The sequence below is a fragment of the Bordetella saccharivorans genome, assembly GCF_045862855.1.
GTDB lineage: Bacteria > Pseudomonadota > Gammaproteobacteria > Burkholderiales > Burkholderiaceae_B > Bordetella_A > Bordetella_A petrii_F.
The window spans coordinates 3,003,061-3,056,369 of record NZ_BAAFZO010000001.1; the positions used below are offsets into that span (position 1 = coordinate 3,003,061).

At 65.2% G+C, this 53,309-nt stretch carries 57 protein-coding genes and 4 tRNA genes (2 of these 61 only partly in view); 35 read left to right on the forward strand and 26 right to left on the reverse strand.

The features are described from left to right. The 4 genes in view from ACKTT0_RS14370 to ACKTT0_RS14385 are tightly spaced (at most 60 nt apart) and all read left to right on the forward strand, a layout consistent with a single transcriptional unit that may run on beyond the window. Window positions 1-590, forward strand: partial view of a nitroreductase family protein gene (locus ACKTT0_RS14370; protein WP_407850535.1) — the 3' portion only. The gene continues 28 nt to the left of window position 1, outside the view; the window shows 590 of its 618 coding nt (coding positions 29-618); its start codon lies off the left edge, out of view; its stop codon occupies window positions 588-590. 37 nt (window positions 591-627) lie between these two features. Next, a complete protein-coding gene (locus tag ACKTT0_RS14375) occupies window positions 628-1,173 on the forward strand; it encodes a carboxymuconolactone decarboxylase family protein (protein WP_407850536.1) in 546 nt (181 codons plus the stop codon). 54 nt (window positions 1,174-1,227) lie between these two features. Continuing rightward, a complete protein-coding gene (locus ACKTT0_RS14380; protein WP_407850537.1) occupies window positions 1,228-1,920 on the forward strand; it encodes a glutathione S-transferase N-terminal domain-containing protein in 693 nt (230 codons plus the stop codon). Between the two features lie 60 nt (window positions 1,921-1,980). Next, on the forward strand, window positions 1,981-2,937 hold the full coding sequence (locus ACKTT0_RS14385; RefSeq protein ID WP_407850538.1) for an AraC family transcriptional regulator: 957 nt from the start codon (window positions 1,981-1,983) through the stop codon (window positions 2,935-2,937). 86 nt (window positions 2,938-3,023) lie between these two features. On the opposite strand, the gene ACKTT0_RS14390 is transcribed toward ACKTT0_RS14385, so the two are convergent. Next, a tRNA-Ser gene (locus ACKTT0_RS14390) sits at window positions 3,024-3,114 on the reverse strand. A 607-nt stretch (window positions 3,115-3,721) separates the two neighbouring features. Here ACKTT0_RS14390 and ACKTT0_RS14395 point away from each other — a divergent pair. Genes ACKTT0_RS14395 through ACKTT0_RS14405 form a run of 3 tightly spaced genes read left to right on the forward strand, consistent with a single transcriptional unit; the run spans window position 3,722 to window position 6,563 of the window. Further along, window positions 3,722-4,504 carry a 3-hydroxybutyrate dehydrogenase gene (locus ACKTT0_RS14395; RefSeq protein WP_407850539.1) on the forward strand — a complete coding sequence of 261 codons (783 nt, stop codon included), beginning with the start codon at window positions 3,722-3,724 and terminating at the stop codon, window positions 4,502-4,504. A gap of 39 nt (window positions 4,505-4,543) precedes the next feature. After that, window positions 4,544-5,314: a peroxide stress protein YaaA gene (yaaA, locus tag ACKTT0_RS14400; RefSeq protein WP_407850540.1), complete on the forward strand. Its 771-nt coding sequence runs from the start codon at window positions 4,544-4,546 to the stop codon at window positions 5,312-5,314. A 13-nt stretch (window positions 5,315-5,327) separates the two neighbouring features. Next, entirely contained in the window at window positions 5,328-6,563 is a 1,236-nt protein-coding gene (locus ACKTT0_RS14405; RefSeq protein ID WP_407850541.1) for an MFS transporter, read from the forward strand. Between the two features lie 38 nt (window positions 6,564-6,601). Here ACKTT0_RS14405 and ACKTT0_RS14410 read toward each other — a convergent pair whose 3' ends face one another. After that, on the reverse strand, window positions 6,602-8,821 hold the full coding sequence (locus tag ACKTT0_RS14410) for an FUSC family protein (protein WP_407850542.1): 2,220 nt from the start codon (window positions 8,819-8,821) through the stop codon (window positions 6,602-6,604). A gap of 449 nt (window positions 8,822-9,270) precedes the next feature. Between ACKTT0_RS14410 and ACKTT0_RS14415 the strand changes: the two genes are divergently transcribed. From ACKTT0_RS14415 to pssA, 4 genes are all read left to right on the forward strand, one after another. Next, entirely contained in the window at window positions 9,271-10,986 is a 1,716-nt protein-coding gene (locus ACKTT0_RS14415) for an acetolactate synthase 3 catalytic subunit (RefSeq protein ID WP_407850543.1), read from the forward strand. Between the two features lie 11 nt (window positions 10,987-10,997). Then, window positions 10,998-11,489 carry an acetolactate synthase small subunit gene (gene ilvN / locus ACKTT0_RS14420; RefSeq protein ID WP_407850544.1) on the forward strand — a complete coding sequence of 164 codons (492 nt, stop codon included), beginning with the start codon at window positions 10,998-11,000 and terminating at the stop codon, window positions 11,487-11,489. Between the two features lie 64 nt (window positions 11,490-11,553). Beyond that, entirely contained in the window at window positions 11,554-12,570 is a 1,017-nt protein-coding gene (gene ilvC, locus ACKTT0_RS14425) for a ketol-acid reductoisomerase (RefSeq protein ID WP_028356518.1), read from the forward strand. A gap of 346 nt (window positions 12,571-12,916) precedes the next feature. Then, window positions 12,917-13,690, forward strand: coding sequence for a CDP-diacylglycerol--serine O-phosphatidyltransferase (pssA, locus tag ACKTT0_RS14430; RefSeq protein ID WP_407850545.1), 774 nt, complete (start codon window positions 12,917-12,919; stop codon window positions 13,688-13,690). 27 nt (window positions 13,691-13,717) lie between these two features. Here the strand turns inward: pssA and ACKTT0_RS14435 are convergent, their stop codons facing one another. Further along, window positions 13,718-14,236, reverse strand: coding sequence for a hypothetical protein (locus ACKTT0_RS14435; RefSeq protein ID WP_407850546.1), 519 nt, complete (start codon window positions 14,234-14,236; stop codon window positions 13,718-13,720). A 230-nt stretch (window positions 14,237-14,466) separates the two neighbouring features. Here ACKTT0_RS14435 and rpsO point away from each other — a divergent pair, with 230 nt between their 5' ends. From rpsO to ACKTT0_RS14455, 4 genes are all read left to right on the forward strand, one after another. Further along, on the forward strand, window positions 14,467-14,736 hold the full coding sequence (gene rpsO / locus ACKTT0_RS14440; protein WP_407850547.1) for a 30S ribosomal protein S15: 270 nt from the start codon (window positions 14,467-14,469) through the stop codon (window positions 14,734-14,736). Between the two features lie 90 nt (window positions 14,737-14,826). Next, window positions 14,827-16,989 (forward strand): polyribonucleotide nucleotidyltransferase, encoded by a 2,163-nt coding sequence (pnp, locus tag ACKTT0_RS14445; RefSeq protein ID WP_407850548.1) that lies wholly within the window; start codon window positions 14,827-14,829, stop codon window positions 16,987-16,989. 138 nt (window positions 16,990-17,127) lie between these two features. Then, entirely contained in the window at window positions 17,128-17,853 is a 726-nt protein-coding gene (locus ACKTT0_RS14450; RefSeq protein ID WP_407850549.1) for a hypothetical protein, read from the forward strand. Between the two features lie 35 nt (window positions 17,854-17,888). Beyond that, on the forward strand, window positions 17,889-19,106 hold the full coding sequence (locus ACKTT0_RS14455) for a threonine ammonia-lyase (RefSeq protein WP_407850550.1): 1,218 nt from the start codon (window positions 17,889-17,891) through the stop codon (window positions 19,104-19,106). On the opposite strand, the gene ACKTT0_RS14460 is transcribed toward ACKTT0_RS14455, so the two are convergent. Continuing rightward, complete coding sequence (locus tag ACKTT0_RS14460; RefSeq protein ID WP_407852432.1) at window positions 19,100-19,663, reverse strand: PIN domain-containing protein; 564 nt, start codon at window positions 19,661-19,663, stop codon at window positions 19,100-19,102. The two genes, ACKTT0_RS14455 and ACKTT0_RS14460, sit on opposite strands and share 7 nt — an antisense overlap. A 411-nt stretch (window positions 19,664-20,074) precedes the next feature. Here ACKTT0_RS14460 and ACKTT0_RS14465 point away from each other — a divergent pair, with 411 nt between their 5' ends. The 8 genes from ACKTT0_RS14465 (at window position 20,075) to ACKTT0_RS14500 (ending at window position 29,687) form a co-directional block, all read left to right on the forward strand. After that, window positions 20,075-21,958: a type VI secretion system Vgr family protein gene (locus tag ACKTT0_RS14465; protein ID WP_407850551.1), complete on the forward strand. Its 1,884-nt coding sequence runs from the start codon at window positions 20,075-20,077 to the stop codon at window positions 21,956-21,958. Window positions 21,959-21,983: 25 nt separating this feature from the next. Further along, the gene (locus ACKTT0_RS14470) at window positions 21,984-22,964 is read left to right on the forward strand and encodes a hypothetical protein (RefSeq protein WP_407850552.1); all 981 of its coding nucleotides are present in this window, start codon (window positions 21,984-21,986) and stop codon (window positions 22,962-22,964) included. A gap of 15 nt (window positions 22,965-22,979) precedes the next feature. Beyond that, entirely contained in the window at window positions 22,980-23,984 is a 1,005-nt protein-coding gene (locus ACKTT0_RS14475; RefSeq protein ID WP_407850553.1) for a hypothetical protein, read from the forward strand. A gap of 78 nt (window positions 23,985-24,062) precedes the next feature. After that, window positions 24,063-25,082: a hypothetical protein gene (locus ACKTT0_RS14480; protein ID WP_407850554.1), complete on the forward strand. Its 1,020-nt coding sequence runs from the start codon at window positions 24,063-24,065 to the stop codon at window positions 25,080-25,082. 4 nt (window positions 25,083-25,086) lie between these two features. Further along, window positions 25,087-27,747, forward strand: a complete 2,661-nt coding sequence (locus ACKTT0_RS14485; RefSeq protein WP_407850555.1) for a DUF2169 family type VI secretion system accessory protein — start codon at window positions 25,087-25,089, stop codon at window positions 27,745-27,747. After that, window positions 27,740-28,783: a pentapeptide repeat-containing protein gene (locus tag ACKTT0_RS14490; protein WP_407850556.1), complete on the forward strand. Its 1,044-nt coding sequence runs from the start codon at window positions 27,740-27,742 to the stop codon at window positions 28,781-28,783. Before ACKTT0_RS14485 ends, ACKTT0_RS14490 begins: the two co-directional genes overlap by 8 nt. 14 nt (window positions 28,784-28,797) lie before the next feature. Continuing rightward, complete coding sequence (locus ACKTT0_RS14495) at window positions 28,798-29,166, forward strand: PAAR domain-containing protein (protein WP_407850557.1); 369 nt, start codon at window positions 28,798-28,800, stop codon at window positions 29,164-29,166. Beyond that, window positions 29,166-29,687 carry a hypothetical protein gene (locus tag ACKTT0_RS14500; RefSeq protein ID WP_407850558.1) on the forward strand — a complete coding sequence of 174 codons (522 nt, stop codon included), beginning with the start codon at window positions 29,166-29,168 and terminating at the stop codon, window positions 29,685-29,687. The genes ACKTT0_RS14495 and ACKTT0_RS14500 overlap by 1 nt, the downstream gene beginning before the upstream one ends. 3 nt (window positions 29,688-29,690) lie before the next feature. On the opposite strand, the gene ACKTT0_RS14505 is transcribed toward ACKTT0_RS14500, so the two are convergent. From ACKTT0_RS14505 to ACKTT0_RS14520, 4 genes are all read right to left on the reverse strand, one after another. Next, the gene (locus ACKTT0_RS14505; RefSeq protein WP_407850559.1) at window positions 29,691-30,053 is read right to left on the reverse strand and encodes a DUF2784 domain-containing protein; all 363 of its coding nucleotides are present in this window, start codon (window positions 30,051-30,053) and stop codon (window positions 29,691-29,693) included. 27 nt (window positions 30,054-30,080) lie between these two features. Continuing rightward, window positions 30,081-30,725, reverse strand: coding sequence for a DedA family protein (locus ACKTT0_RS14510; protein ID WP_407850560.1), 645 nt, complete (start codon window positions 30,723-30,725; stop codon window positions 30,081-30,083). A gap of 194 nt (window positions 30,726-30,919) precedes the next feature. Continuing rightward, window positions 30,920-31,004: transfer RNA gene (locus ACKTT0_RS14515), tRNA-Leu, on the reverse strand. Between the two features lie 12 nt (window positions 31,005-31,016). Further along, window positions 31,017-31,106 (reverse strand) — tRNA-Ser (locus ACKTT0_RS14520). Window positions 31,107-31,228: 122 nt separating this feature from the next. Here ACKTT0_RS14520 and ACKTT0_RS14525 point away from each other — a divergent pair. The 4 genes from ACKTT0_RS14525 (at window position 31,229) to ACKTT0_RS14540 (ending at window position 33,803) form a co-directional block, all read left to right on the forward strand. Continuing rightward, window positions 31,229-32,206 (forward strand): NAD(P)H-quinone oxidoreductase, encoded by a 978-nt coding sequence (locus ACKTT0_RS14525; RefSeq protein WP_407850561.1) that lies wholly within the window; start codon window positions 31,229-31,231, stop codon window positions 32,204-32,206. Between the two features lie 96 nt (window positions 32,207-32,302). Then, on the forward strand, window positions 32,303-33,049 hold the full coding sequence (gene tpiA, locus ACKTT0_RS14530) for a triose-phosphate isomerase (protein WP_407850562.1): 747 nt from the start codon (window positions 32,303-32,305) through the stop codon (window positions 33,047-33,049). Between the two features lie 20 nt (window positions 33,050-33,069). Continuing rightward, window positions 33,070-33,624, forward strand: a complete 555-nt coding sequence (gene secG, locus ACKTT0_RS14535) for a preprotein translocase subunit SecG (RefSeq protein ID WP_407850563.1) — start codon at window positions 33,070-33,072, stop codon at window positions 33,622-33,624. A gap of 94 nt (window positions 33,625-33,718) precedes the next feature. Beyond that, window positions 33,719-33,803 (forward strand) — tRNA-Leu (locus tag ACKTT0_RS14540). Window positions 33,804-34,270: 467 nt separating this feature from the next. On the opposite strand, the gene ACKTT0_RS14545 is transcribed toward ACKTT0_RS14540, so the two are convergent. The 3 genes from ACKTT0_RS14545 to ACKTT0_RS14555 all read right to left on the reverse strand — a co-directional run bounded on the left by ACKTT0_RS14545 (window position 34,271) and on the right by ACKTT0_RS14555 (window position 36,218). Continuing rightward, window positions 34,271-35,020, reverse strand: a complete 750-nt coding sequence (locus ACKTT0_RS14545) for a DUF3800 domain-containing protein (RefSeq protein ID WP_407850564.1) — start codon at window positions 35,018-35,020, stop codon at window positions 34,271-34,273. Between the two features lie 53 nt (window positions 35,021-35,073). Continuing rightward, complete coding sequence (locus ACKTT0_RS14550; protein WP_407850565.1) at window positions 35,074-35,652, reverse strand: hypothetical protein; 579 nt, start codon at window positions 35,650-35,652, stop codon at window positions 35,074-35,076. 278 nt (window positions 35,653-35,930) lie between these two features. Next, window positions 35,931-36,218, reverse strand: a complete 288-nt coding sequence (locus tag ACKTT0_RS14555; RefSeq protein WP_407850566.1) for a hypothetical protein — start codon at window positions 36,216-36,218, stop codon at window positions 35,931-35,933. A 410-nt stretch (window positions 36,219-36,628) separates the two neighbouring features. On the opposite strand from ACKTT0_RS14555, the gene ACKTT0_RS14560 reads away from it, so the two are divergent. From ACKTT0_RS14560 to ACKTT0_RS14575, 4 genes are all read left to right on the forward strand, one after another. Next, complete coding sequence (locus ACKTT0_RS14560) at window positions 36,629-36,859, forward strand: hypothetical protein (RefSeq protein ID WP_407850567.1); 231 nt, start codon at window positions 36,629-36,631, stop codon at window positions 36,857-36,859. Between the two features lie 205 nt (window positions 36,860-37,064). After that, window positions 37,065-37,517 (forward strand): 3-hydroxyacyl-ACP dehydratase FabZ, encoded by a 453-nt coding sequence (gene fabZ / locus ACKTT0_RS14565; protein WP_407850568.1) that lies wholly within the window; start codon window positions 37,065-37,067, stop codon window positions 37,515-37,517. A gap of 51 nt (window positions 37,518-37,568) precedes the next feature. Next, window positions 37,569-37,817 carry a hypothetical protein gene (locus tag ACKTT0_RS14570; protein ID WP_407850569.1) on the forward strand — a complete coding sequence of 83 codons (249 nt, stop codon included), beginning with the start codon at window positions 37,569-37,571 and terminating at the stop codon, window positions 37,815-37,817. Window positions 37,818-38,017: 200 nt separating this feature from the next. Next, a complete protein-coding gene (locus ACKTT0_RS14575; protein ID WP_028356487.1) occupies window positions 38,018-38,221 on the forward strand; it encodes a cold-shock protein in 204 nt (67 codons plus the stop codon). Between the two features lie 62 nt (window positions 38,222-38,283). Here the strand turns inward: ACKTT0_RS14575 and ACKTT0_RS14580 are convergent, their stop codons facing one another. The 3 genes from ACKTT0_RS14580 to ACKTT0_RS14590 form a co-directional block, all read right to left on the reverse strand. Then, window positions 38,284-38,907 carry a hypothetical protein gene (locus ACKTT0_RS14580; RefSeq protein ID WP_407850570.1) on the reverse strand — a complete coding sequence of 208 codons (624 nt, stop codon included), beginning with the start codon at window positions 38,905-38,907 and terminating at the stop codon, window positions 38,284-38,286. Window positions 38,908-38,991: 84 nt separating this feature from the next. After that, the gene (locus ACKTT0_RS14585) at window positions 38,992-39,432 is read right to left on the reverse strand and encodes a hypothetical protein (protein WP_407850571.1); all 441 of its coding nucleotides are present in this window, start codon (window positions 39,430-39,432) and stop codon (window positions 38,992-38,994) included. Window positions 39,433-39,502: 70 nt separating this feature from the next. After that, window positions 39,503-40,516 (reverse strand): hypothetical protein, encoded by a 1,014-nt coding sequence (locus tag ACKTT0_RS14590; RefSeq protein WP_407850572.1) that lies wholly within the window; start codon window positions 40,514-40,516, stop codon window positions 39,503-39,505. Between the two features lie 346 nt (window positions 40,517-40,862). On the opposite strand from ACKTT0_RS14590, the gene ACKTT0_RS14595 reads away from it, so the two are divergent. Further along, the gene (locus tag ACKTT0_RS14595; RefSeq protein ID WP_407850573.1) at window positions 40,863-41,420 is read left to right on the forward strand and encodes a cytochrome b; all 558 of its coding nucleotides are present in this window, start codon (window positions 40,863-40,865) and stop codon (window positions 41,418-41,420) included. A gap of 88 nt (window positions 41,421-41,508) precedes the next feature. Here the strand turns inward: ACKTT0_RS14595 and ACKTT0_RS14600 are convergent, their stop codons facing one another. After that, the gene (locus tag ACKTT0_RS14600) at window positions 41,509-42,027 is read right to left on the reverse strand and encodes an anti-virulence regulator CigR family protein (RefSeq protein WP_407850574.1); all 519 of its coding nucleotides are present in this window, start codon (window positions 42,025-42,027) and stop codon (window positions 41,509-41,511) included. Between the two features lie 183 nt (window positions 42,028-42,210). Between ACKTT0_RS14600 and ACKTT0_RS14605 the strand changes: the two genes are divergently transcribed. Continuing rightward, window positions 42,211-43,101, forward strand: coding sequence for a manganese catalase family protein (locus ACKTT0_RS14605; protein WP_407850575.1), 891 nt, complete (start codon window positions 42,211-42,213; stop codon window positions 43,099-43,101). 77 nt (window positions 43,102-43,178) lie between these two features. Here ACKTT0_RS14605 and ACKTT0_RS14610 read toward each other — a convergent pair whose 3' ends face one another. After that, entirely contained in the window at window positions 43,179-43,706 is a 528-nt protein-coding gene (locus ACKTT0_RS14610; RefSeq protein ID WP_407850576.1) for a ferritin-like domain-containing protein, read from the reverse strand. A gap of 138 nt (window positions 43,707-43,844) precedes the next feature. On the opposite strand from ACKTT0_RS14610, the gene ACKTT0_RS14615 reads away from it, so the two are divergent. After that, on the forward strand, window positions 43,845-44,345 hold the full coding sequence (locus ACKTT0_RS14615; RefSeq protein ID WP_407850577.1) for a YciE/YciF ferroxidase family protein: 501 nt from the start codon (window positions 43,845-43,847) through the stop codon (window positions 44,343-44,345). A 40-nt stretch (window positions 44,346-44,385) separates the two neighbouring features. On the opposite strand, the gene ACKTT0_RS14620 is transcribed toward ACKTT0_RS14615, so the two are convergent. The 5 genes from ACKTT0_RS14620 to ACKTT0_RS14640 form a co-directional block, all read right to left on the reverse strand. Further along, the gene (locus ACKTT0_RS14620) at window positions 44,386-44,586 is read right to left on the reverse strand and encodes a hypothetical protein (protein WP_407850578.1); all 201 of its coding nucleotides are present in this window, start codon (window positions 44,584-44,586) and stop codon (window positions 44,386-44,388) included. Between the two features lie 71 nt (window positions 44,587-44,657). After that, complete coding sequence (locus ACKTT0_RS14625) at window positions 44,658-45,899, reverse strand: DUF763 domain-containing protein (protein WP_407850579.1); 1,242 nt, start codon at window positions 45,897-45,899, stop codon at window positions 44,658-44,660. Between the two features lie 158 nt (window positions 45,900-46,057). Continuing rightward, the gene (locus tag ACKTT0_RS14630; RefSeq protein ID WP_407850580.1) at window positions 46,058-47,458 is read right to left on the reverse strand and encodes an APC family permease; all 1,401 of its coding nucleotides are present in this window, start codon (window positions 47,456-47,458) and stop codon (window positions 46,058-46,060) included. 192 nt (window positions 47,459-47,650) lie between these two features. Then, entirely contained in the window at window positions 47,651-47,812 is a 162-nt protein-coding gene (locus ACKTT0_RS14635; protein ID WP_407850581.1) for a hypothetical protein, read from the reverse strand. 152 nt (window positions 47,813-47,964) lie between these two features. Further along, entirely contained in the window at window positions 47,965-48,615 is a 651-nt protein-coding gene (locus ACKTT0_RS14640; RefSeq protein WP_407850582.1) for a flavodoxin family protein, read from the reverse strand. Window positions 48,616-48,761: 146 nt separating this feature from the next. On the opposite strand from ACKTT0_RS14640, the gene ACKTT0_RS14645 reads away from it, so the two are divergent. Beyond that, entirely contained in the window at window positions 48,762-49,661 is a 900-nt protein-coding gene (locus tag ACKTT0_RS14645; RefSeq protein WP_407850583.1) for a LysR substrate-binding domain-containing protein, read from the forward strand. Between the two features lie 2 nt (window positions 49,662-49,663). Here ACKTT0_RS14645 and ACKTT0_RS14650 read toward each other — a convergent pair whose 3' ends face one another. The 5 genes in view from ACKTT0_RS14650 to ACKTT0_RS14670 are tightly spaced (at most 14 nt apart) and all read right to left on the reverse strand, a layout consistent with a single transcriptional unit that may run on beyond the window. Next, window positions 49,664-50,350: a GntR family transcriptional regulator gene (locus ACKTT0_RS14650; protein WP_407850584.1), complete on the reverse strand. Its 687-nt coding sequence runs from the start codon at window positions 50,348-50,350 to the stop codon at window positions 49,664-49,666. Continuing rightward, window positions 50,338-51,186 carry an urea carboxylase-associated family protein gene (locus ACKTT0_RS14655; protein WP_407850585.1) on the reverse strand — a complete coding sequence of 283 codons (849 nt, stop codon included), beginning with the start codon at window positions 51,184-51,186 and terminating at the stop codon, window positions 50,338-50,340. The genes ACKTT0_RS14650 and ACKTT0_RS14655 overlap by 13 nt, the downstream gene beginning before the upstream one ends. A 14-nt stretch (window positions 51,187-51,200) precedes the next feature. Next, a complete protein-coding gene (locus ACKTT0_RS14660) occupies window positions 51,201-51,599 on the reverse strand; it encodes an ectoine synthase (protein WP_407850586.1) in 399 nt (132 codons plus the stop codon). Then, window positions 51,596-52,984 carry an amidase gene (locus tag ACKTT0_RS14665; protein ID WP_407850587.1) on the reverse strand — a complete coding sequence of 463 codons (1,389 nt, stop codon included), beginning with the start codon at window positions 52,982-52,984 and terminating at the stop codon, window positions 51,596-51,598. Before ACKTT0_RS14665 ends, ACKTT0_RS14660 begins: the two co-directional genes overlap by 4 nt. 7 nt (window positions 52,985-52,991) lie before the next feature. Then, on the reverse strand, window positions 52,992-53,309 hold the 3' end of the coding sequence (locus ACKTT0_RS14670) for an amino acid ABC transporter permease/ATP-binding protein (protein WP_407850588.1). 1,215 nt of this gene lie beyond the right edge of the window; 318 of the gene's 1,533 nt are visible here — the last part of the coding sequence; its start codon lies off the right edge, out of view — the gene reads right to left on this strand; the stop codon is at window positions 52,992-52,994.

The window sequence follows — 53,309 nt, forward strand, 5'->3', positions numbered from 1 at the left end:
TGAGCCGTAGCGCGGCCAAGTACTACGACCCGGCCGCCGTTTTGAGCGATGACCAGATCCGCGAGCTGGTACGCATCGGCACCACCGCGCCCACCTCTTTCCACATGCAGAACTGGCGTTTTATCGCCGTCCGCACGCCCGAAGCCAAGGCGCGGCTGCTGCCGATCGCCTGGAACCAGCCCGCTATCACCGATGCGGCCGTGACATTCATCGTCTGCGGCGTACTGGCCGATTCCAGCGTCATCCCCGAGCGCCTGGCGCCGCTGGTGCAAGCGGGCGTCATGCCGGCGGCGATGGTGCCGGAATGGGAAAACCCCGCGCGCGGCCTGTATGCCGACAACCCGCAGCTTCAGCGCGACGAGGCCGTGCGCACTGGCACCTTCGGTGCGGCGGCAATGATCTATGCGGCCCGTTCGCTGGGCCTGGGATCGACGCCGATGATCGGTTTCGACGCCGATGCCGTAGCCAGCGAGTTCAGTCTGGCCGAGGACGAGGTGCCGGTCATGCTGCTGTCCATCGGGGCGGAACGTTCCGGCAACTGGGCCCAGAAGCCGCGCCGTCCCGTGGACGAAGTGCTGGACCTTATTTAACCCCTCAACCCCACTCGACAACCTAAGGGGAAATTCCATGACCAGAACCATCGCCCTCAAGCCGGAACAGCTGCCCGCCGAGTCGAAAGCGACTCTCGACGCATTCACCAGGAACCTCGGGTTCACCCCCAACATGATGGCGGCTTTTGCGCAGAGCCCGATTGCGTTCAACGCCTGGGCCACCTTGCTCGGCTCCTTGAGCAAGGCGCTCGACGTGAAGACGCGCGACAGCATCGGCCTGGCCGTGTCCGAAGTGAACGGTTGCGACTACTGCCTTGCGGTCCATAGCTATACGGCCCAGCACATGGCCCGGTTGCCGGCCGACGAGGTGGTGCTCGCGCGCAAGGGCCATGCCAATGATCCGAAGCGGGATGCCGCTATCCAGTTCGCCCGCAGGGTTATCGAGACCCGTGGCAAGGTCGGCGACACCGATCTGGCTGCTGTCCGCGATGCCGGCTACACGGATGCCAACATCATGGAGATTGTCGCGCTGGTGGCCATGTATTCCCTGACGAACTTCTTCAATAACGTGTTCGATACCGAGAAGGACTTTCCCGCCGTGGCGCCGGCTGGCGCGGTCTGAAAACAGTCCGGCTGCGCCGGGGCGCGGCGCGGCCGCTTATCCAGGAGTACGCAAGTGTTGCCCGATCATCCGATTTTCGCGCGCTGGCCGGCCCGGCATCCCGACCGGCTCCAGCTATTTTCCCTGCCCACGCCCAACGGCGTGAAGGTCGGCATCATGCTGGAGGAAACAGGCCTGGCCTATGAGGCGCACCGCATCGACATTGCGGCGAACGAGAGCCATGAGCCCGCGTTTCTCGCGCTCAATCCCAACGGCAAGATTCCGGCGATCTACGATCCCCACGGGCCGGGCGGCCGGCCGCTGGCCTTGTTCGAGTCTGGCGCGATCCTGATCTATCTCGCCGACAAGACGGGGCGGCTCCTATCCACCGATCCCGCCGCGCGCTACGAGACGATACAGTGGCTGATGTGGCAGATGGGCGGCGTCGGGCCGATGTTCGGCCAGGTCGGGTTCTTCAATAAGTTCGCCGGCAAGGAATATGCGGACAAGCGGCCCCTGGAACGATATGCGAGGGAATCGGCGCGGCTGCTCGGCGTGCTCGACGCCCGGCTGGCGGACCGGGACTGGGTGATGGACGACGGCTATAGCATCGCCGACATCTCGTTGCTGGGCTGGGTGCGCAACCTGATCGGGTTCTATGAAGCTGGGGAGATTGTCGGCTTCGACCGCTATAGGCACGTCCAGCGGTGGCTCGCGCAAGGTCTCGCGCGCCCGGGAGTGCAGCGCGGGCTGAAGGCGGCGGCCTAGGGCCCGGCCGGTCGCCGCGCAGCTACCATACGATCTGGAAGCACTCGAGCACGTGTTCATATGTCCGAAGTCGACTGGCTGAGCCATCTTCTGAAAATCATCACCGTCACGGGGCGGCTGGAAGTCCGCTGCGTCTACGGTGCGCCATGGCGCGTGGCCTGGCCCCGGTCCGAGGCGCACGAGATCCCGTACCACATCGTGCTCAAGGGCCGGGCCATCATCGAGCACCCAGACACCAGGACAGCCCGGGAACTCACGGACGGCGACATTGTGCTGCTGCCCAGCGGCTCGGCGCACGTACTGCACGATGGCAGCGGGCAACCGCCGGGGCGGGTCCACGACCGCCAGGGCGCCTGGGGATGGATGCTCAAGGAAAATGACGGGCAGGGCGAGCGCCTGGACATGTTGTGCGGGCGATTTTTCATCGAGCCGCCGCATGACCGGCTGATTCGCGACTATCTGCCCCCGAACCTGGTGGTGAAGGCGATGAACAGCGACGGCGGACCAGCCGCCGGGTCCGCCGCGAATCACCTCGCCAGCCTGGTAGGACTGATGCGGGCGGAATCGGCCAGCGGCCGGCTGGGGGGATATGCCATGCTCAATGCGCTCACCTCGGCGTTATTCGCCCTGGTGCTCCGCGCGGCCAGCGAATCCGAGCAGGCCCCGGCGGGCTTATTGGCGCTGGCGGGCCATTCGCGTCTTGCCCCGGCTATTTCGGCCATGCTTGCCGATCCGGCGCGGCCCTGGAGCCTGCCCGAGCTGGCCGGCTTGTGCAGTATGTCGCGCGCCACCTTCATGCGGCACTTCCAGGACAAGCTGGGGCGCTCGGCCATCGAGCTGCTCACCGATATCCGGATGAGCCTAGCCGCCAACGCGCTGAAGCAGCCGGGGCGGACCACCGAGGCCGTGGCCGAGTCGGTCGGGTATCAATCCGTGGCGGCATTCCGCCGGGTGTTCGCCGACAGGATGGGCATGACGCCGGGGCAATGGCGCAGGCTGCCGGGCGACGCGCAATAACGCGCCGGGCCCCAGCAAGAAAAAGCCCCGTAATTCGGTGAATTTACGGGGCTTTCGTATTGGTCAGGGCTTGCCTGGGCAAAAACTGGCGGAGAGGGTGGGATTCGAACCCACGGTACGGGGAAACCGTACGCCTGATTTCGAGTCAGGTACATTCGACCACTCTGCCACCTCTCCGGTGTCCGCTTTCCTTGCCGGATGATGCCACCCGGCGGGTACGCTGCCTGCGGCGCGGGGCGCCGTGGTCGCCTGGCAGACGTCCGGACCTCCGTTTCCGAAAAAACGAAGACCGCAACTATAGCAGAAAAAATCGCGACCTGTCTCGGCGCTGGGGCAGGGCGGGCGGCTGTCCCTGCCAGCCCGCGGCATCTCTGGCCGGCACGCTGGCGCCTCATGTCGGTGTCAGACACCCCCATGCCCGTCGTCTCGCCATGCAAGACCGTGCGCAGGGGTGCCTGACACCAACAAGCCCCTCCCCCGACAATTCAGCGGCGCAGCGCATGCCACCGCTGTAAGTCCAGGCCGGGGTTGGGGCGGGCCGGCCAGTTGGAGCGAGGGCAGCCCCCGTAGGGGGCCGAGGGCGCCTGATGGCGCGCCCGAGCCGAGCGACGTGGCCCGCCCGCCCCAACCCCGGCCTGGACGCCCTACGAACCTCCACGGCTCGCCTCAACAGAACACCAACCTCCCGGCACGACCGACGCCAACTCCGTAACGCCCGCGGCGGCTACACTTGAGCCCGGCCTTCCATCCCGGGCGCGGCCCGATCCCACACAGGAGAATTCGCATGCTCAAAGGAAAAGTCGCAGTCGTCACCGGCTCCACCAGCGGTATCGGCCTGGGCATCGCCACCGCGTTCGCCCAGCAGGGCGCCGACATCGTCTTGAACGGCTTCGGCGATGCCGCCGAGATCGAGAAAGTGCGGGCCGGCCTGGCCAGCGAGCATGGCGTGCAGGTGCTGTACGACGGCGCCGACCTGTCGCGTGGCGAGGCGGTGCGCCAGTTGATCGGCAACACCGTGCAGTCGCTGGGCCGCATCGACATCCTGGTCAACAACGCCGGCATCCAGCATACCGCGCTGATCGAGGACTTCCCGGTCGAGAAATGGGACGCCATCCTGGCGCTCAACCTCTCGGCGGTGTTCCACGGCTCGGCCGCCGCGCTGCCGCACATGAAGAAGCAGGGCTGGGGCCGCATCATCAACATCGCCTCGGCGCACGGCCTGGTGGGCTCGGCCAGCAAATCGGCCTACGTGGCGGCCAAGCACGGCGTGGTGGGTCTGACCAAGGTCACCGCGCTCGAAACCGCCGGCACCGGCGTCACCGCCAACGCCATCTGCCCGGGCTGGGTGCGCACCGCCCTGGTCGAGAAGCAGATCAGCGCCCTGGCCGGGCAACAGCAGGTCGACCAGGAGGCCGCCGCCCGCGAGCTGCTGAGCGAGAAGCAGCCGTCGCTGCAATTCGTGACCCCCGAACAACTGGGTGGCACGGCCGTGTTCCTGGCATCGGACGCCGCGGCCCAGATCACCGGCACCACGATCTCCGTCGACGGCGGCTGGACGGCGCGCTGATCCCGCATTCACGCACAGAAAACCAAGGAACCCCGCAACATGCTGTTCTTGCTTTCCCCCGCCAAGAAACTGGACTACGACACGCCGGTCCACATCGAGCACCATACCCAGCCGCTCTTCGTGGACCAGGCCGCCGCCCTGATCAAGGTGCTCAAAACCCTGTCGGCGTCCGACGTCGCCGAGCTGATGAGCCTGAGCCCGGCCCTGGCCGAACTCAACGTGGGGCGCTATGCCGCCTGGTCGCGCAAGTTCACCCAGCACAATGCCCGCCAGGCCGTGCTGGCGTTCAACGGCGACGTCTACGAGGGCCTGCAGGCCGGCACCCTGTCGGCCGCGCGGCTGGATTGGGCGCAGGAACACGTCGCCATCCTCAGCGGCCTGTACGGCGTGCTGCGGCCGCTCGACCTGATGCAGCCGTACCGGCTCGAAATGGGCACGCGCCTGGCCACTGCCAAGGGCAAGAACCTGTACGAATACTGGGGCAGCGCCATTGCCGATCACCTCAATGAACGGCTGGCCGGCAAGAGGTCGCCCATCGTGGTCAACCTGGCCTCGGAAGAGTATTTCAAGGCGGTCGACCAGAAGGTGCTGAAGGCACGTGTGGTGCAGTGCGTGTTCCAGGACTGGAAGAACGGCGCCTGGAAGGTGATCAGTTTCCATGCCAAGCGCGCGCGCGGCCTGATGGCGCGCTACGCCATCGAGCACAAGGTCGCCAGGCCCGAGGGCCTGCAGGGCTTCGACAGCGAGGGCTACGCCTACGACGCTTCGGCGTCGACGGCGGACAAGCTGGTGTTCCGTCGCAAGGCCTGACCGCCCGCCAACCATGCCCGCCGGCCTGCGCGTCTTCCTGTTCTTTTCGCTGGGATACCTGGTCTCGTACCTGTTCCGCGGCGTCAACATCGGCTTCGGCCCGTACCTGACCCAGGAACTGAACCTGTCGGCCGCCGACCTGGGCACGCTGACCAGCCTGTACTTCCTGGGATTCGCGCTGATGCAGATCCCGGCCGGGCTGTTCCTCGACACCTGGGGGCCGCGGCGCGTCAACGCGCTGATGCTGGTGGTGGCCGCGGCCGGCACGCTGGTGTATGGCCTGTCGGATTCGCTGGCGGGCCTGATGGCGGGGCGCCTGCTGATCGGCGCGGGCGTCTGCGTGTGCCTGGGGGCGGCCTTCCAGGCCCTGGCCCAGACCTTTCCGCTGGCGCGCCTGCCCATGATCAACGGGCTGGTCATGGCGGTTGGAGGGCTCGGCGGGGTGCTGGTCGGTTCGCCCTTGTCATGGCTGCTGGGACGCACCTCGTGGCAGGCTGTCAGCATCGGCCTGGCGTTCTTCACGCTGGCCGTCTCGGCGCTGATCTGGTTCGGCGCGCCGCGCGAGGCGGCCCGCCACCGTCATCCGCCCGGCCTGGCCGAGCAATGGCGCGGCACCTGCGCCTTGTTGCGCGACGGCCGCTATTGGCGGCTGGTCTCGCTGCCGGTCATGACCGGCGGGGCGTTCTACGGCGTGCAGTCGCTGTGGGTGCGGCCCTACCTGATCGAGGTCAACGGCTTCGACGCCGCGCACGCCGCCGCGCTGGTGTCGCTGCTGGGTTTCGCCATGATGGCCGGCAACGTGGGACTGGGCGCCATGGCTCGCCGCATGGAACGGCTGGGGCTGGGGCTGTATGGCTTCGGCGGCCTTTGCATGCTGCTGTTCCTGGCCACGCAGGCGCTGATCATGGCGCGCGCGCCGATCGCGCCGGAGGTGCTGTGGGCCTGCTATGGCGCGTTCGGCTCGGCCAACATCCTGGTCTATGCGCTGCTGGCCGGCGAGTTCCCGCCAGAACTGCTGGGCCGCGTCGCCTCCACCACCAACCTGCTGATGTTCCTGACCATCTTCCTGTGCCAGGTCGGCATCGGCTGGGTCGTCGACCTCTGGCCCCGGCAGGGCGGGGCGTATCCGCCCGCGGCGCATCTCTCGGCCTGGGGCGTGGTGCTGGCGCTGCAAGTGGCGGCGGCGGCCTGGTATTTCTGGCCGAAGCGCCGGCGCAATACGATGGTGTCGGACACCGGGGGCGCCTGAGAAGGGTGCCAGACACCCAAAGGGTGTCTGACGCCCGCTCAGGCCGCCGCCACCGCCGGACGGCCGCGCGGCGGGTCGGCGATGGCCGCCATTTCCTGGCGGATCTGCGTCGCGGCGCGCAGCATCTGCTTCAACGGATAGGCCAGCGCGGCCAGTTCGCCGCCGGTGTCGAACTGGCTGGGCAGCTCGGCCGGCGCCGGCCGGTTCTCGTCCAGCAGGTCGGCCATGCCGGCGAATGCCTGCTGCATCGACTCGGGCGGCTGCTTCAGGCCGGCCAGCAAGGGGATGGCCGCGGTAATCTGCGAGGCCATGATGTGATTCTGGATCAACAGGTTGTTGAACTCCGGCACATTGGCCTGGTGCGAGCGCGGTTCGCTCATCATCCGGTAGAAGGCCTCGGCGAAATTGCTGAAGGCGATGTGCACGTTCTTGCGCGCCAGCCGCCAGCCGATGTCGGCGTCCGCTACCGACAGTGTGTCGGCCGACGCCTGGGCCTCGAGCGACTGGGCCCGCACCGCCTCGGCATAGCGCAGGCCGGTGCGCAGGTACTCGCGGTTGGCGTTGACGGCGGCCCGCGCCAGCGACTTCATGTAGCGGGCTTCCCACCATGGCAGGACATAGCTGCACACCAGCGCGATGGCGCAGCCCAGCGCGGTGTCGAGGGCGCGCTCGCCGATCACTTCCATCGACACGGTGCCCGGCGCCACGAAGTGGAACACCATCACCACGAACAGCGTATTGAAGATCGCGCTGGCCATGTAATTGAGCTGCACCAGGCTGTTGCCCATGATGCACGCCACCAGCAATACGGCGAACAGCGCCGCCGGGCGCTGCGTGAAGTGGAACAGCAGCAGCGCCAGCAGGCAGCCGATCAGCGTGCCCATCAGGCGCCAGCCGTTGCGCTGGCGGGTCAGGGCGAAGCCGGGCTTCATGATGATGATGATGGTCAGCAGCACCCAGTAGCTGTGCGCGGTCGCGAATTGCGCGCCCATGAACTGGCCGGTTACGCCCAGGGCGATGGCGGCGGCCAGCGCCACGCGCATCGCATAGCGGAAGTAGGGCGAATCCAGCCGCAGGTTGCTGGTCAGCATGCCCAGGCGCAATTCCTGGCGCGACATGAAGCGGGTCAGCGACTTGTCGATGCGCAGTTCGCTGGTGGGCTGCGCATCCGGCCGGGCCGCGGTGTGGTCGGCCAGCTTGCCGACGATGCGCGCGGCGTTGCGCAGCCGCCGCAGCACCTGCACGATCAGCGCGAGCATTTCCGGCTCGCGCTCGCCCATGCCATCGCGCTTGAACTGCTCGATCTCGTATTCGATGGCGCGCAGTTCCGCCTTGGTGCTGCTGCGGTACTGCACGTGCCGACCGCGCGAGACATCCAGCGCGATGCGGTTGAGTTCCAGCGACATCTTGGTCAGCGCGTCGCGCATGAACATGAGGCAATCATGGCCCGCCAGCGCCCGGCGCAGCGAAGCGTAGTCGGTGTGGGTCGCCACCAGCGTGTCCAGCAGCTGCAGCATGTCCACGAACATGTTCCACAGCATGACGCGCTCCCGGTCGCGGTAGCCGTGGCCGCGCGGCAGGGTTCGCAGCACGATGTCGCGCGCGGCCTGGTGACGCTCGGTCATGATCGATTGCGACTGGATCAGCGCCCGGTAGGTGTCGTCCAGATCGGTGGTCTCGTCGTAGAAGCGGCTGCGCGCCGCCATGTAGTCGGCGGTGGCGAACAGCGCCACGGACATCGCCTGGCGTTCCTCGCGCAGCCAGAAGATGCGGCTGAACCCCAGGCTGAAGGCCAGGTAGAACAGGGCGCCGCCCAGCGTGGCCGCCGAGTGCGCCAGCACCTGGCTGGGCGCCAGCGGCGAGTGCATGGTCAGGGTCATGATCAGCAGGCCGGCAAAGCCGATCAGGCCGCCGCGCTTGCCGAACACCGAGAACATCGAGAACAGGAAGCACTGGCCGATCACCGCCAGCCACAGCAGCACGGGGTAGGTGGACGCGGCGCCGGTGATGGTGACCGTGGTGGTGGCCAGCAGCGCCCCGCCCAGCATCTCGTTGGTGCGGTGCCGCTGCGGCCCGCCCGGCTGGTCGATGATGGCCAGGCATTGGGCCCCGAACGTGGCCACCAGGCCGAAGCTGTACTCGCCGAACAGTCCGCCCAGCACCAGCACCGGCAGCAGCATGCCCACGCCTTGTCGCACGCCGCCGAAGAAGTAGTGGCTGTAGAGAAAACGCGGAATGCTGTCAATGCGCAAATCCATGGACGGGGCAGCTTTTGAAGGGCGACCGGACAAGTATAGAAAGATGCGCGGGTTTTGGGGGCCGGATCGGCCCCGGCAGCCGATTTGCTCCCGATGCCGCAACGCGGTAAATTTGCTGCCTTGCGCCGGCCTGCCTATCCGATGCCGGCGCCCAGGCAAGCGCGCCGCCCGGGCTACATTCCGGGTGCTGCGCCCCAGCAATTACTGCCGTTGGCCGCGCCACAAGCGTGTGTTGCCAAGGCTTCCATTTCGACCTCCAGCGTCCCCCAGGGGCGTTTGCGCTGCGTTCCCGACGAACGCGTGCCGGGTCGGCAGGGTGTCCGGGTGGCGTGGCTCCGTGAGCCACAAAGCGCCGGGTCATGTTGCCGGTACCGGTCCGGGTTCAGTTGCCGCCGTATCCGGGCGTGCAACGGTCAGGAAAACAGGGCCGGTACTGAAAGGAATACAACATGGAAACCATAGGCGCCGATATCGTCGTGCGCTGCCTGGCCGATGAGGGCGTCGAGCACGTCTTCGGCTACCCTGGCGGCGCGGTGCTGTACATCTACGACGCGATTTTCAAGCAAGACAAGTTCCAGCACATCCTGGTGCGTCACGAGCAGGCTGCCGTGCACGCGGCCGATGCCTATTCGCGCGCCTCCCAGAAGGTCGGCGTGTGCATCGTCACCAGCGGGCCGGGCGTCACCAATGCCGTCACCGGCATCGCCACCGCCTACATGGACTCGATCCCGCTGGTCATCATCAGCGGCCAGGTGCCCACGGCGGCCATCGGCGAGGACGCGTTCCAGGAATGCGACACCGTCGGCATCACCCGGCCGTGCGTCAAGCACAACTTCCTGGTGCGCGACGTCAAGGACCTGGCCGAGACCATGCGGCGGGCGTTCTACATCGCCCGCACCGGCCGTCCCGGCCCGGTGCTGGTCGACATCCCCAAGGACGTCAGCCTGGCGCCCTGCAAGTACGCGCCGCCCAAGGGCGAAATCGCCATGCGCTCGTACGCGCCGGTCAACAAGGGTCACCAGGGCCAGATCAAGAAAGCCGTGCAGATGCTGCTGGCCGCCGAGCGCCCCATGATCTACGCCGGCGGCGGGGTCATCCTGTCCGACGCGGCTGCCGAACTGCGCCGCGTGGTCGAGCAGCTCGGCGCGCCCTGCACCAACACCCTGATGGGGTTGGGCGGGCTGGCCGGCACCAGCCGCCAGTTCGTCGGCATGCCGGGCATGCACGGCACCTACGAGGCCAACATGGCCATGCAGCACTGCGACGTGCTGCTGGCGGTGGGCGCGCGCTTCGACGACCGCGTCATCGGCAACCCGCGCCACTTCGCGCAGAACGCGCGCAAGATCATCCACATCGACATCGATCCTTCGTCCATCTCCAAGCGCGTGCGGGTCGACGTGCCGATCGTCGGCAACGTCAAGGACGTCCTGGCCGATCTCAGCGCGCAGTACGACATCGCGCGCGCCGACGCCAAGCCGGCGCCGCTGGACAAATGGTGGCAGCAGATCGACACCTGGCGCGCCAAGGAATGCCTGAAGTACGCCAATTCGGACGAAGTCATCAAGCCGCAGTACGTGGTGGAAAAGCTCTGGGAAGTGACCGGCGGCGACGCCTTCGTCACCTCCGACGTGGGCCAGCACCAGATGTGGGCCGCGCAGTACTACAAGTTCGACAAGCCGCGCCGCTGGATCAATTCCGGCGGCCTGGGCACCATGGGCGTGGGCCTGCCGTACGCCATGGGCGTGCAGATGGCCAATCCGGGCGCGGACATCGCCGTCATCACCGGCGAGGCGTCCATCCAGATGAACATCCAGGAACTGTCCACCTGCCACCAGTACCACCTGACGCCCAAGATCATCTGCCTGAACAACCGCTTCCTCGGCATGGTCCGGCAATGGCAGCAGATCGACTACGGCTCGCGCTATTCCGAGTCGTACATGGATTCGCTGCCCGACTTCGTCAAGGTGGCGGAGGCCTACGGCCACGTGGGCCTGCGCATCGAGCGCCCGGCCGACGTCGAGCCGGCGCTGCGCGAAGCATTCAAGAAGCACAAGGATCGCCTGGTCTTCCTGGACTTCATCACCGACCGCACCGAGAACGTGTGGCCCATGGTGAAGGCCGGCCGCGGGCTGACCGAGATGCTGCTCGGCTCTGAAGACCTGTAAGGAGGGCGATCATGAAACACGTGATTTCCGTGCTCATGGAAAACGAACCCGGCGCGCTCTCGCGCGTGGTCGGGCTGTTCTCGGCGCGCGGCTACAACATCGAGACCCTGACGGTCGCACCCACCGAAGACGCCACCCTGTCGCGCCTGACCGTGGTCACGGTCGGGTCGGACGAAGTCATCGAGCAGATCACCAAGCACTTGAACCGCCTGGTGGACGTGGTCAAGGTGGTCGACCTCACCGAAGGCGCGCACATCGAGCGCGAGCTCATGCTCATCAAGGTGCGCGCGGTCGGCAAGGAGCGCGAGGAAATGAAGCGCATGGCCGACATCTTCCGCGGCCGCATCATCGATGTCACCGACAAGTCCTACACGATCGAGCTGACCGGCGTGCAGGAAAAGATCCAGGCGTTCATCGACGCCCTGGACCGCAGCGCCATCCTGGAAACCGTGCGCACCGGCGTGTCCGGCATCGGGCGCGGCGAACGGATCCTGAAAATCTGATCGACCCGTCCGGGCGTCACCCTATCAACATCAAGCTGAATCAAATAAATCCGGAGCACACGACATGAAAGTTTTCTACGACAAAGACTGCGACCTGTCCCTCGTCAAGGGCAAGACCGTCGCCATCATCGGCTACGGCTCGCAGGGCCACGCCCACGCGCTGAACCTGCACGACTCGGGGGTGAAGGTGGTGGTCGGCCTGCGCAAGGACGGCGCCTCGTGGAAGAAGGCCGCCAACGCCGGCCTGGAAGTCAAGGAAGTGGCCGAGGCCGTCAAGGCCGCCGACGTGGTCATGATGCTGCTGCCCGACGAGAACATCGCGGCCGTCTACCGCAACGAAGTGCATGCCAACATCAAGGCCGGCGCCGCGCTGGCGTTCGCCCACGGCTTCAATGTGCACTACGGCCAGGTCGTGCCGCGCGATGACATCGACGTCATCATGATTGCCCCCAAGGCGCCCGGCCACACCGTCCGTTCCACCTACTCGCAGGGCGGCGGCGTGCCCCACCTGGTGGCCGTCTACCAGGACAAGTCCGGCTCCGCCCGCGACGTGGCGCTGTCGTACGCCAGCGCCAACGGCGGCGGCCGCGCCGGCATCATCGAGACCAACTTCCGCGAAGAAACCGAAACCGACCTGTTCGGCGAGCAGGCCGTGCTGTGCGGCGGCACCGTCGAGCTGATCAAGGCCGGCTTCGACACCCTGGTGGAAGCCGGCTACGCGCCCGAAATGGCCTATTTCGAGTGCCTGCACGAGCTCAAGCTGATCGTCGACCTGATCTACGAAGGCGGCATCGCCAACATGAACTACTCGATCTCCAACAACGCCGAGTTCGGCGAATACGAGACCGGCCCCAAGATCGTCACGGAACAGACCCGCCAGGCCATGCGCGAAGCTCTGGTCGCCATCCAGACCGGCGAATACGCCAAGAAGTTCATCCTGGAAAACGCCGCTGGCGCCCCCACGCTGACCTCGCGCCGCCGCATCAACGCCGAATCGCAGATCGAGCAGGTCGGCGGCAAGCTGCGCGCCATGATGCCCTGGATCGCCGCCAACAAGCTGGTGGACAAGTCCAAGAACTGACCGGCTCGCGCCATTGGTGTCAGGCACCCTGGCGGGAGCCTGACACCTGCGTGAGGACGTATCGGTTCGTGTCGGCTGTCAGGCTCCCGCAGGGTGCCTGACACCGGCGTGTTCCGCGCGATATGCCCGTGTCGGGCACCGATTGTCCTGACGCGGGCGCCGGCCCATGCGGCGGGCGCCCGCAGTCCCTGCGGCATCCCTGGCGGGATGCCTTTTTTTTGCCTTGGCCGGCAGGCACTCGGCCTGGCGCCGGGCCGTCCCGCCGGCAAAAAATGGGCGTTCCCGCGCCAGCAAGCGGCCCGGGATGGGTTAACCTTTCAGGTATACGCCGCAATTGCCAGTCACTATGCCCAATTTCTCCATGCGCGATCCCGAAAATCGCCACCGCAGCATCTACCTGCTGCCCAATGCCTTCACCACCGCGGCTTTGTTCGCCGGCTTCTATGCCGTGGTGCAGGCCATGAACGACCGCTTCGAGACCGCCGCGATCGCCATCTTCGTGGCGCTGGTGCTCGACGGCATGGACGGCCGGGTGGCGCGCCTGACCAATACCCAATCGGCATTCGGCGAGCAATACGATTCGCTCTCCGACATGACTTCGTTCGGCGTGGCGCCGGCGCTGGTCATCTATGAATGGATCCTCAACGACCTGGGGCGCTGGGGGTGGCTGGCCGCGTTCGTCTACGTCGCGGGGGCGGCCTTGCGGCTGGCGCGCTTCAACACCAATATCGGCGTGGTCGACAAGCGTTATTTCCAGGGCCTGCCCAGCCCGGCCGCGGCCGCGCTGGTGGCCGGTTTCGTCTGGCTGGCCATCGACAACAAGCTGCCCATCCACGACAACGTGATGGCCTGGGTGGCGTTCTGCCTGACCATGTACGCCGGCGTGACCATGGTGTCGAACGCGTCGTTCTTCAGCGGCAAGAGCTTCGCCCTGGGGCGCAGCGTGCCGTTCTGGGGCATCTTGCTGGTGGTGGCGGTGTTCGTGTTCGTTTCCAGCGACCCGCCGGTGGTGCTGTTCGGCCTGTTCGTGCTGTATGGCCTGTCCGGCTGGGTGATCATGGCGTGGCGCTGGAACCGCGCCCGCCGCCTGCAGCAGGAACGCCGCTCGCACACCGAATAGCGCCGCCGGCCCGGCCGGCGCCCGCGCCTACCACCAGCGCCAGTCCTCGTCGTACATCGGGTCCGGGCCGGGGTGGAAGCGCGTCACGCGGTCGCCGTCGCGGCCCATGTACACGTACATCAGCGAATTCCATACCCCCGACTGCTTGTAGCGGTAGGACCACACCACCTGGCGCACATCGGGCAGCCCGACTTGCGAGATATCGGCCGGCGGGCCGAATTCGCAGCGCACTTGGTCAGCCGTCCAGGTGCCGCTGGCCAGGCGCCGGAAATGGGCGTCGGTCAGCACCGGCACCACCTGGTCGATGCGGCCGTCGGCGCCCACGTTGGCGCCCCAGGCGAATTGGCCGTAGGGCTGCTGGGTCCAGATGACGCGCTGCCCGCCGCCGGGCAGTTCGCAACTGAAATTCGGCCGGCCGATCCGGGCCGCTGCGTCCCCCAGGGAAGCGCCGGGAGGCACCTGGGTCGGGTTGGCGCAGCCCGCCAGGAAGGCCGCGGCGGCCAGGGTTCCGGCGCGGGTGGCCACGCGTGAAATGTTACAGAACATGCCGGCTCTCCTTGGCAACGGCGCCGTGCCGGCCCGGCCGACGGGGCACCAGGCGCAGGGGGCACGGCCCCATGCGGCAATTCTAGCGAATCGGCTATAATCTCGGTCTGATTTGCCCGGCTATCTTGCGTGGCCGGGCAAATTAGTATCATGCATGTACGGTTTTTTGCCGTTTTTTGAACCCACGGCTGGGCGCCTCGGCCCTGCCGCAAGTCCGTAGAGGTCATTCCATGTCCGTAGCTGACATCAATAAAGCCGACATCGTCTCGCAGTTCCAACGCGCCCAGGGCGATACCGGCTCCCCCGAAGTCCAGGTGGCTCTGCTCACCGCCCGCATCAACGAACTGACCGGTCACTTCAAGACCCACATGAAGGACCACCACTCGCGCCGCGGTCTGCTGCGCATGGTCAGCCGTCGCCGCAAGCTGCTCGACTATCTCAAGGGCCGCAATCCCGATTCGTACCGCGCACTGATCGAAAAACTCGGTCTGCGCAAGTGATCGACGGGGCTGGCTCCCCATGATGCAACCGTGGCCGGTGCGACGCTCGTCGCGGCGGCCACGGTTTTTCATTTGTAAGGAATCCTCGTCATGTTCAATAAAGTGACCAAATCGTTCCAATACGGCCAGCATACGGTCGTGCTGGAAACGGGCGAGATCGCCCGCCAGGCATCCGGCGCGGTGCTCGTCTCGGTGGACGATACCGTCGTGCTGGCCACCGTCGTGGCCGCCAAGAACGCCAAGCCCGGCCAGACCTTCTTCCCCCTGACCGTCGACTACATCGAAAAGACCTACGCCGCGGGCCGCATCCCCGGCGGGTTCTTCAAGCGTGAAGGCAAGCCGTCCGAAAAAGAAACCCTGACCTCGCGCCTGATCGACCGCCCGCTGCGCCCGCTGTTCCCCGAAGGCTTCTACAACGAGGTGCAGGTGGTCCTGCACACCGTCTCGGTCAATCCTGAAATCGATCCCGACATTCCCGCCATGATCGGCGCCTCGGCCGCGCTGGCTATCTCGGGCATCCCGTTCAACGGCCCCATCGGCGCCGCCCGCGTGGGCTACATCGACGGCCAGTACGTGCTGAACCCGCTGGCCTCGCAACTGCAGTCCTCGCAGATGAACCTGGTCGTCGCCGGCACCGAGAACGCCGTGCTGATGGTCGAATCCGAAGCCCAGCAGCTGTCCGAAGACGTCATGCTGGGCGGCGTGGTGTACGGCCACGAGCAAATGCAGGCCGCCATCAACGCCATCCACGAATTGGTGCGCGAGGCCGGCAAGCCCGAATGGGATTGGCAGCCCGCTCCCAAGAACGAGGCCCTGATCGCCGCCGTGACGGCCGCCGCCCAGGAAGGCCTGGGCGCCGCCTACCAGCTGCGCCAGAAGCAGGCGCGCACCGCCAAGCTGCGCGAAGTCTACGCCGAGGTGCACGCCAAGCTGGCCGAGCAAGCCGCCGCCGCCGGCCAGGAGGCCCCGGACGCGGTCGAGGTCGACAACATCCTGTTCGACCTCGAGGCCCGCATCGTGCGCGGCCAGATCCTCAACGGCGAGCCCCGCATCGATGGCCGCGACACCCGCACGGTGCGTCCCATCAGCATCCGCCTGGGCGTGCTGCCCCGCGCGCACGGCAGCGCGCTGTTCACCCGCGGCGAAACCCAGGCCCTGGTCGTGGCCACGCTGGGCACCAAGCAGGACGAGCAGATCATCGACGCGCTCATGGGCGAGTACCGCGACCGCTTCATGTTGCACTACAACATGCCCCCGTTCGCCACCGGCGAAACCGGCCGCATCGGCGTGCCCAAGCGCCGCGAAATCGGCCACGGCCGCCTGGCCAAGCGCGCCCTGGTGTCCCTGCTGCCCGAGCACGACGACTTCCAGTACACCATTCGCCTGGTGTCCGAGATCACCGAATCCAACGGTTCCTCGTCCATGGCCTCGGTCTGCGGCGGTTCGCTGGCCATGATGGACGCCGGCGTGCCCATCAAGGATCACGTGGCCGGCGTGGCCATGGGCCTCATTCTCGACAGCGGCAAGTTCGCCGTGCTGACCGACATCCTGGGCGACGAGGACCACCTCGGCGACATGGACTTCAAGGTCGCGGGCACCGAGAACGGTATCACCGCGCTGCAGATGGACATCAAGATCCAGGGCATCACCAAGGAAATCATGCAAGTGGCGCTGGCCCAGGCCCGCGAAGGCCGCCTGCACATCCTGGGCAAGATGCGCGAGGCCCTGGACGGCTCGCGCACCGAGCTGTCGGCTTTCGCGCCGCGCATGCTGACCATCAAGATCAACCCCGAGAAGATCCGCGACGTCATCGGCAAGGGCGGCGCCACCATCCGCGCCCTGACCGAGGAAACCGGCACCCAGATCGACATCTCCGACGACGGCACCATCGTCATCGCCAGCGTCGACGAGGCCCAGGCCAAGGAAGCCCAGCGCCGCATCGTCGAGCTCACCGCCGACGTCGAAGTGGGGCAGGTGTACGACGGCTCGGTGCTGCGCCTGCTGGATTTCGGCGCCATCGTGCAAGTGCTGCCGGGTCGCGACGGCCTGCTGCACATCTCGGAAATCGCCAACTACCGCATCGCCAACATCAACGATGTGCTGAAGGTCGGCCAGCAAGTCCGCGTCAAGGTCATCGAGGCCGACGACAAGGGCCGCCTGCGCCTGTCCATCAAGGCCATCGGCGGCATCGAGCAGCAGCAGCCGGCTGCCGGCGAGCAGCCCGCGCCGCAATCGGAGCCGCAGGCCGAATAAGGTTTGCTTTTCTTGAGCAGAAACGGCACCGCGAGGTGCCGTTTTTGTTGCGATCTACGGTAAATTCTGGGCACGCGCGAACGGGCCGGTGGCGGCCACGAAGGAGGACGCATTGACCGGCACAGGATTCGACACGGCATGACGACCATACGGCTGGCCGCCTGGCTGGTGGCGGGCTGCGGCCTGCTGGCTGCTGGCGGCTGCATTCCCAGCCAGCCCGCCGCGCACGGGCCGCAAAGCGAAGACATGTCGATGGACCAGTTCGCCCAGACGGACTTCAATCGCACTGTCACGCTCGAGATCCGCGACAACCTCGACAGCCTGTACGTGCTGCTGGACAAACTCTATCGCCGCAACCCGCGCGAATGGCGCAAGATCGACGTGTCCGACCAGCCGGCGGCGGTGGCCCGGGTGCGCCGCATGATCGAGAACCGCACGCCGCCGCCCGGCCTGAGCGGCCTGCGCGACATCCAGATCCTGGCCGTCTCGCTCGACCCGGCCTACCGGGGCGACCGTGTCGCCGCCTTCATCTACGGCTTGGCCGATACGATAATCGCGGCTCATAATGACAAGACGCGCATGTACTTGTCCGATGTGCTGGACGGCCAACGCATCTACAATGCCGCCCGCAATGTCGAAGCGGCCGCGTGGCTGCTGGCCTCGCGCCGCGACGCGCGCGGAGCGCCCCTGCTGCTGGCCAACGAAATGTCCGACCTGGCCACCAACCTGAGCTTCGAACGCGAATTCGGCGCCATCATCGGCCGGCTGGACCTGATCGCCAACCTGCTGGGCGAAAATGCCCGGCGCGTCGGCATCAACTATGCGCAAGGCCTGCTGTTCTTCAATTTCCTGCCGGTGCGGTAGGGGACGGCCGGCGCCACGCTCTACAGGACCTGACAGTGATCGATCTCGCCGCCATCCAAGCCGCCCGCGCCCGCCTGCAGGGCCAGGTGCTGAAAACCCCGTTCACGCATTCGCGCACGCTGTCCGACATCCTCGGTGCCGAGATCTGGCTCAAGTTCGAGAACCTGCAGTTCACCGCCTCTTTCAAGGAGCGCGGGGCGCTCAACCGCATGCTGGCGCTGGCGCCCCAGGAGCGCGCCCAGGGCGTCATCGCCGTGTCGGCCGGCAACCATGCCCAGGGGGTGGCCTACCATGCGCAGCGGATGGGCGTGCCGGCGGTCATCGTCATGCCGCGCTTCACGCCCACCGTCAAGGTCGCCAACACGCGCCGCTTCGGCGCCCAAGTCGTGCTGCACGGCGATACCTTCGACGACGCCCAGGTCCATGGCTACGACCTGGCGCGCGAGCGCGGCCTGGTCATGATCCATCCCTATGACGACCCGGCAGTGATCGCCGGGCAGGGCACCGTGGCGCTGGAAATGCTGGAAGACCAGCCCGGCCTCGACGCCATGGTCATCGCCATCGGCGGCGGCGGCCTGATCAGCGGCATCGCCACGGCGGCGCGCGCGATCAAGCCCGGCATCGAGATCGTCGGCGTGCAGACCGAGCGTTTTCCGGCGATGTACGCCGCCATCAACGGGCGGGACATGGCCGCCGGGCACTACACCATCGCCGAGGGCATCGCCGTGAAGTCGCCCGGCGTCATCACGCAGGACATCGTGCGCCGCCAGGTCGATCGCATCGAGCTGGTCAGCGAAAGCGACATCGAGCACGCCATCGTGGTGCTGCTGGAAATCGAGAAAACCGTGGTCGAAGGCGCCGGGGCCGCCGGCCTGGCGGCCCTGCTGCGCGAGCAGGCGGCGGGCGGTGGCCGCTTCCAGGGCAAGCGCGTCGCCCTGGTGCTCACCGGCGGCAACATCGACCCGCTGATGCTGGGCGAGCTGATCGAGCGCGGCATGGTGCGTGCCGGCCGGCTGGCGCGCATCCGCGTCGACCTGCGCGACCTGCCCGGCGCGCTGGCCCATGCCACCAAGCTGATCGCCGACGCGCAGGCCAATATCACCGAAGTGCACCACCAGCGCGCCTTCACCGCCTTGCCCGTGCGCAACGTCGAAGTCGACTTCGTCTTGCAGACGCGCGGCCCGGAACACATCCAGGAAGTCATCGACGCGCTCAACGCGGCCGGCTTCGCGGCCAGCAACCACGATCACTGAGCCCGCCAGCGCTCCTGGTCGCGCGCCACCAGCGCCTTCAGGCGGTAGAGCCGCTCGCGGTGCAGGATCGCCGCCAGCGGCTCGGGCGCGCGTCCCAGCGCCGCGTGGTCGTCCAGCACCGCGTCCACGGCCGCGTGCAGGCGCGTTGCGTCGGCCTCCCACCATGCCGCCAGCAGCCGGTCCGGCGTGCAGGCATCCAGGCCCTGGCGGCGCAGCTCCGAGCGGTTGAAATCCTTCAGGTTCCAGGTCGCCACGATGACCGTCGGCGGCCGTTGCAACCCGCACCGGGCGCGGCGCGCCAGGCCGGCGGCGATCACGTGGAAATCCTTGGGGTCGCTGTAGCGCAGCACCGCCTCGTAGGCCCCGGTGTCGGACTCGCCGGCCAGCGGAAAACACTCGTTCATCTCGGCCCACTGCGCCGCCAGCACGTCCGCGGGAATCGCCCACAGGCGCGCCGCGTTGCGGCGCCATTCCTCGCCGATGCGCTCGCTCCAGACCGGCGCGTACAGGCCGGCGGCGGCCAGGCGCAGCATGAGGCGCCGCACAATGCCGGACATCAGCACGCAGGCGTCCAGGACGACAAATGGGGAAGTATCGGAATTCAGGGCGGACACGGCGGCGGCGCACGGCGAGCCGGCAGGGCTACAGACGGCCCACACTGTAGCAGGAAGCTGGCCCCGGTTTCTGGTAACAAGAAATTGCCAGGGCCGGCACGCTGCCCGGACGGCCAAACTGCCGGATGTTGTGCAGCAATAGGCCGCGAATCGCCGCGAGCTATCTGCTGTTATCGACAGTTATAGATTTGTTGCATCTATTAGGGAAAACCGCCTTGAGGCGGTTTTTTCGTTGAAGTAGCTTGCTCGGGTAATCCCTAATCGGGGCAGTGTATCCAGGCCGTATGACAACCGCATGAAAAGCAGGTAGCGCCTCTGCAATCACCGTAAGAAGATCGTTTCGGGAGAGTATCCGTGGATATTCCAAGCTTCATTCAGTCTCGTCCCATCATTGCGCATACTCCCCTGGGAAACAGCCTGACGTTCAAGCAGATGACCGGCCACGAAGGCTTGTCGCAATTGTTTGAATTCGAAGTCGAATTGCTGGCGGACAACTTCAACCTTGACTTGAAGCAACTGCTGGGCAAGCCGCTTACGCTGGAAATCGCCACCACGTCCGCCACGCGCTACCTCAGCGGGCTGATCGTGCGCTGCGTCATGGTGGGGCGCGAAAGCGGCACGTCGCGCAACTATATCTACAAGGCCACGGTCAAGCCGTGGCTGTGGTACCTGACCCAGACCTCCGACAACAAGATCTTCCAGCAGAAGTCCATACCGGACATCATCAAGGAAGTGCTGGGGGAATACGGCTACCCCTTCGAGACGAAGCTCACCGGCAGCTATCGCTCATGGGAATACTGCGTCCAGTACCAGGAAACCGATTTCGCCTTCATCAGCCGCCTGATGGAGCACGAGGGCATCTACTATTACTTCAAGCACGACAAGGGCCAGCACACGCTGGTCATGACCGACGACATCGCCTTGCATTCGCCGGTGCCGGGGTATGAGTCCATTCCCTATTACGGGCCCGACCGCGTTTCCACCCCGCAAGAAGAATACGTGTCGATGTGGGAGATCTCGGCGCAGATCACGCCCGACGGCTATGCCACGGTCGACTACGACTTCACCAAGCCGGGCGCGAGCCTGGACGCGGTTTCCAAGCGGCCCGGCGGTTCCGAGCCGGGCAACCTGGAAATGTTCGAATGGCAGGGCGGCTTCCAGGAAGCGCAGCACGGCGAACATTACGCGCGGGTGCGGCTGGAAGAATTGCAGAGCATCCAGGAACAGGACCTGGGCCTGAGCAACGCCCGCGGCCTGGCGCCGGGGCACCTGTTCACCCTGCGCAACCATCCGCGCAAGGCCGAGAACCGCGAATACCTGGTCGTGTCGGTGAACTATCGCATGAGCGTGGGCGGCTATGCCACCGGCAGCGGCTCGGAGGAGTTCTACGAAGAGTCCTTCTCGGCGCTGCCGTCGAGCATCCAGTACCGCGCCCCGCGCGTCACGCCGATTCCGCGCACGCACGGCCCGCAGACGGCCCGCGTGGTGGGGCCCGCCGGCAAGGAAATCTGGACCGACAAATACGGCCGCATCAAGATCCAGTTCCACTGGGACCGCTACGGCCAGAAGAACGAAAGCAGCTCATGCTGGGTGCGCGTGTCCAGCCCCTGGGCCGGCGGCGGCTTCGGCGGCCTGCAACTGCCGCGCATCAACGACGAAGTCGTGGTCGACTTCATCGGCGGCTGCCCGGACCGCCCCGTGGTGCTGGGCCGCGTCTACAACGCCAACAACATGCCGCCGGTGGAGTTGCCGGGCAGCGCCACCCAGAGCGGGTTCCGCAGCCAATCGGTGTACGGCGACCCGTCGATGTGCAACAAGATGATCTTCGAGGACGCGCTGGGCTGCGAACTGGTGCACATGCGCGCGCAGAAGGATATGTGTGATGAGGTGGTGAATGACCATAGCCACTCGGTCGGTTGCAACTATACCGTCGATGTCGGCGAGCACTACAGCATCAAGGCGAAGACCCTGACGGTGGAGATCTGTGAGGAAACCAACGTCACGCTCAATGGGCCCACCACCGTCAATCGCAAGGCCTATTCCGCCGATACTAAAGGCACCGTGCTGGAGACGACCACCGGCGATGTCACCAAATCGACCACCGGCATCCTGATCGACACGCAGACCGGGGTGCAGACCCTGACCAACCTCGGCGCGGTGGGGCATTTCCTGCTGGGCGCCTATGGTTCGGTGCAGGTGGGTGATTTCAAGAAGACGATTTTCGGCAACGTGGGCTGACGGCCAACATTCAGGGGGCACTGTAATGACGAATCTGGCCGAGGACATCCTCAATGCCGTCAATGGCGAGTTGAACAACCTGGGCGACAATGCGCCGCCCGAGGCGGTCGAGGAAATCGTGTTGCGTCACGCCAAGACTGGTGCCGGCGACAATCCCGCCCTGCAGCAAGAAGCCATGGAGCTGGCCCGCCAGCAACTCGAGAACGGCATGGCTCCGGATGCCGCGGCGGTATCCGCGGCCACCCAGACATACCAGAAAGGCGTAAGTCAGCGCCCCGGCCTGCAAGCCAATGGCGACGAACTGCGTGGCTATCTGCCCGGAGACGATGGCATACCCGGCAGCGGCGAGGTCGACGAATACCTGAAAAACCACGGCGATGCCAAGATGACCTCCGAGCAGCGGGAAGTGCTGTCCGAGGCTACGACCGCGTTCAAGGACGCGGGCATGGACGACGACCTGGCCGCCCAGGCGCAGGCCGCCATCATCAACGCCACGCAGCAGGGTACCCTGATGCCGGCTGGCATCGACATCCACGAGAATTTGCGCGCGATCGTGCACGACAACGTCACTCTGGATTTCAAGAGCAGCCAGATCAAGACGACGATGCAGAAGGTCGAGTACAACCATACCGGCAATTTTCATCTCACCGCCAAGGACGTCAAGCTGACGGCGGATTCGATCGCCATCGTCGCCTCGGAGACGGAAACCAATATCGTCCACAACCATAAGCGCTCGGCGCGCTCGCAGTACGCGAATTCCTTCGGAACGACGACTTTCACCACCATGCCGCTATGGGACCTGACCCTGACCGGGGCCGGGATCGACGTGAACGCGGTCAACGCCAGCTACGGCACCATCCGCGTGGGCGCCGCGCTGCGGATGGATACTTGGGGGTTTGGACGTGTCGGGATGAAAGGTATCACGTACGACACCATCAAGAAGAAAAGCATGAGGAAGTTCAACAGCCACTTGATCAAGGCCGTGGCCATCATGCTCGTGCTGTAGAGCGGGAGACAGACCATGAGTGAAGGCATTCCGTATGTCCGTCCTGGCTCCACGGCGGCGCGGGCCGTGAGCGAAGTGGGCCAGTATTTCGCGGATCATCCCGATCCGACGCCAGTCGAGCTCGAAGCCATGGTGAAAGACCGCATCGTGGCGCATGGCGGGGATCCGGTCACCGCGGCGGCGTCGGCCGCCACCGCCAGGGAACTGGCCGGCCGCAGCCCCGGCCAGCAGCGGGCGCTGGCCGAGCAATTGGTCGGCGTGACGCTGGCCGACCCCGCCCGGGTCGGCCAGTCCGTCGTGCAGAACACCCGCCAGGCCTGGGAGAAGGCCGCGGAAGGGGGGGGCAAAGTCGACAAGGTGGGCATCGCCCGCGCCCAGGCGCAGGAGGCGCTTGCCGATGCCGGCGCCGCGGACACCACTTCTTCGTCGTTGTTCGACACCAAGTTCCAGGAATACCTGGACCAGGGCGTCAGTCCCGAGATGGCGGCCGCCCAGGCGGTGGCCATGGTGCTTGCGCAAGCCACGCCCCAGGCCGGTTCATTTTCGATCTACGGCTACCTGACGATGCTGGTGCATGGCAACACCGACTACGTCTTCTTGAATGAAGAGCACGTCAAGATCAAGGGCAGTGCCATTCACACGCATTTCGTCAGCACCACCTATAACCTGGGAAGCAACGACTTCATTGTCGATTGCGACACCATCAAGACGTCCAGCACGGGGGAGGATGTTCGCACTCATTCCGGTCATGCCATCGGCCGTTATGAGAGCCAGTATTTTTCAACGGCCACATCGACCCTGTCGGGATTCTGGTGGCGGCACAAGTGGGGCACGCTGACCAAGACGGTATCGGGCGCGACAGCCTCCATCAGCGGCGGGCGTGTCTACCTGGCCGGTCTGGATTCCGACCTGATGCTGTGGAAAAACGGCGGGTCCGCCAACGATATCCGGCGCACGCCACTGCAGGTGCGCGACTTCCTGAAGCAGAAGTTCAGCTCGAAGACACACCGGATCAATTGATGACCGCCCTGCCTTGCGGATTTCAATCGGTGGCCGGCGGGTGTGCCATCACCATACTGTTGTGTAGATCGATAAATCATGTCTGAGCCTCCCACCATCGGTTTTACCCCGATTCCCGGGTCTAACGCGGCCGATGCCATTGCCCAGGTCAGCAAGCTTGCGCTCGATGAAGGCAATATCCGGGGCCATATCGTGGATGTCCTGCTGGACGCCGGGGTGGACCGCATGACTGCCTCGGCGGCGGGCGAGGCCGCCAACCAGATCGCCACCAATAATCCGACCATCCGGGATGCCAACGGCAATGTCGTCAAGCAGGGCGTGGATTTGCAGCAACTGGCCCAGGACCTGGTGGGCAATGCGGTGGCGGATCCGCGGGTCGCCGCCAATTCGGCCGCCGCGCGGGTCGAGGCACTGGATGCTTCGTTGCCTGCCGACGAAAAAGCCGCGCGGGCCGTCGCCATTGCCGGCGAGGAGGCGGCCGCAGCCGGCGCGGACAGCAGCATAGCCCAGGCCAAGACCCGGGAGGCGCTGGCGGCGGGCATGTCGCCGCGCGACGCGGCACTGGCGGGCACTGCCGCGGCAGTGTCGATCGCGGTCGCCGATAACCCGAGCCCGTCGGGCCTGGAGATATTCGGCTATTTCAAGGCCATGGTCCAGGGAATGGTCACCGAGACCTACCTGGGCACGGAAACGAAGCATGTGACCAATCTGTCTCGCTGGGAGGTCGACAACAGCTTCATCCAGAATACGGCCGGCACGCTGACGGTCAATTGCGCGCACTATACCGCCACGGCCGATCACGACGAAAGCATTACGGATCATTCCTTTGGTATCTATAAAGGCGGCTACGAGATGTATGCGCTGCATCCCCTGACGATGGTCTGGGGCAGCGCGAGCGGCGCCGCGCTTTCCACCACGGTGACCTGGGCGAAGCTGTCGTCCATCGCGCCGCTCAAAGAGATAGCCTTCGGCGGGGATGTATACGTATCGATACTGGGAACCGAGGTGACCGATGACGAGAGAGAGCGGGCCAGAAAGAAGATAAAGCAAGCGCTTGTCGCGGTCTGGAACGCACGCTCGAAGCTCAAATTCGGATAGCTTGATGAAGACGGTCAAACCACTGCGCCTGATGGCTCTGCCCAGGCCTTATCGCTGGCGCAATGAAATACATCTGGCCGTGGCTGTGGCGGCCCTGGTCGAGGATAAGGACGGGAAGCATCAATTGCTGCCCGAGCACACACTCGTGCACGAGGTGCTTCCTGAACTCGACGCCGACGAAGTACTGGACTTCGTCATGCCCAAACCCAATCCGGAATACCTGGTGAGCGGCCAAGCGTACACGCATCACCAGGAAGAAAAGACCTCCTGCATCGTCAGTGTACGCGTCGACGACAAGCGCAAGGACGGGCTGGTATTGGGCGACAGGTACTGGATCGGCAACATCGCGTCCGAACCGGCGCCGTTCGACCAGATGCCGCTGACCTGGAGCAATTCCTTCGGCGGACCGGACCATCCGGACAACCCGCTGGGTACCGGCCTGGCGGAAGTCGAGGTAGAACCCGGGCTGCGCGCCATCCGCCTGCCCAACCTGGAATGGCCGGCCGAGCGGATCCGTGATCGCGGGCAGCGGGTGCCGCCCTGCAATTTCGGGCAAGTGCGCATTGACTGGCCGAGCCGGATGGCCAAGATGGGGACGTGCGATCAGAAGTGGATAGAGACGGTCGGCACCGGGTTTTTCGATGACATGCAGCCGTCCCTCTTCAATGCCGCGTCCCCCGACCAGGTATGGACGGACCGCGACGCGCTGCGCATGGATGAGTCCTTCGAGATCTGGAACATGCATCCCGAGCTCGACTGCTGGTCGGGTGTCCTGCCGCCTCTCAAGGCACGAGCCTTTATCGAGCGGCGAGGCCACAAGGGTGAGCTGGACGAAGTTGCCATGCGCGCCACCACAGTGTGGTTCCTGCCGCATCGCCGCAGCTATGTGTTGTTGTTCCATGGCCATATTCCCATAGACGAAGACGACGCCTATGACGTCACGGCCTTGATGGTGGCGCTGGAGCGCATTGACGCGCCCCGGGACGAGGCGCACTACCTGCATACATTCCGTGCCCGCTGCGACCATGAAAAAGCGGCGTTCCTCGCCCTGCGTGACGAAGATCTCATGCCCGCCGACATGCTGGGCCCGTGGTTCGAAAAACAGCCGCTGGACGAGCATGCGATGCTGTCCAAGCTGAACAGGTATATGGAGGGAGGGCCGGACGCGGCATCCGGCACGTTCGTGGGACCGGTCAAGCCGATATACTTGGCCGACGTCTCCAAGCTGATCGAGCGCAGCGACAAAGAGCTTGAAGAGCTGCTGGCTGAGCACGAGCGGGAACGCCAGAACGTGCTGGCGGGCAAGCCGCCCGCGGTCGCCGATCCCGGAGAATCCGAGTTCGAGCGCAAGCTCAGGCGCAGTATCTACGAAAGGGCGGACATCAGCCGGGAAGTCGGCCGGCCGCACATCCCGCATAGCGGCCCGCCGGATTCAATGGTGAAAGGTCTTGACATGAAGGCGGCCGAAACCCGCCGTACCATGCGTGAGGTGCTTGAGGGCTCGGGGGGCATGGGTGTTCCCCAGAGTTCGACACTGGGCGATGCCTATGGCTTTGTGCGTCGCTCGCTCAACAAGATGTACCTGTACTCCGTGCAGTTCCAGGACGGCGTGCCCCGGATGGACGAACACCGCGCCGTCGCCTTGCGCAGGCGCATATTGGCGCGCTACGAGAAGGGCCGCAACCTGTCGGGCATGAATCTTACCGGCGCCGACTTGTCCGGCATGGACTTGCAGGGCGCCGATTTTTCCGAGTCCTGGCTGGAAGGGGCGGATCTGTCGGGTTGCAACCTGGCGGGCGCGGTGTTCCGCGAAACGGTGCTCGCCAGGGCGGATTTCCGGGGCGCCTGCCTGGATGGCGCCAGGATCCAGCAGGCCAATATCAGCGAGGCGAGTTTCGTCGACGTCAGCCTGGCCGGCACCTACATCGGCGAGGTGATCGTACGCGCCCCCACCGCTTTCCGCAATTGCCGGTTCCTGGACGCGACGCTGGACGACTTCGACGCGGAGGACATGACTTTCGAGTCCTGCGTGCTGGAAGGTGGCGCCATACGCCACGTTCAGCTGTCACGCGGAATTCTACGCGGTTGCCGCCTGAATGGGTGCGAGCTGGAAAAAATGGACATCGACAGTGGGCTGTTGGAGGACGTGCTGCTGGTCGACTGCATGCTGACCAGCTGCGACTTCGACGAGACCCGCCTAGTGCGGTGGGAAATGCAGAAATGCCGGGCTACCAAATTGACTCTCGAAGAAGGCATGGTCCTGGTCCAGCCGGTGTTTTCAGATTGCTATTTCGTGCAGAGTCTGTTCCGGGAGGTACGGTTCGAGCACGCCAATTTCATCGACACGACACTGGAGCAGTGCGATTTTTCGCTCGCCAACCTCGAGGCCTGCCGGATGGAGCGCGTGCAGACGCCACAATCGTTCTTCGTGCGCACCAACTTTGACCAGGCCAATCTGTCCGGCAGTAATCTGATGAGCGGCAACTTCCAGAAAGCGCGGTTTATTGGTACTAACCTGTCGAGTTGCAACCTGTTCAGGGCGGATATGTCGGAGACATTGCTGGACGCTTCCACCATCGTGGACCGCGCGTATATCCAACGCACGCGCACCGTGCCTAAGCGGCGTAACCTGCCGGTTGCCCCTGACGGAGACGGCAATGAATAAAGCAGACATCCTGGCGAAGGCGGCCTCGCTCGACACCCTGTTGGGCGCGAGGGTGGCGGGGGAGGTCTTCGACGGCGATTTCCTGGAAGGCATGATCTTCCGGGACGGTGATTTTTCCGGCGCGCGTTTCGTCGGCACACACATGAAAGACTGTTTTTTCTCTCATTGCCGCTTCCCGCGGGCGCGGTTTTCCGGGGTCGATCTGTCCGGCGGCCGGTTCGACCACTGCGAATTCGAGGCGGCCGCATTCGAGGGCGCCGCGCTGGATGACGTCAAGTTCCTGAACTGCACGCTGCGCGGCGCGGTGTTCAGCAGTTGTTCCGCCGCCGACCTCGCGCTTATAGACTGCGACGCTCGCGCATCGAGTTGGCAAGGACAAGTGCTGACCGAGGCCAATTTCCTGGAGAGCCGTCTGGAAGGCGCTGATTTCGGCAATGCGGACCTGTCCAGGGCTTGCTTCTTTGAGCTCGATATGCACGACCTGAACCTGCGGGGTGCCATCCTGCGCGAGGCCATGTTTTCCGGCTGTACGCTTTCCGGCTACGACCTGTCGGGCCAGGACATTTCCGGAGCCCAGTTCAACGACGGGGTGCTGGAGCATGTCGATTTCTCCCGTTGCGACATGGCCATGTGTAATTTCACGGATGCCAGGCTCGACAAGTGCCGCTTCGACCGTGCGCAGGGGCCAAGCAGCCTGTTCATCAATGCCGATATCCGCGATACCAGTTTCGAACAGGCCCGATTCAGCCAGTCGCTGTGGAATGGCGCGCGTGTGCGGGACAGCAATTTCGCGGACGCGAGCCTGGATATGAACAGCTTCGGCAAGGCCGTCATGGAGCGCTGCAGTTTCAGACGCGCCGACCTGCGCTATTCCGATCTATCCTATGCCATATTGCAACGCTGTGATTTCGCCGATGTGGCATTGGAGAAAACACGTTTCCACCGCGCGGTGTCCGATGACGAGTCGGTCAAGCGCCGGGCGGGGGCAATAGAGCGCGACGACGAATTGTTCGACGCGGAAATCTGGAGTGCCTGACTAGGAGAGTCGCTATGCCATTCTGGGGATGCATGGGCAGCGGGCGCAGCATCGGACTGGGGCCCTATATGACAGGGGTCTCGAAGAACGACATGTACAGCTGCATGAAGCTGCCTACCACCAACGTTTTTATTCAGAACAAGCCGGCGCACAACCTGTATTCGATCGCGCCCTTGACCATAGACCTGCCCTCGGGCGTTCTGGGCGTGGCGTCCGGGACGCTGTTCATGTTGGGTACTACCATCGCCTTGTTCTCGTTCACCGTGGTGGCCTCGGGGGGCATGGTCATCCGGTGGTTGTGCCTGGCCTTGCAGAATCTATGGAACACCCTGGGCATGTACCTGAAGATGGATCAGAAGAAGGTGCTGGTCCTGTCCGCCTGATGCCGCGCAGCCTCATCGCGTCCAAGGTGCGCACCTACCTGTTCATGACGCTGGGTGCGCCCGTCTTGATGCTGCTGGGCCTGATCGCGTTCATTGCTTGCCTGGCCTGCCTGTTCATGGGCTTGTGGGATGAACGCGTGGTGCGCGCCATGCTGTACATCAATGGCGCGATCACGATCTTCATGGCCGGCTGTGCGTTGGTCGTCTACCGGGGTGCCGTGCTGACCGATATTGCACGGGAGCTCGACGAGCATGGTTCCCGGGGCACGGCCACCATTCTGGAATCCGCCTACAGCGGTTCGCTCGAGGCCGAGCACCACAAGCAGTGGTACGAGCTGAAGCTGGCGGTGCAGCCCGAGGATGCGTCCTCAGCGCCGTTCACCGTCGACATCGAGCAGATGTTCAATGTGGCGATCGTGCCGCTTCTGGCGGTGGGAAGCGTGGTGCCAGTGAAGTTCTCCCCCGACAGCGAGATCTTTGCCCTGGTGGCGCTCGAGCAGGCCTATGTGCGCCTGAAATAGCACCTAGCCCCGGCGGCGGGCATACACTATCGCGTACACCACCGCATTGCCCGCGACCAGCGTGCCGGCCAGCATCACCTGCATCCCCCGCGTCAGCCCCTCCGGGTAGATGAGCCCGAACACATAATGCTCGATGAACCCGCCCGGGTAGCCTTCCTGCCCGGCCATCTGCCGCAACTCATTCTCCAGCGGCGTCAGCGGGCAGACCCAGCCCAGGCCCATCACCGTGGCGCCCCAGGCCAGGGCCGCCAGATGCCACGGCATCAGCCAACGCTTCCACAGGACCAGGAGGCCGCCCAGCGCCACGAACAGCACAAAGGCGGCATGAACCAGCAAGACGAGGTCGGCGAGGGCGCGGTAAAGCATTTCTTGCCCTTGCCGCGGCGAGCTGCGTCAGCGGCGCCGCTGGAGTCGGTCGCCTTCCGGCTGGCGCCGCTTGCGCATCAACGCCACCAGCAGCCAGCAGCCGATCAGCACCGAGGCGGCCGTGCCGGCCACCAGGCCGATGTGCTGGCCGCCCTGCATGGCGCCCAGGCCGCGCGCGGTCAGGTAGCCGGGCAGCAGCATGAGCGGCATCCAGGCCACCGCCGACAGCACATTGGCGAGCTGGAAGCGGGCGTGGTTCATGCCCATGATGCCGGCCACGGTCGGGATGGTGGAGCGGATCGGCCCCAGGAACCGGCCGATCAGTACCGAGGCGAAGCCGTAGCGGTAGAAAAACAGCCGCGCCCGCGCCACGGCGGTGCGCTGGGTGTTGAACGGCCAGCGGCGCATCAGGCCGGGACCCAGCCAGCGGCCCAGGCCGTACGAGATCGCGTCGCCCACGATGGCGCCGGCGATGCCCCAGGCCAGCACATTCCACGGCGACAGCGTGCCCGCGCCGATCAGGCCGCCGGTCAGCAGCATCAGCGCGGTAGCGGGGATGAACAGGCCGACCAGGATGAGCGATTCGCCCAGCGTCAGCAGGAAGGTGATCGGCCCGGCCCAGTCCTGGTTGGCCTGGATGAACTGGCCGATCTTGTCGATATAAGCGTCCATGCAAAGAAATAGGGACTTGGATGCTGGACATGTTACCGCAGGGTATATGTCCGAAATCCTGCGGCACTGGCCGCGGCTGCCGAAAAGTAACGGGATTTATACGCGCCAGCGGGGCGAGGCGAGGGCCCTGGCTGCATGGGCGGGGCCAGCGCCCAATATTGTAAATATTGGCAATTGCGCGCCTGCGCGCCGAATGGTGCACCCACCCGGAATCGAACCGGGACGCCTTGCGGCGAGAGATTTTAAGTCTCTTGCGTCTACCAATTTCGCCATGGGTGCGCGCGACGGCAATGGCGGAAGCGGTGGGATTCGAACCCACGAAGGGCGCAAACCCTTGCCGGTTTTCAAGACCGGTGCCTTCAACCACTCGGCCACGCTTCCGTTCGCGCCCCGGTATGGTACCGCGGCGGGAAAGTCCGGGCCGTGGACGCAAGCGCCGCATGGCCGGTTTGGAACTTCCGTAAAGGGCAGCATAATAATCCATTTGATTGAGGAGGCGCGCGATGCGAGCAATAGAGATTTCCCAACCCGGCGGTCCGGACGTGCTGGTGCCGACCGAGCGCTCCATGCCCGAACCGGGTGCCGGCGAAGTGCTGATCAAGGTGGCCGCGGCCGGCATCAACCGTCCCGACGTATTCCAGCGCAAGGGCAACTACGCGCCGCCGCCGGGCGCCTCCGACCTGCCGGGCCTGGAAGTGGCCGGCGAGATCGTCGGCGGCGACGCCGCGGCGGGCGATTTCGCGGTGGGCGACAAGGTGTGCGCGCTGGTGGCGGGCGGCGGCTATGCCGAGTACTGCGTCGCGCCGGCCGTGCAGTGCCTGCCCATTCCCCAGGGCCTGTCCGACATCGAGGCGGCCGGCCTGCCGGAAACCTATTTCACCGTCTGGAGCAATGTGTTCGACCGTGGCGCCTTGCAGGCCGGCGAGGCCTTGCTGGTGCATGGCGGGGCCAGCGGCATCGGCACCACGGCCATCCAGCTGGCGCGCGCCATGGGCAACCCGGTGTACGCCACGGTGGGCAGCGACGAGCGCGTGCGCGCGGTCGAGCAGCTCGGCGCCGCCAAGGGCATCAACTACAAGACGCAGGATTTCGTCAAAGAGGTGCTCGACGCGACCGGCGGCGCCGGCGTCAATGTGATCCTCGACATGGTGGCCGGCGACTACATCAACCGCAACATGAAGTGCCTGGCCGACGACGGCCGCATCGTGGTCATCGCCTTGCTGGGCGGGGCGCGCGCCGAGGTCGATTGCAACCAGATCCTGCGCCGCCGCCTGACGCTCACCGGCTCGACCCTGCGGCCGCGCCCGGTGGCCTTCAAGGGCGCCATCGCCCAGGCGCTGCGCCAGCGCGTGTGGCCGCTGCTGGAGCAGGGCGCCATCAAGCCCATCGTCCATGCCACCTTCCCGCTCGAGCAGGCGGCGGCCGCACACGCCATGATGGAGGCGGGCGAGAACATCGGCAAGATCATCCTGACCGTGTAACGCCCGTCCGGGGGCCGGCGTATTTCCCGGTAAACAGGATACAATCTTGGGTTTGACCCGGATTTCGTCCGGGCCCACCCCATACCGTTTTGCGCCATGACCTCTCAAGAGAACCGCGCCCGGCTCGTGCTGGGCAACTGGAAGATGCACGGCAGCCTGGCCGAGAACACCGCGCTCCTCGAGGCGTTGCGGGCGGCTGACCCGGCCTCCCACTGCGAGATCGGCGTGTGCGTGCCTTTCCCGTACCTGGCCCAGGCCGCCGCCGTACTGGAAGGCAGCGCCGTTTCCTGGGGCGCGCAGGACGTCAGCGCGCACGCCAAGGGAGCCTATACGGGCGAGGTTTCCGGCGCCATGCTGAAGGAATTCGGCTGCCGCTGGGCGCTGGCCGGCCACTCCGAGCGCCGCACGCTGCACGGCGAGGCCGACCAGGCCGTGGCCGACAAGGCGCGCGCCGCGCTCGACGCCGGCCTGACCCCGGTGGTGTGCGTGGGTGAATCGCTGGCCGATCGCGAAGGCGGCAACACCCTCGGCGTGATCGAGCGCCAGCTCGAGCCGGTCCTGGCCCTGGGCGCCGACGCGCTGTCGCGCATGGTGCTGGCCTACGAGCCCGTGTGGGCCATCGGCACCGGCCGCACCGCCACACCCGAGCAGGCGCAGGAAGTCCATGGCGCCATCCGCGTGGCGCTGCGCGGCCTGGGCGCCGGCCAGGTGCGCGTCCTCTACGGCGGCAGCGTCAAGGCGGCCAATGCCGCCAGCCTGTTCGCCATGCCCGATATCGACGGCGCCCTGGTGGGCGGCGCGTCACTCGTGGCCGAAGAATTCCTGCGCATCGCCGCAGCCTAAGTTTCCGTCCGGAGTCTTCAATGTCTTTGACACTCACCATTTTGCTGGTCGTCCAGGTCCTGTCGGCCCTGGGGATCATCGTCCTGGTCCTGCTGCAGCAGGGCAAGGGCGCCGACATGGGCTCGGCATTCGGCAGCGGTTCGGCCGGCAGCCTGTTCGGCGCCTCCGGGGCGGCCAACTTCCTGTCGCGCTCCACCAAGTGGGCCGCCGTGGTCTTCTTCGTCAGCACCCTGGGCCTGGCCTACCTGAGCCACGGCGGCTCGTCCTCGGGCGGCGCCATGGAATCCGGCGTCATGCAGGACTTCCCCGCCGACCGCTCGGTGCCGCAGGTGCCCGGCGCCGCCGGCAACGGCAGCAGTTCCGTGCCGCAAACGGCCCCGGCCCAGCCGGACGCCTCGGTGCCGCAGGCCCCGGCCGCGCCCGCGCCCGCGCCGCAACCGGAGTCCAAGCCGGCCGACGTGCCCGCCGCGCCGGCGCCGGCCGACAAGCCCGCCGAGCAGCCGTCCGCCGACAAGCCCGCTGAGCAGCCGGCCGCGCCCGCCCAGCCGGAAAGCGCCCCCAAGCCGGCCCAGTAACAGCACCTGGTCGGCGTTCGGCGTTGGCCGGGCGCCGATTTCCATGCTAGAATGCCCGACTTTCCAGCGGCAATAGCCGTACACGGGAAGCCAAGCCGACGTGGTGGAATTGGTAGACACGCTATCTTGAGGGGGTAGTGGCGAAAGCTGTGCGAGTTCGAGTCTCGCCGTCGGCACCAAGATGCAGTATCAGGTAGTACACAGCAGTCTACGAAACCCGCGATTCTCCTATAGAGATGCGGGTTTTTTGTTGTCTATGCGTCTACCGTCGTCTCGCTGAATCTACAAACAGCGTCGCTTCGCGGGAGAGTCTCTGGTCGATCTGAATGCCATCAAGCCCACTACCCCTGACGGCCGCCACGTCGAGTGTGCAAGGCTGCAGTACCGGGTCGGCATGCGCATCTGTGGCAGTCGCTGTTGATGCGAGATTGTTACCTCAACTGCAGCGTTTGGCTAGGGAAGAGTGGGCTAAGGGAGTTAGGGACAAAAGAGAAAACCGCCCGGGAGGACTGTTATTGGGGACGGGGGTTTAGATTATCTTGCCATTGCTGGTGTATGTGCATACACTACACGTATGGAATCTGAGCCCGGCCCTTTGGCCGGTAGTAGGATTTCCCCCAAGCCCGCGAAAGCGGGCTTTTCTTCTTTATCGTGGGGGCCACACCACTATTCCTGGTGGTCCACCAGAAAGGCGGTTGGCATCGGCTACGACCGCGCTCCCAAGTTCATCCCATATATCAACCCCGAATGAAGGCCCTGGGAATACTCGCCTGAAAGCAGCATAAGCGTTCAAGTCCGCCCACTGTATCAAGTATGATTCATGCGAACGCTTCTCGTAGGGGTCTTCGACTATGTTCTGTGCCTTCCTCTCAAGAGTCCCCTCTCCGAAATAGGAAGGTGCCTGGTGGAAGCGACGCATCGCTCTGATTTTTTTCCTAATTAAGTCGCCGTGCCCATCATCTGGCGAAATCATGATGTTGTCCTTGTTCGCTGTTCCAAAGCGCTCAAGTCTCTGAATGGCATACCTCCATGCTGTTTCCCGCACGTCAGTGTCCTTCTTTAGTATGCGGTCCTTGGCGATGACTATGGAAAAAGTCTGGAAAATTCCAGCTTTTCTCTGAAACCGCATCGCTGCTCGGTATGCTTCCATTCGTGCACCATAACTGAGGCCGGTTTTTCGGAATGGGCCCTTGTTGTGGATGAGCCAGGATGCCTTGATCTCCGCGCGAGGTGAAAGATGGAATTTATCTTTTAGGTACCGTCGGAATGCAATCGATTGGTCCAGCGCGGACAACCAGTTCGAGTCGTGTACGAGCACGCAATTCAGGGTGAAAGTATTGGTGGGGGACTTCTCGAAACCTGAGTCCCCAGACTCATCGAAGTACGCTAAATACACACTGCCTCCTCAGGTGATCGACGGGTCGCTTCTTATTCTTAGCCGGAGCTAGACTAGGGGCGAGCGGCCTGCAACTGAACTTGGTTCGGATCAATGGAAACTCGTACGTTCGTAAGGTTGTCAGCCTTGGCAGGTGAGATCACTAGTTCCGCCCGATTACATGCCCCCGGCAAGAACCTCTGAGGCAGATCAATTTCCTTGGTTTGATCAGGGTCGTCGGTGTTGGCGGCTGTCTTCCAGGAAAGCTTGAACTTCAGGCCGGAATACGTCATCGCTTGGGGGTTCCCCACATCGAGCTTCAGCTTTACCCCATTGGCGAATGGGGTGACATCCTGTACCGACACGAGGAAAATTCCCAGGTCAGTGCGGACAGTTGAAAAGGTCTTGTCAGTGAGGCTTAGCCGGGCGGTATAGGATCCCGTCTGGATATTCAGCATCAGGGTGTTGAATGAGGTGTCTACCTTTACAGACGCAAGGTCGGCCTTGAGCGCCTCGTTTGACCGCTTCAGATCCTGAATCGCTTTTTCTTGCTGATCAGCCGCCTGACGGAGTTGAGCGACTTCTTTGGCTGTGCCTTCATCCAGCCTGCATCCCACCAAGGCGAGCATTATAAAAAGAGCCAGAATTCTCATTGTGTCACGCTCGGATTAGGTGTTTTTTGGACATTCGGGCCAAGCCAGCGCAAATTCTCTTTGCGGTACGGCGAGGTTTCTATCAATTGAGGGTCGGAGACCTGCTCTACAGCGGCGCATCCTGCGGATTTCTTGCATGCCTTGCTACGTGGTTTCAGGCTTTCGGGGCTGGTTCTGTATCTCCTCTACTTGGCCAGTCGCTATATCCATTCCTGTGCCCATCTCGCTCTCCGAGCTGGAGTATCTGAGCAGCTTGCCGGCATGGTCGAAGGTAAGCATCACATGACTGGAATTGGTGTCCGCCCCGTCGACGAATGCCCCCACAAACGGGTGAACGTCTCCGGCCTAGTCCGATACTCGGCATAGGTGTAGAGCAGGGCGGTGGTGTCATCCGAGTTGCGCATCTGGGTCGTGGACTTGCCCACTGCCGTGATCACATCCAGCCAGGTCGTCTCGCCTTGCTTAAATTGGTCAAGCTGGCCCTGCTCCCCTTGCACGCCTGTCGCAGCGCATCCACCAAGCGCCAACACGGTGATCAGGAGGGATAGATAAGCAGCGTGTTTCATTGCGCAACATATAACGATGTCGCCGGAACGCTGCTTAAGCAGGGTTGGCACGTTTCGTTAATTTTCGTATTATGTTGGAGCGTATCCTGCCCCAGTTCGCCAGTGCAATCAACTACGGGTCTACCCGGGGGTGAAACAATGAAATTTGGGTACTTTTATTTTTTATTGTCGATAATTATCTATAGTGTTCGAGTCTCGCCGTCGTACTAAGAATTCCCTCCCTGCAAACGCTGGGAAACCCGCAAGACCCGCAGCTCGCGAGAGTGCGGGTTTTTTGTTGCCTGGCCATCGCGCGATTCGCGCCATGCTTCGCGCTTGCCTCGTTCCTGCTTTCCCCTGCCGTCCGCGCCGGCATTGCCCTGCAGGGCCGCTTGCCGTCACAATGACGGCAGCAATCAGGAAAGGGAAATATGTCGATCCAAACGTTGGGCCGCTGCGCGGCGGTGGTGTTTTTTGTCGGGCTGGTTTCCGGATGTTCCTCGACCGGCTCCGGGACGGTAAGCCGATTGTTCAACGAGTGCACGTGGAATCGCAGCGAATGCCTCTACGAAGGGTCGTATGAGCCCGACGAGGAAGCATATGCGGAAGAAGAGGCGCAACGCCTGAACCGGGAACAATCCGGCCGGTTGCGCTTCTGGTAATGCGCTGGCGCCGGCGCGCGCCTGTGCGCCGGCGCCAGCTGCGCGATCGCCCCGGAATGTCTGCTTACGCGTTGATGCCGAGTCCATCAACAAAAAGGTCGTTCGCGTGGTCCTTTTGTGTGACACTGCATGATTCGGCCGGCCCTCGCCGAGGGCCGGCCGGCCTGTCACGGGTTCCAGTGAAACCAGCCAGCAGAGGCAACTTATGGACCTGGACGTCAAGTCGATCATGGAGCGTTTGCCGCATCGCTACCCGATGCTCCTGATAGACCATGTGGCCGATATGGTGCCGCAGCAGAAGATCACGGCGATCAAGAACGTTTCCGCCAGCGACCCTTTCCTGGCGGTGGGCCAGACCATGCCCGCGGCGCTCATTGTCGAGGCGATGGCACAGTCGGCGGCACTGTTCTCCTTTGCCGACGAAGGCAGCCAGCGCCGGCCGGACCAGGGCCAGGCTGTCTATTATTTCCTGGGAATCGATGGCGCGACGTTCCTGAGGCCGGTGGTGGTGGGCGACCAGTTGCGCCTCGAAGTGCGGGCGGTGCGGCTCAGTCGCGCCATTTGCAAGTACCGGGGCCAGGCATTCGTGAAGGATGACTTGGTGGCCGAGGCGACGATCCTGTGCGCCATACGCAGTTCGCCCGAATCGCCCGCGTAGCCGGCGTGGTACTGTAGAAGGCCTACATCACCCTACCTGAGGCGTCGAATCATGAGCAAATCGAAGATCGACGCCCAGAGCGTCGTCAAGGTGCAGGTTGGCGCGCTTACCGGCCCGAGCGATGCGCTGATGCTGCGTATTTCGTATGCCAGCCGGGAGATGGCCGCGGGGCAGGAAGCGGACGCGACGTCGCAGGTGAAGGTATATGCCCTGACCAATGACCAGGCGGAAGACCTGGCGATGCAACTCAATAGCGCGTTGCGCTGGATCGAGGGCAAGCCGCGCGACCGGTTTCACTGAGCGTGCGCCCGGCAGGGGGCGGCGGCTCATTTGCAACTTGGGTTGACTTCCGGGGCAGGTGCGTCCATAGTGGACGCGATCTTCAAGTGTCGTGATCGTTGTGCGGTCATGCACGATTACCGTGCCATCATTGTCCTCAGTCCTTCCTTGATCGTCTGTTCGAGCAATCGCTCGAACGTTATTTTTATTAGGGAAGTACTATGGAAACCGGCATCGTCAAATGGTTCAACGCTGAAAAGGGCTTCGGCTTCATCATGCCCGAAAACGGCGGCAAGGACTTGTTCGCGCACTTTTCGGAAATCGAAAGCGAAGGCTTCAAGTCGCTGGAAGAGAACCAGCGCGTGAGCTACGTGTCCTCGCAAGGGGCCAAGGGCCCGCAGGCCACCAAGATCCGCGTGCTCTGACGCATCCAGCGTTGGAAAAAAGCCCTCTGGAAAGAGGGCTTTTTTGTTGCGGAAACGGCGAGCTAGTGCTTCTTGCCCAGCATGCTGTCGCGTGCCTGCTCGGCCCGCGACGCGCCGATCGCGGTTTCCACCTTCTTCACTTCCTCGGGCGGCGGCAGCACGGCTGGCATGCCCAGCGCTTCTATCCAGAGTTCGCGGGTCCAGCCTTTGGTGTGGTAGAGGTGGTGGTCCTCGTCCTTCTCGACGGCGTCGAACGCCTGCTTGAGCACCTTCGCGGTCGTGCCGTTCATTTTCTCGGCCAGCAGCCCGATCAGTTCCCAATTCAGATGATCCTTGGTTTCGGCCAGCACCACGCATTCCGCGGCGACGATCTGCGCGGCGGCCGGGTCGCCTTGCGTCTTCGCCATGCCGATGGCCTGGACCAGCGACTTGCCGTGGTGCGCCACGACGGCGCGCGAGGGCACGTCGGCGTCGGGGTCCAGCCCCAATTGTTCAAAGACGGTCAGCAGGACCTGGCGATGCGTAGTGGTTTCCTCCAGGTAGCCTTGCCACTCTTCTTTCAGGTCGTCATTGATCGCGCAGCCGATCGCGGCCTGGTATACCTGTATGCCGCCCATTTCTGTTTCCAGGGCCTGGTAAAGCAGGTCTTCGACCTGGTTGGGTTTGATGCTTGCTGTCTTGGCCATTGTGGTCTCCGGATGTGGGAATATCCCTCGCGGGCCTGTGAGGGAACTCCCGGCCATCCGCAAATGGCGTGCCTGGCCAAAGGGTCAGCTCTTGCCCGAGGCGTCCAGCCGCTTGACCTGTTCGGCGTGTTCTTTGCGGTCTTGTTCAAGCACGCGCAGTTTGTCGGCGAAGGCCGACAGCTCGTTGATCCAGCCCACCAGCATGCAGGCGTTGCAGATGGCGAGCGCCACCAGGAAGCCGGCCACGAAAGGCAGCCAGGGCCCGCCGCCCGGCCCGTCGGCCAGCATGCCCAGCGCGTACAGCAGGACGCCCACGGCGGCATTGAAGGCGAAGGCCCGCCAGAACCGTGCGCGCATCTCGGTGCGCTTGACAGCATAGCGGTCGAGCTCGCGCGCGCGCAGTATGCCCGCGCCGGTGATGTTGTGGAACTGGCGGAAGAACCAGCCCAGCAGGCCCGTGACCAGTACATTGATGCCCGACAGGCTCTTGATGGTGGTGGAAGCGCCAACGACGGGCAACAGCATGGCCGCCCCGCCATATGCCAGGGTAATGATTGCTATCACAGACCATCTGGCGAATCGGGTCATGGGGTAATCAGGCGGAAATCACCTTGTTGCGGATGAGTTCACCGAGCCAGGTCGTCATGTCCGCATAGAAGGCGTCGATGTCCGGCACGCCGTCCAGCGACCTGAGCGGTATCGTACTACTGATCTTCAAATCGTTGCCCGCGACGGTGGTGCCGTCAGCGAGCTGCAGCGCCACGGTATTTTCTTCCTGGTCGCGCAGCGCGATGCCCAGGTTGTCCATGAGCCGGACCGTATCGCCCGGCTGGGCGCGGCTGCGTTTCGGGTAGCGGATCTCCAGCCATACCTCCAGGTTGCCGTCGAAGACCGCGTCTTCGATATCCAGGCGGGCGTAGCTGTCGTCGCCCATGAAGCCCCGGATCAGGGACAGCACGGTCGGGTCCGGGGTCAGCTTGGCGACGTTGCGCGCTTGCTGGGCGGCCAGCTTGACGGCGGAGTCATCCGGCGCCGTGTGCGGGGCCTGGTTCATGAAGGGGCGGCCGATGGATACCGCCTTTACATGGGACTTGCGGATCCGTTCTTTGGTGGCTTTCTTGGGCTCGTCGACCAGGGCGAGGCCGGCGTCCGGCCCGATGGCCTGGCACTGGTCGCGCAGCAGCCATGCCAGGTGTTGTTCCAGCCCGCTGGCGCGCAGGCTGGCCGATTGCACGAGCGCGACGTGGTTGTCGATCAGGGCGAAGAACAGCACGCCGGGCACGAACTGCTGCTGCGTGCCGTTCATCTTGGGCGGCTGCAGCGCCGCCATGACCAGCGATGCGGCGTCGGGGTTGTCCTCGACCACCAACTGGTGGCTGCCGCGCTCGAAAGTCAGCAGCGTGCCGCACAGGGCGGCGCCGATCTGCCGTGGCTGGTTGATCACGCGGCAGGCGTCGGCGGCCGCGTCGATGGTCTCGAGCCGGTCCTTGATGCGTTTGCGATCGGCGAGCGCGGCGGCCAGCAGTTGCTGCAGTGTCTGGGTATTGGCCGGCTGCAACTGGTTGCGCCGGTAGTAGACCTTCCTGGTGCTTGTCTTGCTCGTCGCCACTTCACCCTCCCTTGGATTGGTCCAGCGGCCACCGATCGGCCCGCGGCTGGCGGGCGATGCGCACGGATTCCATCCTGCCTGGTGACTAGAACATAACAAGTCCAGGTGGAGGTATTGATAAATAAGCATGTGCCGGGCGGCCGAATACTGTAATTATATCCAGTATATTGGCCGGCGCTATCGTGCCGGCGAGCTGCTGCGCAGCCAGGTTTCCCCCGGTTTATTTTCAGCGGGTTTCAACCACGGGCGGCGGCGGCGCGGCACCTCCGGCGGGTTGCGTCGCGTCAAGGTCCGACGCGGGCCAAGTGGCCAATATCGGGTGTCCCTCATCAACCGGAGATAGCAAATGAGTAGTACGGGCACCTGTTGGCAGGATTCCCCGCACGGCTATGGCGTAGTCAGCCGCTGCCTGCACTGGGGCATGGCGGTGCTGTTCGCGTGGCAATTTGTCGGCGCGGTCCTGCATGCCTGGGACCGCGAAGCGGCGGTCACGCGCTGGTTCTGGTCGTCGCACGGGTCGCTGGGCGCGGTGTTGCTGGCGCTGGTCGTGCTGCGCGGCATCTGGGGCCTGGCCAGTGCGCGCCGCCGCCCGCCGGCGGACCCGAACATATGGGGGCGCTTGTCCAGCGCGGGCCATCTCGCGCTGTATGCGTTGATGCTCATCGTGCCGGTCGTCGCCATGTTGCGAACTTACGGCCGCGGCAAGGGGTTTGCCGTGTTCGGGGTTCCGGTGCTCGAAGCCTCGGGGCAGGAAATCCCTTCGCTGATGGCGGTGGGCAATGCGCTGCACGGCCTGGCGGGCTGGCTGCTGCTGGCCCTGGTCGCCGGGCACGTCGCCATGGTGGCGGTCCATCAGTACGTGTGGCGCGACGGAATCGCCGGGCGCATGCTGCGCCGGCGCTAATGCTTGTTCACGCTTTTAGCGGGAACAAGCCCTGGCGTCCGCTTCGTGCGTTGGTCCCGGCCAGTCGGCCGGCCGGGACGGCCGCCTGTCAGTCGAATACGTCGAACAGTACGTCCGCCACGATGGCGGTGCCGATGGCCACCAGGATCAGGTCGGTGCCGGCCACCCGCCATTCGTAGCCAGGGTGCACCGGCAGATGCGCCAGCATGGGCCCGGGAACCATCTTCTTGGCTATGCCAGGGGGCAGGGGCTTGCCGCGCGCCAGGTTCTTGCGGATGCCGGGTGGCAGGCTCGAATAGCCCGTGACGCCATAATCCACCGCATAGCCGCGTGCGGTCGATACGCTGATGCCGGCGGTCGTCAGGGAAATACCGACATTCACGTCGCCATCGCCGCCGCCTCTGTGGCCACCGTGGTCGCCGCCCTTGGACTTGCTGTTGCCTTGGCCGTTGCCCTTGCCGCCCTTGTCGCTGTTGCCCTTGCCGTTGCCCTGCCCGCCAGCCTGGGCCGGCTTGCCCTTGCCTTCGGGAGGCGCCGCCAGCGCCTGACTGGAAAGCGCGCCGCAGCAGGCGGCCGCCAGGACGAGTATGCCGAGAGAAGTGCGCATGATGTGGCCCTTTTTTTGTGTAGTGGCAAGGGAAGTGTAGTGCGTCCGCGCCATCCGGCAAGCGGGAAAAGGCAGCGAGGCTTTACGGTGGTTGCCAGGTATTACCGCGGCGTGCCACGGGTACAGCGCTTGCGGAGGCCGTCCGCGCCCGCATTCCGCGGGCGAACCTGCCGGGAGAGTCTCATGTTTGCACACAACAAGCGCTTGCAGTACACCGTCCGCGTCCGGGAAGGGGATCCGGGCCTGGCCAACTTGCTGCTGGAACAATTCGGCGGGCCGCAAGGGGAACTGGCGGCGGCCTGTCGGTACTTTACCCAAGCCATCGCCGAGGACGACCCGGGCCGCAAGGACATGTTGTTCGACATTGCCACCGAGGAGCTGAGCCACCTGGAGATCATCGGCACGCTGGTGGCGATGCTGAACAAGGGCGCCAAGGGTCAATTGGCCGAGGCGGCCGAGAGCGAAGCCGAGTTGTATCGCGCCCTGCACGGCGCCGGCAATGATTCGCACGTGACCCAGGTGCTATATGGCGGCGGGCCGGCGCTGACCAATTCCGGGGGGCAGCTCTGGAACGCCGGCTATATCGATACCATCGGCGACCCTTCCGCCGACCTGCGCTCGAACATCGCGGCCGAAGCCCGGGCGAAGATCATCTATGAGCGGCTGATCAACGTGACCGACGATCCGGGCGTCAAGGAAGCGCTGGGTTTCCTGATGACGCGCGAAGTGTCGCATCAGCGTTCGTTCGAGAAGGCGCTGTACTCGATGCAGCCGAATTTTCCGCCGGGCAAGCTGCCCGGGGACCCGCGCTTTGCCAATGTGTATTTCGACATGTCGCAAGGCGAGGGCAATACGCGCGGCTCATGGAACAGTGACGCCAATTTCGAGATGGTGTCCGACCGCGACCGCCAGTGCGCGGTGGATGGCGACGATGGCATGCCGTCGGTCGGCCTGACGGCGGAGCAGCAGGAGGCCTTGCAGGCGCTGGTGTCGCGCACCGCGTCGGCGCCCGACGCGGATCCTGTCACAGGGGCGGACCTGGGCAGCGGCGGCGAGCCCGCGCGCACCAAGTAGTCCGCCGGAACGCCGGAACTACTGGAGCCCGGCCGCCGCCTCGTGTGCGGCCGGGCTCCATGCGGCAGGCGCGCGGCCTAGCGCTTGGCCTTGTCTTCGGCGTAGTCGGAACGCAGCAGATATTGCCGGACCACCCCGGCCATGTTCTGTTCCAGCCACGCAGCCATGGCGAGTTCTTCGCCCAGGATGCGCTCGCAGGTCTGCTGCGTCTGGATGTCGCCGACCACTTTGGCGGCCTCGACCAGGTTGCGGTAGGCGGCGATTTCCATGTGTTCGAACGCGTAGCCGAACATGGCGCCCTTGACCACCTCGTCGCCCACCAGCATGCCGGAGAACGCCTGCGCGGCGCCCATGGTCTTGCCGGCCGCCACTTTGAGCACCGACGTGTCGCCGCCACGGCTCTCGATACATTGCTTGACCAGGCGAGCCTGCTCGCGCGTTTCCTGGATATGCTGCTCGATCCGCCGTTTCAGGTCGGGATAGTGCTCCAGCCGCGACGCCATGCCCTCCAGCATGCTTTCGGCCTGCTCCTCCATGGCGTGGGCGTCGCGCAGCCAGTCCATGAAGTGTTTTTCGGCCTCGTGTGTGGGTGTCTTGGTTTCCATGAGTGGTACCCCCGCGGGATGAAATGGAGAAATGGCCGCACCGCAGGAATCGTGCCCGGCGCGGCCGCCGCCCTGGCGCGGGTATGCAGCTTGCTGGAATCCCGGCTCGTTGTCTCATCCATTCCACGAGAGAGAGTCATGGCCGCCAAGACATTGCAGGACCTGTTCATTCACGAGCTATCGGATATCTACAGCGCCGAGAAGCAATTGACCAAAGCGCTGCCCAAAATGGCCCGGGCGGCGACCAATCCGAAATTGTCGGAAGCATTCCAGGCGCACCTGGAAGAAACGCAGGGCCAGATCGAACGCATTGACCAGGTAGTGGAGCTTTGCGACATCAAGCTCAAGCGCATGAAGTGCGTCGCCATGGAGGGGCTGGTCGAAGAGGGCAAGGAGGTGATCGAAGAAATCACCAAAGGGCCGGTGCTCGATGCCGCGCTGATCGCCGCCGCGCAGAAGGCCGAGCATTACGAAATTTCAAGCTACGGCACCTTGTGCACCTTTGCCCGGCACCTGGGATTCAAGGATGCCGAGAAACTGCTGTATCAGACCTTGCAGGAAGAGAAATCGACCGACGAGAAGCTGACCAAGCTGGCGGAAAGCGAAAGCAATCCGCAGGCCGAGCAGAAGGGCAAGTAGGCGCCGGCCGGGCCGCCGCCGCGCGCATGCCGGCGGCTGTTCAGAACAGCCTGAGCCACTGCCATGCGTCCTGGGCGCGGCACCAGCCGCGCACCAGCGGGCCAGGCAGCCAGGTGGGCACCGTGTTGCAGAGTTCGTCGATCTCCAGGCCGTCGGCGCGCATGTCGGCGACCTGCTCGGCCGAGGCTTCGAAAGGAATGTCCCAGCGGGGGTGCACGGTGATGGTATAGCGTTTTCTCATGGCGGGTCCGTGGCGCGTGGCTGCTCTTGGAGAGCAATCCCCGTGCCTTCGCCCCCGCCGGACGCTCGCCGCTAGGCGGCCTCCCACCCGTAGACGCTGCGGCCGGCATAGCCGGCAGAAGCGCGCCGTTCCTCGTCGATGAAGTCCGGCAGCGCCGGTCCGCGCGCCGCCCGTTCCAGGCGCCGCGCCTGCTGGTCGAGGCGGCGCAAGGCCTGCAGCCGTTCGTCGTTGCCGAGCGCGGCCTTGGCGACCGCCGCCTTCATGACCTCGATGGTCTGGTCGTATACCGCCAGGGGCACCGGGTAGGGGTGTCGGTCCTTGCCGCCGTGCGCCAGCGAAAAGCGCGCCGGATCGGCGAACCGGCAGGGGGCGCCGTGCACGGCCTCGGCCACCAACGCCAGCGAGCGCACGGTGCGTTCCCCCACGCCCGGCACCAGCAGCAGATCGGCGAAGTCGCGCGGACCTCGTTCGGCTGCCGCCGCCAGCGCGCCGTGCAGGCGCTGCAGGTTGACATCCTTGGGCCGCACGTCGTGGTGCGCCGGCATGGCCAGATGGGGCAGCGCCAGTTGCGCGGGTTCGGCTTGGCGAGCGACCGGTGCTTCCCCGTGCGCGGCCAGGGCGGCTGCTTCTTGCACGATGAAATCCGGCCCGTCTTCCAGCAGCAGGGCGAGCTGGCCGCGCCGCGACGCCGCCGCGCGCCGGTCGGTCAGGTTGACGATATGGCCCTGGTTGACGCCATCGATGGCGGCATGCGGCGCATCGACGAAGCTGCGCATGTCTTCCGAGAGCCAGTGGTAGCGGCGCGCCAGCCGGCTATCGCCGTTCATGCCTTGCTGCACGACCGCCCATTTGCCATCGTCGGTGACGATGAAACCGTGCAGATACAGCCCGAAGCCGTCCTGTACGGCGGCGCTGTCGACCTTGGCGACCAGCCGGCTGGCGCGGGCCAACGCATCGCTGTCCACGCCTACGCGCTCGCCCAGCGTCGCCAGTTCGTGCGGCGTCTTGCGCGAATGCTGGCCGCGCCCGCCGCATACGTGAATGCCCAGTTCGCCGGACAACGGTGCCAGCCCGCGTTTGAGCGCGCCGATCACGCTGGTGGTGATGCCCGACGAATGCCAGTCCATTCCCATGACGGCGCCAAAGGACTGGAACCAGAAAGGGTGCGCCAGCCGGCGCAGGAACTCGTCGCGGCCGTAGTGGTGCACGATGGCCTGTGTGATGACGGCTCCCAGGCGCGACATGCGCTGGCCCAGCCATGCCGGGACGCGGCCGCCATGCAACGGCAAATCGGCGCTGCCGGCGCGTCGCATGGGCAAATCTCCCAAAAAAACCGATACCAGGCCTTATAGTACCGAAGCGCTGGCGGTCAGCGGCGCCGCGGCGGTTCGCCGCTGTTGCGCGTTGGGCGCCGCTCCATGCAAAAGGGCGCCCGCAAGGGCGCCCCGGCACAGCCAGAAGGAATGCCGCCTCACTCGTCGGTGAGGTGTTCCGGGTCGAGGTGGGGCAGGGGTTTTTCCTTGCGATGCACCAGCAGTGTGATGCCCCACATGACGATGCCCAGCGCCAGCAGCCAGCCGGCCACCTGGTACTGGATCGGGTCGCGGCCGGTCAGCGGCGTGACCAGGAACACGCAGGCTACGGCCCCGAGCACCGACAGCAGCGTGTTGGCGCGGAAGTGCTCGTGCTGCACGCGGTCGCGGCGCAGCACCAGCACGGCGATGTTGACGAAAGCGAAGACGGCCAGCAGCAGCAGCGCCGTGGTGCCGCCCAGTGCGCTGATGGCCTTGGAGTTGCTGGTCGACACCAGGATGATCAGGCCCAGCGCCAGCGCGGTGGTGAACAGGATGGCCGACCACGGCGTGCGGGTGCGGGTATGCACGTACGACAGGAATTTCGGCAGCACGCCCTGGCGCGACATGCCGTAGAGCAGGCGGCTGGCCATCATCATGTTGATCAGCGCCGAGTTCGCCACGGCGAACATGGAGATGATCGGCATGATGGTTTCCATGGGCAGGCCCGGCGCGGCCCGCTTGACCACCAGCACCAGCGGCGTCGAGCTGGCGGCCAGCTCGCCGACCGGGATCAGCGCCACGGCGCAGATCGACACGAGCACGTAGATGACGGCCGTGATGCCCAGGCCCGTCAGCATGACCTTGGGGAAGATGCGGTGCGGGTCATGGGTTTCCTCGGCCATGTTGACCGAGTCCTCGAAGCCCACCATGGCGAAGAAGGCCAGCGCGGTGGCCGATGTGATGGCCAGGAACACGCTCTTGTTCTCGGGCGTTTCGAACGCCACGACCCGCGAGAAATCCGCCTGGCCGCCGGAGATGGCGTAGAAACCCAGCAGGATGACCAGCAGCAGGCCGCTGAGCTCGATGAGCGTGAGCACGACGTTGGCCTTGACGCTTTCCGAGACGCCGCGGAAATTGATCACCATGACCAGCAGCATGAAGCCCAGCGCGCCGAGGGTCACCAGGGTGGGGTCGGCTTCCATGCCCAGCGACACGAACAGGTTGGCCGAGAAGGCGCGCGATGCGGTGGCGGCCGAGGTCAGGCCGGAGCACATCACGGTGAAGCAGACGATGAAGGTCAGGAAATGGATGCCGAATGCCTTGTGCACATAGAGCGCGGCGCCCGCGGCGCGCGGGTATTTGGTGACCAGTTCCAGATAGGAAAAGGCCGTCAGCAGCGCCACGAAGAAGGCGACCAGGAACGGCGCCCATGCCGCACCGCCGACTTCCGCGGCGACCTGGCCGGTCAGGGCGTAGACGCCCGTGCCCAGAATGTCGCCAATAATGAACAGCAACAGCAGCTTCGGGCCCATCACCCGCTTCAATGGGGTGTGTTCCATGCTGTCTTGGGTAGACATGCTTGTTCTCCTCCGGTTTGAATCTAGATGGCTCAAGGACGCAAGTATCGTTCAGGACGGCGGCCCGCGTCCTTCAGTTCTGTGTCACTTTTATTAACCAGAGGTGTCAGAAATGGGTACGGATAAAGCGGCGCCCCGCCTCGCCGGGCCAGCCGCCGGCCGCGTGGCGGCTGGCTCGCCCGGCGACGGGCTTCAGCCGGCGGCGCTGCGGTAGTCGGCGGCGCTGAAAAAAATCGTATTGTCGGCGGACGCCGTATCGCCCGGGCTGTCTGCCTGCGCCGGCCCGGTCGGGTCCAGGTCGGCTCCCAGAAGGAAAAGTTCGGCGTGGACCAAGGCATCGATGAAGTTCGCCATGACGGCTCCTTTCTGTGGAAGGTGGTGGGGAAGGGCTGGTGTTGTTATCCCCCCGCGTCGATGGGTTTCATGTTGCGTCAGCTGGCATGCCGCGGTCCATTTGTTTTGCTCAATGGCGCCGATTGCCTCTTTTTTCCTTGCCGTCCGCGCGGTTATTCGGCGGGACCCCATACGCGATGGTCGCGCGGGGTGTCCAGGCGATAGTCGCTGTAGCGGCGCGTGAAGAATTCGCGCCCGAGCGTCTCGGCGGCCAGCAGCGGCTGGTTGGGGTCGCGCGCGACTTCGCCGCGGCTGTTGCCGACGCCATGCACGATGCCGATCAATTGCGAGTGGGTATAGCGCGCGAACTCCTGGACCTGGTGCGTGATGCCCAGCCCTACGCCGGGATAGCTTTCCTCCGACGCCAGGGTCAGTCCCAGCCGCTTGTCGCCCATGCGGGCCAATACCTCGGCCGAGCGCGGGTGCGATGCCGAGTAGTAGGTGAACGAGCGGTCGAAGAACGCCTTGGTCTGGGCCGACATGCCGTACCAATACACCGGCGTGCAGAAGACGACGCCGCGGGCCGGCAGGAACATATCCAGGAATAGTTCGCCATAGCGGTCGCCGGGCTGGCCCCGGGTGCCGGCGGCGCGCTCGTCGCGCAGGAAGCCGTCGATGAAGTCGTCCAGGAAATGGACCGCGGCGGCCGTGCCAGCCTGCCGGGCGCCCCGTTCGACGGCCTGCGCCAACAGCGCGCTGTTGCCATCACGGCGGGGGCTGCCGACCAGGATCAGCAGGTCGGAGTGGGGTACGGATGAATTCATATTATCTTCCTCGGCAAAATGGGTGAGCGGTAATGTGCAGGATTGATGAGCTGCCAGGTAGAATTTAGGGATTGCCCAAGGTATCCACAATTGAGCAATGCTGAGCCTGGATGAATTGAAATCATCTATATGGGTGTTTCCGCCTCATGTTTGCCCACTTGCCTGTCAGTGCCCTGCGCGCCTTCGAGTCGGCCGCCCGCCTGCAAAGCTTCAAGCGCGCCGCGGCGGAACTGCATGTCACGCCCACGGCCATCTCGCACCAGATGAAGAGCCTGGAGCAACGGCTGGGGCTGGCGCTGTTCGAGCGCCGGGCCCGCGCCGTCAGGCTGACCTCCGCCGGCGAGACGCTGTTTCGTGCCGTGCACGGGGCCTGGCTGGATATTGCGCAGGCGCTGCAGCATGTGCAGCCCGTGCTGAGCGCCAGCATGCTGAACGTCTCCACTACCCATTCCTACGCGGCCCTTTGGCTGGTGCCCCGGCTGGGGCGCTTCCACGAGGCCTGGCCGCAGTACCAGGTCAACCTGTCCAGCACGGCCACAGTGGTGGACCTGGCGCAGGACGCCAGCGTGGATGTGGCCATTCGCTACGGCACCGGCGCGTATCCGGGGTTGCACCGCGTCTGCGCGCTCCAGGAACATTTCGGCGTCTATGGGGCGCCCGCGGTGGTGGCCGCCGTCACGCCGGGACGGCGGCCGCCGCTCATCAGCGTGCACTGGCGCGATTCCCGGCTATACGAGAACGGCTGGCGCGACTGGTGCGCGCGCGCCGGGGTCGACTGGCTGCATGCCCGGGGCCCGGACCGCGTCTATGAAGAGGAAAACTATGCGCTGCAGGCGGCGGTCGCCGGCCAGGGCCTGGTGCTGGCCAGCTCCATCATGGCGTCGGACCTGGCCGCGCGCGGCCTGCTGGCGCCCTGCCGGCCCGAGTTGAGCGTGCCCGGCGCCGCGTACACCGCCCTGTGCGTGCCTGGCCGCGAGCGCCATCCGCCGGTGCGCGCCTTCCTGGGCTGGCTGCAGGGCGAGATGGGCGAGGCGCCGGCTGGCTAGCCCTACTGGTTGTATTGCTCCACCACGTCCAGCAGCGTGCATTCCGACAGGTCGAGGTAGGTTTCGAGTTCGCGCAGGGCGCCGGCGCGGTTGTCCTTGCCCAGGTGCTGGTAGATGCGCTTTTCGCGGCGGATCCAGTCGGATGTCTGGATCTGGCTTTCATCCGGGTGCGAGGCGAATACCAGGCGCAACTGGGCGCATAGCGTCTGGAAGAAGTCGTCCAGCAAGGGGCTGCCCAGCATGGCGACGATCTGCTGGTGGATTTGCAGGCTGAGCGTGCCGACGTCGCGCCACCGCTTGCCCGCCAGCGCGCGTTCCGCCATGTCCAGCGTGGTGCGCATGGCTTCGAGGGCCGCCGCGTCGAGCGGGCGGCCCCGGGAGATGGCGTGCAGTTCCAGAGCGCGGCGCGCCGCATAGATGTCGCGCAGTTCGCCGCTTTGCATGCGGCGCACCACCACGCCCTTGTGGCGCACGAAGGTGGCGAGCCCTTCGCGGCCCAACTGGTGCAGGACTTCGCGTATGGTGTTGCGGGAGGCCTCGTACTTGGCGCTGAGATCGACTTCCACCAGTTGCGTACCCGGGGGCAGCCGCCCGCCGATGATGTCGTCCCGCAATTGCCTGCTGATCCGGTCGGCGATAGGCGTTCCCGGGCTGAACGCCTGGGCGGTGCGCGTTGTCAGTCTTTCCATACAACCTGTTCGGGATGCATGCCGTGGCTGCCCCGGTAGGGCGCCACTTCGGGCGGCGCCCAGTTTACCAGCAAGGCGGGGTCGAGATCGTAGATCTCCACGCCCAGCGGCCGGCATACATCGATGGGGTCGCGCGCGTCGGGGCCCCACATCGGCACCGACAGGTCGCCGCCCGGGCAGGTGGACATCGCGCACAGCAGGTCTATTTCGGCAAAGAACTCCAGGTAGTCGCCCTGCTTGGCCGGGCAGGCCTTCATGAAGTACTGATCGTCGTCGTTCAGGCCGGTGCACTGGAAGACATTCAGCACATCGTGCACGTCGTACTCGGTCAGGCCGTAGGGGGCGACAGCGCGCGTCAGGTTCGAGTGGCAGTGGAAGTGGAAATCCTGGCCGGTCAGCAAGCGGTTCACGTAGGGGTCGCAGCGCGTACCCAGCAGGTCGTGGACCCGGCCGCCATCGCCGTCCACGCCGTAGCCAGCCAGCGAATCGTCCGTGATGGTGACCATCGGCCGCAGGAACGGCAGTGTCGACCACAGCCGGTCATGCGTGCTCACGTGCGCCTGCTGCAGTTGCCGGGTGCGGGAAGCCCACATGCGTTCGCGCGGATTGTGCAGGTTCCAGAGGTTCAGGTCCGCCACCTGCGGGCCTTCGACCGTGACGATGCGGAATACTTGTCCCGCGCGCACTTTCCAGGCGCGGCCGCTGCGGATCGGCACCACGAAGGATTCCGCCAGCTTGCGGCTGTCCTGCGCCGCGGCGATCCGGTCGTAGAAGGCCTTGTCCACGCTCAGGACCGAGCCCTTGGTGACTTGATAGGCGGCTGGGTAGTTCGACATGCGTGCTCTCCGGTTCAGGGGTTGTCGTGGGCGGGCGGGCCGTAGCTGCCGTCCGGGCCATGCACTTCGGTGCCGCTCAACGGCGGGTTGAAAACACACACCAGGCGCAGGTCGCCCCTGGTGGCGCGCAAAATGTGCTTGTCGTGCTTGTCCAGCACATAGAGCGTGCCGGGCCGGATCGGGTAGACGGCGCCGGACGCCACGTCGACCACTTCGCCTTCGCCGTCGGTGCAGTAATTGGCTTCGTAGTGATGCTTGTAGTGCAGGTGCAGCTCGGCGCCTTCCCGCACGCGCGTTTCATTGAGCGAATAGCCGACGCCGTCGCGCTTGACCAGCATGCGCAGGCTTTCCCAGCCGGGGCCGCGCGCGTGGCGCTCGGTATTGTTCAGTTCAGATGCATGGACAACTATCATGGATGGACCTCGGGAGGCACAGGGGGAATCGGCCGGACGGCCGGGATGCAATCGGATGCGCCGCCGGCCAGCGCCTGTTCGACGCGTTCCGCCAGGGCCAGCAGCGCGCCGTCGCGGGCGCGCCTGCCGGTGAACATCAGGCCGATAGGCGGACGCGGGCCGGCGCCGCCGGGCAGGGTGATGCTGGGCAGGTCCAGGCGGTTGGCGAATTCCGTCAACTGGAACGCGCGGCGGTTGGCGGCGGCGTAGGCGTCGGCGTGGCGCAGCGTCTCGATGGCGGGCGGCAGCATGGGCACGGCCGGCGTGACAACGGCATCGGCCTGTGCCAGCGCCGCGTCGTAATCGCGGGCCAGCCGGGCCAGGCGGGCTTGCGCCAGGGCGTAGGCATGGGCCCGGACGTCGGCGCCGGCCTGGATGCGCGGCCCGACCCGCGCGTCGTAGCGGTCCGCATGGCTGGCCAGGCGCGCGGCATGCAGGAGATACGCCTCGGCGGCGATGATGCCGCCTTCGCTGGCGGCCCGGCCGGCCTCGGCCAGCATCGGCAGGGCCTGCGCGCGGATCTGCGCGCCGGCCCTGGCCAATTGGCCGAGCCAGGCATCGAATGCCGCGCCCACCGGCGAATCGAGCGTGTCGGCCAGCCACTGTTCGGGAACCAACAGGCGCAGGCCATGCAGCGCCGCGCCCGGTTCGGCGGCGCGGCGCGCACCGTCGCGCGCCAGTGCCTGGTCGGCGCGGCGGCACAGGGCCGCGCTGTCGGCCATCAGGCCGGGCACGTCGAAACTGGACGACAGGTGCAGCATGCCGTCGGCCGGATAGCGGCCGCGGCTGGGCTTGAAGCCGACCACGCCGCAGAATGCCGCGGGTATGCGGGCCGAGCCGCTGGTGTCCGAGCATACGGCCAGGTTGGCCATGCCCAGCGCCGTGGCCACGGCGGCGCCGGAACTCGAGCCGCCCGCCACCCGGTCCGCGTCGCTGGCCAGGGGCGTGCGCGGCGTGCCGTACCAGGGGTTGAGGCCCAGGGCGCCATAGGCGAATTCGGTCATGTTGGTCTGGGCCCGCAACAGGCAGCCCGCCTGGCGCAGCCGCGCGACCATCGGCGCGTCGCGGCTGGCGGGTGGATCGTCCGCCAGCACGCGCGAGCCCGCGTGGGTTGTCCAACCCGCCACGTCGAAACAGGCCTTCGCGCTCAGCACGACGCCGAACAGCTGCGCCGCGGCCGGATTGCCCGCCGCGCGCAGGTGGTCCCAGGCGTCGGCCTCCTGCAGCGCGGCCTGGTCGCGCCGCGCCAGCAGGGCCAGGCGCGCGGCCTCGGCATGGCGTCGGCTATTGGCGATGCAATGCTGCAGCGCCTGCCGGGCGCCAGCGCTAGTAGAAGAGGAGGTCATGCTGCGGTCAGGCGGCTTTGGCGTCGTCGTGGATATGCACGTGGTGCAGGAATTCCCGCACCCGCGGGTCGCTGCTTTGCAGGATCTCGCGCGCCGGGGCATCGTGCAGGATGCGTCCCTGCTCCATGAACAGGACCCGGTCGGAGACGCGGAAGGCGAAGTTCATTTCATGCGTGACGATGAGCATGGTCATGCCCTCCTGCACCAGCGTCTCGACCACCTTGAGCACTTCGCCGACCAGTTCCGGATCGAGCGCGGAAGTGGGCTCGTCGAACAGCATGATGGACGGCTTCATCGCCAGGGCGCGGGCGATCGCCACGCGCTG

What these genes read in the sequence shown, in the direction of transcription:
- ACKTT0_RS14375 (WP_407850536.1), top strand. Translation starts at nt 628, where the DNA reads ATGACCAGAACCATCGCCCTCAAGCCGGAACAGCTGCCCGCCGAGTCG.
- ACKTT0_RS14385 (WP_407850538.1), top strand. Translation starts at nt 1,981, where the DNA reads ATGTCCGAAGTCGACTGGCTGAGCCATCTTCTGAAAATCATCACCGTC.
- ACKTT0_RS14395 (WP_407850539.1), top strand. Translation starts at nt 3,722, where the DNA reads ATGCTCAAAGGAAAAGTCGCAGTCGTCACCGGCTCCACCAGCGGTATC.
- yaaA (WP_407850540.1), top strand. Translation starts at nt 4,544, where the DNA reads ATGCTGTTCTTGCTTTCCCCCGCCAAGAAACTGGACTACGACACGCCG.
- ACKTT0_RS14405 (WP_407850541.1), top strand. Translation starts at nt 5,328, where the DNA reads ATGCCCGCCGGCCTGCGCGTCTTCCTGTTCTTTTCGCTGGGATACCTG.
- ACKTT0_RS14410 (WP_407850542.1), bottom strand. Translation starts at nt 8,821, where the DNA reads ATGGATTTGCGCATTGACAGCATTCCGCGTTTTCTCTACAGCCACTAC.
- ACKTT0_RS14415 (WP_407850543.1), top strand. Translation starts at nt 9,271, where the DNA reads ATGGAAACCATAGGCGCCGATATCGTCGTGCGCTGCCTGGCCGATGAG.
- ilvN (WP_407850544.1), top strand. Translation starts at nt 10,998, where the DNA reads ATGAAACACGTGATTTCCGTGCTCATGGAAAACGAACCCGGCGCGCTC.
- ilvC (WP_028356518.1), top strand. Translation starts at nt 11,554, where the DNA reads ATGAAAGTTTTCTACGACAAAGACTGCGACCTGTCCCTCGTCAAGGGC.
- pssA (WP_407850545.1), top strand. Translation starts at nt 12,917, where the DNA reads ATGCCCAATTTCTCCATGCGCGATCCCGAAAATCGCCACCGCAGCATC.
- ACKTT0_RS14435 (WP_407850546.1), bottom strand. Translation starts at nt 14,236, where the DNA reads ATGTTCTGTAACATTTCACGCGTGGCCACCCGCGCCGGAACCCTGGCC.
- rpsO (WP_407850547.1), top strand. Translation starts at nt 14,467, where the DNA reads ATGTCCGTAGCTGACATCAATAAAGCCGACATCGTCTCGCAGTTCCAA.
- pnp (WP_407850548.1), top strand. Translation starts at nt 14,827, where the DNA reads ATGTTCAATAAAGTGACCAAATCGTTCCAATACGGCCAGCATACGGTC.
- ACKTT0_RS14450 (WP_407850549.1), top strand. Translation starts at nt 17,128, where the DNA reads ATGACGACCATACGGCTGGCCGCCTGGCTGGTGGCGGGCTGCGGCCTG.
- ACKTT0_RS14460 (WP_407852432.1), bottom strand. Translation starts at nt 19,663, where the DNA reads ATGTCCGGCATTGTGCGGCGCCTCATGCTGCGCCTGGCCGCCGCCGGC.
- ACKTT0_RS14470 (WP_407850552.1), top strand. Translation starts at nt 21,984, where the DNA reads ATGACGAATCTGGCCGAGGACATCCTCAATGCCGTCAATGGCGAGTTG.
- ACKTT0_RS14475 (WP_407850553.1), top strand. Translation starts at nt 22,980, where the DNA reads ATGAGTGAAGGCATTCCGTATGTCCGTCCTGGCTCCACGGCGGCGCGG.
- ACKTT0_RS14480 (WP_407850554.1), top strand. Translation starts at nt 24,063, where the DNA reads ATGTCTGAGCCTCCCACCATCGGTTTTACCCCGATTCCCGGGTCTAAC.
- ACKTT0_RS14485 (WP_407850555.1), top strand. Translation starts at nt 25,087, where the DNA reads ATGAAGACGGTCAAACCACTGCGCCTGATGGCTCTGCCCAGGCCTTAT.
- ACKTT0_RS14490 (WP_407850556.1), top strand. Translation starts at nt 27,740, where the DNA reads ATGAATAAAGCAGACATCCTGGCGAAGGCGGCCTCGCTCGACACCCTG.
- ACKTT0_RS14495 (WP_407850557.1), top strand. Translation starts at nt 28,798, where the DNA reads ATGCCATTCTGGGGATGCATGGGCAGCGGGCGCAGCATCGGACTGGGG.
- ACKTT0_RS14500 (WP_407850558.1), top strand. Translation starts at nt 29,166, where the DNA reads ATGCCGCGCAGCCTCATCGCGTCCAAGGTGCGCACCTACCTGTTCATG.
- ACKTT0_RS14505 (WP_407850559.1), bottom strand. Translation starts at nt 30,053, where the DNA reads ATGCTTTACCGCGCCCTCGCCGACCTCGTCTTGCTGGTTCATGCCGCC.
- ACKTT0_RS14510 (WP_407850560.1), bottom strand. Translation starts at nt 30,725, where the DNA reads ATGGACGCTTATATCGACAAGATCGGCCAGTTCATCCAGGCCAACCAG.
- ACKTT0_RS14525 (WP_407850561.1), top strand. Translation starts at nt 31,229, where the DNA reads ATGCGAGCAATAGAGATTTCCCAACCCGGCGGTCCGGACGTGCTGGTG.
- tpiA (WP_407850562.1), top strand. Translation starts at nt 32,303, where the DNA reads ATGACCTCTCAAGAGAACCGCGCCCGGCTCGTGCTGGGCAACTGGAAG.
- secG (WP_407850563.1), top strand. Translation starts at nt 33,070, where the DNA reads ATGTCTTTGACACTCACCATTTTGCTGGTCGTCCAGGTCCTGTCGGCC.
- ACKTT0_RS14550 (WP_407850565.1), bottom strand. Translation starts at nt 35,652, where the DNA reads ATGAGAATTCTGGCTCTTTTTATAATGCTCGCCTTGGTGGGATGCAGG.
- ACKTT0_RS14555 (WP_407850566.1), bottom strand. Translation starts at nt 36,218, where the DNA reads ATGAAACACGCTGCTTATCTATCCCTCCTGATCACCGTGTTGGCGCTT.
- ACKTT0_RS14560 (WP_407850567.1), top strand. Translation starts at nt 36,629, where the DNA reads ATGTCGATCCAAACGTTGGGCCGCTGCGCGGCGGTGGTGTTTTTTGTC.
- fabZ (WP_407850568.1), top strand. Translation starts at nt 37,065, where the DNA reads ATGGACCTGGACGTCAAGTCGATCATGGAGCGTTTGCCGCATCGCTAC.
- ACKTT0_RS14570 (WP_407850569.1), top strand. Translation starts at nt 37,569, where the DNA reads ATGAGCAAATCGAAGATCGACGCCCAGAGCGTCGTCAAGGTGCAGGTT.
- ACKTT0_RS14575 (WP_028356487.1), top strand. Translation starts at nt 38,018, where the DNA reads ATGGAAACCGGCATCGTCAAATGGTTCAACGCTGAAAAGGGCTTCGGC.
- ACKTT0_RS14580 (WP_407850570.1), bottom strand. Translation starts at nt 38,907, where the DNA reads ATGGCCAAGACAGCAAGCATCAAACCCAACCAGGTCGAAGACCTGCTT.
- ACKTT0_RS14585 (WP_407850571.1), bottom strand. Translation starts at nt 39,432, where the DNA reads ATGCTGTTGCCCGTCGTTGGCGCTTCCACCACCATCAAGAGCCTGTCG.
- ACKTT0_RS14595 (WP_407850573.1), top strand. Translation starts at nt 40,863, where the DNA reads ATGAGTAGTACGGGCACCTGTTGGCAGGATTCCCCGCACGGCTATGGC.
- ACKTT0_RS14600 (WP_407850574.1), bottom strand. Translation starts at nt 42,027, where the DNA reads ATGCGCACTTCTCTCGGCATACTCGTCCTGGCGGCCGCCTGCTGCGGC.
- ACKTT0_RS14605 (WP_407850575.1), top strand. Translation starts at nt 42,211, where the DNA reads ATGTTTGCACACAACAAGCGCTTGCAGTACACCGTCCGCGTCCGGGAA.
- ACKTT0_RS14610 (WP_407850576.1), bottom strand. Translation starts at nt 43,706, where the DNA reads ATGGAAACCAAGACACCCACACACGAGGCCGAAAAACACTTCATGGAC.
- ACKTT0_RS14615 (WP_407850577.1), top strand. Translation starts at nt 43,845, where the DNA reads ATGGCCGCCAAGACATTGCAGGACCTGTTCATTCACGAGCTATCGGAT.
- ACKTT0_RS14620 (WP_407850578.1), bottom strand. Translation starts at nt 44,586, where the DNA reads ATGAGAAAACGCTATACCATCACCGTGCACCCCCGCTGGGACATTCCT.
- ACKTT0_RS14625 (WP_407850579.1), bottom strand. Translation starts at nt 45,899, where the DNA reads ATGCGACGCGCCGGCAGCGCCGATTTGCCGTTGCATGGCGGCCGCGTC.
- ACKTT0_RS14630 (WP_407850580.1), bottom strand. Translation starts at nt 47,458, where the DNA reads ATGTCTACCCAAGACAGCATGGAACACACCCCATTGAAGCGGGTGATG.
- ACKTT0_RS14635 (WP_407850581.1), bottom strand. Translation starts at nt 47,812, where the DNA reads ATGGCGAACTTCATCGATGCCTTGGTCCACGCCGAACTTTTCCTTCTG.
- ACKTT0_RS14640 (WP_407850582.1), bottom strand. Translation starts at nt 48,615, where the DNA reads ATGAATTCATCCGTACCCCACTCCGACCTGCTGATCCTGGTCGGCAGC.
- ACKTT0_RS14645 (WP_407850583.1), top strand. Translation starts at nt 48,762, where the DNA reads ATGTTTGCCCACTTGCCTGTCAGTGCCCTGCGCGCCTTCGAGTCGGCC.
- ACKTT0_RS14650 (WP_407850584.1), bottom strand. Translation starts at nt 50,350, where the DNA reads ATGGAAAGACTGACAACGCGCACCGCCCAGGCGTTCAGCCCGGGAACG.
- ACKTT0_RS14655 (WP_407850585.1), bottom strand. Translation starts at nt 51,186, where the DNA reads ATGTCGAACTACCCAGCCGCCTATCAAGTCACCAAGGGCTCGGTCCTG.
- ACKTT0_RS14660 (WP_407850586.1), bottom strand. Translation starts at nt 51,599, where the DNA reads ATGATAGTTGTCCATGCATCTGAACTGAACAATACCGAGCGCCACGCG.
- ACKTT0_RS14665 (WP_407850587.1), bottom strand. Translation starts at nt 52,984, where the DNA reads ATGACCTCCTCTTCTACTAGCGCTGGCGCCCGGCAGGCGCTGCAGCAT.